General features: G+C 51.0%; 44 protein-coding genes (1 of these 44 running past the window's edge). 25 read left to right on the forward strand and 19 right to left on the reverse strand.

The window, feature by feature from the left end; genetic code table 11:
* Positions 1-19: 19 nt before the first annotated feature.
* On the reverse strand, positions 20-784 hold the full coding sequence (locus IEY24_RS04790; RefSeq protein WP_188929170.1) for an NUDIX hydrolase: 765 nt from the start codon (positions 782-784) through the stop codon (positions 20-22).
* A 258-nt stretch (positions 785-1,042) separates the two neighbouring features.
* On the opposite strand from IEY24_RS04790, the gene IEY24_RS04795 reads away from it, so the two are divergent.
* Positions 1,043-3,781, forward strand: coding sequence for a PQQ-dependent sugar dehydrogenase (locus tag IEY24_RS04795; RefSeq protein WP_188929172.1), 2,739 nt, complete (start codon positions 1,043-1,045; stop codon positions 3,779-3,781).
* Between the two features lie 24 nt (positions 3,782-3,805).
* Complete coding sequence (locus tag IEY24_RS04800; protein WP_188929175.1) at positions 3,806-4,828, forward strand: sugar phosphate isomerase/epimerase family protein; 1,023 nt, start codon at positions 3,806-3,808, stop codon at positions 4,826-4,828.
* A 279-nt stretch (positions 4,829-5,107) separates the two neighbouring features.
* Here the strand turns inward: IEY24_RS04800 and IEY24_RS04805 are convergent, their stop codons facing one another.
* Positions 5,108-5,473, reverse strand: a complete 366-nt coding sequence (locus IEY24_RS04805; protein ID WP_188929177.1) for a VOC family protein — start codon at positions 5,471-5,473, stop codon at positions 5,108-5,110.
* 157 nt (positions 5,474-5,630) lie between these two features.
* On the opposite strand from IEY24_RS04805, the gene IEY24_RS04810 reads away from it, so the two are divergent.
* The 7 genes from IEY24_RS04810 to IEY24_RS04840 all read left to right on the forward strand — a co-directional run bounded on the left by IEY24_RS04810 (position 5,631) and on the right by IEY24_RS04840 (position 15,581).
* A complete protein-coding gene (locus tag IEY24_RS04810) occupies positions 5,631-6,308 on the forward strand; it encodes an outer membrane beta-barrel protein (protein WP_188929179.1) in 678 nt (225 codons plus the stop codon).
* Between the two features lie 293 nt (positions 6,309-6,601).
* Complete coding sequence (locus tag IEY24_RS04815) at positions 6,602-7,279, forward strand: RNA polymerase sigma-70 factor (RefSeq protein WP_188929181.1); 678 nt, start codon at positions 6,602-6,604, stop codon at positions 7,277-7,279.
* 52 nt (positions 7,280-7,331) lie between these two features.
* Entirely contained in the window at positions 7,332-8,378 is a 1,047-nt protein-coding gene (locus IEY24_RS04820) for a FecR family protein (RefSeq protein WP_188929183.1), read from the forward strand.
* 31 nt (positions 8,379-8,409) lie between these two features.
* Positions 8,410-11,862 (forward strand): SusC/RagA family TonB-linked outer membrane protein, encoded by a 3,453-nt coding sequence (locus IEY24_RS04825; protein ID WP_229221393.1) that lies wholly within the window; start codon positions 8,410-8,412, stop codon positions 11,860-11,862.
* Between the two features lie 19 nt (positions 11,863-11,881).
* The gene (locus tag IEY24_RS04830) at positions 11,882-13,414 is read left to right on the forward strand and encodes a SusD/RagB family nutrient-binding outer membrane lipoprotein (protein WP_188929185.1); all 1,533 of its coding nucleotides are present in this window, start codon (positions 11,882-11,884) and stop codon (positions 13,412-13,414) included.
* A gap of 9 nt (positions 13,415-13,423) precedes the next feature.
* The gene (locus IEY24_RS04835; RefSeq protein WP_188929187.1) at positions 13,424-14,560 is read left to right on the forward strand and encodes a mannonate dehydratase; all 1,137 of its coding nucleotides are present in this window, start codon (positions 13,424-13,426) and stop codon (positions 14,558-14,560) included.
* A 67-nt stretch (positions 14,561-14,627) separates the two neighbouring features.
* A complete protein-coding gene (locus IEY24_RS04840) occupies positions 14,628-15,581 on the forward strand; it encodes a hypothetical protein (RefSeq protein ID WP_188929189.1) in 954 nt (317 codons plus the stop codon).
* A 6-nt stretch (positions 15,582-15,587) separates the two neighbouring features.
* Here IEY24_RS04840 and IEY24_RS04845 read toward each other — a convergent pair whose 3' ends face one another.
* A complete protein-coding gene (locus IEY24_RS04845; RefSeq protein WP_188929191.1) occupies positions 15,588-16,316 on the reverse strand; it encodes a LytR/AlgR family response regulator transcription factor in 729 nt (242 codons plus the stop codon).
* Positions 16,317-16,328: 12 nt separating this feature from the next.
* Positions 16,329-17,438: a sensor histidine kinase gene (locus tag IEY24_RS04850; protein ID WP_229221394.1), complete on the reverse strand. Its 1,110-nt coding sequence runs from the start codon at positions 17,436-17,438 to the stop codon at positions 16,329-16,331.
* Positions 17,439-17,703: 265 nt separating this feature from the next.
* Between IEY24_RS04850 and IEY24_RS04855 the strand changes: the two genes are divergently transcribed.
* On the forward strand, positions 17,704-18,303 hold the full coding sequence (locus IEY24_RS04855; protein WP_188929193.1) for an RNA polymerase sigma factor: 600 nt from the start codon (positions 17,704-17,706) through the stop codon (positions 18,301-18,303).
* 6 nt (positions 18,304-18,309) lie between these two features.
* Here the strand turns inward: IEY24_RS04855 and IEY24_RS04860 are convergent, their stop codons facing one another.
* From IEY24_RS04860 to IEY24_RS32930, 4 genes are all read right to left on the reverse strand, one after another.
* The gene (locus IEY24_RS04860; protein WP_188929195.1) at positions 18,310-19,107 is read right to left on the reverse strand and encodes a LytR/AlgR family response regulator transcription factor; all 798 of its coding nucleotides are present in this window, start codon (positions 19,105-19,107) and stop codon (positions 18,310-18,312) included.
* Positions 19,104-20,183: a sensor histidine kinase gene (locus IEY24_RS04865; RefSeq protein ID WP_188929197.1), complete on the reverse strand. Its 1,080-nt coding sequence runs from the start codon at positions 20,181-20,183 to the stop codon at positions 19,104-19,106. Before IEY24_RS04865 ends, IEY24_RS04860 begins: the two co-directional genes overlap by 4 nt.
* Positions 20,180-21,250: a sensor histidine kinase gene (locus IEY24_RS04870; RefSeq protein ID WP_188929199.1), complete on the reverse strand. Its 1,071-nt coding sequence runs from the start codon at positions 21,248-21,250 to the stop codon at positions 20,180-20,182. The genes IEY24_RS04865 and IEY24_RS04870 overlap by 4 nt, the downstream gene beginning before the upstream one ends.
* Positions 21,251-21,448: 198 nt before the next feature.
* Positions 21,449-21,583, reverse strand: a complete 135-nt coding sequence (locus IEY24_RS32930; protein ID WP_262892319.1) for a hypothetical protein — start codon at positions 21,581-21,583, stop codon at positions 21,449-21,451.
* Positions 21,584-21,665: 82 nt separating this feature from the next.
* On the opposite strand from IEY24_RS32930, the gene IEY24_RS04875 reads away from it, so the two are divergent.
* Positions 21,666-22,070 (forward strand): LytR/AlgR family response regulator transcription factor, encoded by a 405-nt coding sequence (locus IEY24_RS04875; RefSeq protein WP_229221397.1) that lies wholly within the window; start codon positions 21,666-21,668, stop codon positions 22,068-22,070.
* Between the two features lie 66 nt (positions 22,071-22,136).
* Here the strand turns inward: IEY24_RS04875 and IEY24_RS04880 are convergent, their stop codons facing one another.
* From IEY24_RS04880 to IEY24_RS04890, 3 genes are all read right to left on the reverse strand, one after another.
* Positions 22,137-23,126, reverse strand: coding sequence for a beta-ketoacyl-ACP synthase III (locus IEY24_RS04880; RefSeq protein ID WP_188929203.1), 990 nt, complete (start codon positions 23,124-23,126; stop codon positions 22,137-22,139).
* A 132-nt stretch (positions 23,127-23,258) separates the two neighbouring features.
* Positions 23,259-24,005 carry an OmpA family protein gene (locus IEY24_RS04885; RefSeq protein ID WP_188929205.1) on the reverse strand — a complete coding sequence of 249 codons (747 nt, stop codon included), beginning with the start codon at positions 24,003-24,005 and terminating at the stop codon, positions 23,259-23,261.
* A 101-nt stretch (positions 24,006-24,106) separates the two neighbouring features.
* Positions 24,107-25,099 carry a TonB family protein gene (locus IEY24_RS04890; protein ID WP_188929207.1) on the reverse strand — a complete coding sequence of 331 codons (993 nt, stop codon included), beginning with the start codon at positions 25,097-25,099 and terminating at the stop codon, positions 24,107-24,109.
* Positions 25,100-25,340: 241 nt separating this feature from the next.
* On the opposite strand from IEY24_RS04890, the gene IEY24_RS04895 reads away from it, so the two are divergent.
* The 4 genes from IEY24_RS04895 (at position 25,341) to IEY24_RS04910 (ending at position 28,427) form a co-directional block, all read left to right on the forward strand.
* Positions 25,341-26,339, forward strand: a complete 999-nt coding sequence (locus tag IEY24_RS04895) for a virulence RhuM family protein (RefSeq protein WP_188929209.1) — start codon at positions 25,341-25,343, stop codon at positions 26,337-26,339.
* A 24-nt stretch (positions 26,340-26,363) separates the two neighbouring features.
* Entirely contained in the window at positions 26,364-26,966 is a 603-nt protein-coding gene (locus IEY24_RS04900; RefSeq protein ID WP_188929211.1) for a Crp/Fnr family transcriptional regulator, read from the forward strand.
* A gap of 84 nt (positions 26,967-27,050) precedes the next feature.
* The gene (locus IEY24_RS04905; RefSeq protein ID WP_188929213.1) at positions 27,051-27,884 is read left to right on the forward strand and encodes a DUF2306 domain-containing protein; all 834 of its coding nucleotides are present in this window, start codon (positions 27,051-27,053) and stop codon (positions 27,882-27,884) included.
* A 69-nt stretch (positions 27,885-27,953) separates the two neighbouring features.
* On the forward strand, positions 27,954-28,427 hold the full coding sequence (locus IEY24_RS04910; RefSeq protein ID WP_188929215.1) for a GNAT family N-acetyltransferase: 474 nt from the start codon (positions 27,954-27,956) through the stop codon (positions 28,425-28,427).
* Positions 28,428-28,450: 23 nt separating this feature from the next.
* On the opposite strand, the gene IEY24_RS04915 is transcribed toward IEY24_RS04910, so the two are convergent.
* Both IEY24_RS04915 and IEY24_RS04920 read right to left on the reverse strand, forming a co-directional pair.
* The gene (locus IEY24_RS04915; RefSeq protein WP_188929217.1) at positions 28,451-28,600 is read right to left on the reverse strand and encodes a hypothetical protein; all 150 of its coding nucleotides are present in this window, start codon (positions 28,598-28,600) and stop codon (positions 28,451-28,453) included.
* Positions 28,601-28,714: 114 nt separating this feature from the next.
* Positions 28,715-29,467 (reverse strand): SDR family NAD(P)-dependent oxidoreductase, encoded by a 753-nt coding sequence (locus IEY24_RS04920; protein ID WP_188929219.1) that lies wholly within the window; start codon positions 29,465-29,467, stop codon positions 28,715-28,717.
* Positions 29,468-29,571: 104 nt separating this feature from the next.
* Here IEY24_RS04920 and IEY24_RS04925 point away from each other — a divergent pair, with 104 nt between their 5' ends.
* Positions 29,572-29,928: a winged helix-turn-helix transcriptional regulator gene (locus IEY24_RS04925; protein ID WP_188929221.1), complete on the forward strand. Its 357-nt coding sequence runs from the start codon at positions 29,572-29,574 to the stop codon at positions 29,926-29,928.
* Here the strand turns inward: IEY24_RS04925 and IEY24_RS04930 are convergent.
* Positions 29,921-30,550, reverse strand: coding sequence for a response regulator (locus IEY24_RS04930; protein WP_188929223.1), 630 nt, complete (start codon positions 30,548-30,550; stop codon positions 29,921-29,923). The genes IEY24_RS04925 and IEY24_RS04930 overlap by 8 nt on opposite strands.
* Positions 30,547-33,717 carry a ligand-binding sensor domain-containing protein gene (locus IEY24_RS04935; protein ID WP_229221398.1) on the reverse strand — a complete coding sequence of 1,057 codons (3,171 nt, stop codon included), beginning with the start codon at positions 33,715-33,717 and terminating at the stop codon, positions 30,547-30,549. Before IEY24_RS04935 ends, IEY24_RS04930 begins: the two co-directional genes overlap by 4 nt.
* A gap of 64 nt (positions 33,718-33,781) precedes the next feature.
* Between IEY24_RS04935 and IEY24_RS04940 the strand changes: the two genes are divergently transcribed.
* Complete coding sequence (locus IEY24_RS04940) at positions 33,782-34,702, forward strand: AraC family transcriptional regulator (RefSeq protein WP_188929225.1); 921 nt, start codon at positions 33,782-33,784, stop codon at positions 34,700-34,702.
* 1 nt (position 34,703) lies between these two features.
* Here IEY24_RS04940 and IEY24_RS04945 read toward each other — a convergent pair whose 3' ends face one another.
* On the reverse strand, positions 34,704-35,537 hold the full coding sequence (locus tag IEY24_RS04945) for a hypothetical protein (RefSeq protein ID WP_188929226.1): 834 nt from the start codon (positions 35,535-35,537) through the stop codon (positions 34,704-34,706).
* 210 nt (positions 35,538-35,747) lie between these two features.
* Here IEY24_RS04945 and IEY24_RS04950 point away from each other — a divergent pair, with 210 nt between their 5' ends.
* Complete coding sequence (locus IEY24_RS04950; RefSeq protein ID WP_229221399.1) at positions 35,748-37,253, forward strand: glycoside hydrolase family 28 protein; 1,506 nt, start codon at positions 35,748-35,750, stop codon at positions 37,251-37,253.
* A gap of 176 nt (positions 37,254-37,429) precedes the next feature.
* On the opposite strand, the gene IEY24_RS32935 is transcribed toward IEY24_RS04950, so the two are convergent.
* The 3 genes from IEY24_RS32935 to IEY24_RS04960 all read right to left on the reverse strand — a co-directional run bounded on the left by IEY24_RS32935 (position 37,430) and on the right by IEY24_RS04960 (position 42,440).
* Positions 37,430-37,552 (reverse strand): hypothetical protein, encoded by a 123-nt coding sequence (locus IEY24_RS32935; RefSeq protein ID WP_262892320.1) that lies wholly within the window; start codon positions 37,550-37,552, stop codon positions 37,430-37,432.
* A 137-nt stretch (positions 37,553-37,689) separates the two neighbouring features.
* Positions 37,690-39,237, reverse strand: a complete 1,548-nt coding sequence (locus tag IEY24_RS04955; protein ID WP_188929227.1) for a SusD/RagB family nutrient-binding outer membrane lipoprotein — start codon at positions 39,235-39,237, stop codon at positions 37,690-37,692.
* Between the two features lie 23 nt (positions 39,238-39,260).
* Positions 39,261-42,440: a SusC/RagA family TonB-linked outer membrane protein gene (locus tag IEY24_RS04960; protein WP_188929228.1), complete on the reverse strand. Its 3,180-nt coding sequence runs from the start codon at positions 42,438-42,440 to the stop codon at positions 39,261-39,263.
* Positions 42,441-42,928: 488 nt separating this feature from the next.
* Between IEY24_RS04960 and IEY24_RS04965 the strand changes: the two genes are divergently transcribed.
* The 7 genes from IEY24_RS04965 to IEY24_RS04995 all read left to right on the forward strand — a co-directional run.
* Entirely contained in the window at positions 42,929-43,681 is a 753-nt protein-coding gene (locus tag IEY24_RS04965; protein WP_188929229.1) for an SDR family oxidoreductase, read from the forward strand.
* A gap of 203 nt (positions 43,682-43,884) precedes the next feature.
* Positions 43,885-44,076 (forward strand): hypothetical protein, encoded by a 192-nt coding sequence (locus IEY24_RS04970; protein ID WP_188929230.1) that lies wholly within the window; start codon positions 43,885-43,887, stop codon positions 44,074-44,076.
* A 51-nt stretch (positions 44,077-44,127) separates the two neighbouring features.
* On the forward strand, positions 44,128-47,463 hold the full coding sequence (locus IEY24_RS04975) for a SusC/RagA family TonB-linked outer membrane protein (protein ID WP_188929231.1): 3,336 nt from the start codon (positions 44,128-44,130) through the stop codon (positions 47,461-47,463).
* A gap of 23 nt (positions 47,464-47,486) precedes the next feature.
* Positions 47,487-49,199 (forward strand): SusD/RagB family nutrient-binding outer membrane lipoprotein, encoded by a 1,713-nt coding sequence (locus tag IEY24_RS04980; RefSeq protein ID WP_188929232.1) that lies wholly within the window; start codon positions 47,487-47,489, stop codon positions 49,197-49,199.
* Positions 49,200-49,527: 328 nt separating this feature from the next.
* Positions 49,528-50,784 carry an erythromycin esterase family protein gene (locus tag IEY24_RS04985; RefSeq protein ID WP_188929233.1) on the forward strand — a complete coding sequence of 419 codons (1,257 nt, stop codon included), beginning with the start codon at positions 49,528-49,530 and terminating at the stop codon, positions 50,782-50,784.
* A gap of 436 nt (positions 50,785-51,220) precedes the next feature.
* Positions 51,221-56,554 carry a S8 family serine peptidase gene (locus IEY24_RS04990; protein ID WP_188929235.1) on the forward strand — a complete coding sequence of 1,778 codons (5,334 nt, stop codon included), beginning with the start codon at positions 51,221-51,223 and terminating at the stop codon, positions 56,552-56,554.
* 81 nt (positions 56,555-56,635) lie between these two features.
* Positions 56,636-57,671, forward strand: the 5' portion of a protein-coding gene (locus tag IEY24_RS04995; RefSeq protein WP_229221403.1) for a serine hydrolase domain-containing protein. 284 nt of this gene lie beyond the right edge of the window; the window shows 1,036 of its 1,320 coding nt (coding positions 1-1,036); its start codon is at positions 56,636-56,638; the stop codon falls past the right edge of the window.

Here is a 57,671-nt window from a genome sequence, read left to right on the forward strand (position 1 = left end):
TCTCCTTCCTCCCTTAAAATCACATCGAAAACGAAACCCCCTCTAAAACCGCCGCCTCATACTTCTCTTTTACAAACCGGTACAGATACGGCGATTTGTTCGCGGCTCCGACGCGCTTTTCGTCCAGGCGTTCGAGGATGTCGTAGCTCATAAGCAGTTTTTGAAAGTTGCGGCGGTCGAATTGGCGGTCGAGGATGGTTTCGTATAGCCTTTGAAGCTCGGGCATGGTGAATTTCTCGGGAAGAAGATTGTAGCCTATCGGATGGTTCCGGGTGCGCTGGCGGAGGGCCTTCAATGCACGTTCGATCATTTCATTGTGGTCGAACAGCAGGTTCGGGACGTCGGCGAGCGACCACCAGCGGCATTCGTCTGTGAACCAGTCGGGTGTAGGCTGCACCTGGGCGAATTCTACGAGCGCGAAATAGCCGATGGATACGACGCGCCGGAAGATAATACCTTCGAAAAAGCCTTTTCCGAAGGTTACTTCCAGTTTTTGAAGCAGTTCTTTTTCCGGATGATAAACGTAGCGGTTCACATTGCCGAATGTATAGAACTGTTGCAGGTAAACATCGTTCAAACCGGTGCGCTGGGTGAGAATGCGGTTGGCGGCATCGTCGGCGGATTCGTCGAGCAGGATATGCCCGCCCGGCAGACTCCATTCGTCGGTGCCTTTCCAACGTAGCAACAGCACTTTCAACTCCCCTTCATGAAAGCCGAACACAGTGCAGTCGAGCGAAACCTCCTTCAACGTCTTGTCAAAAAACTCCTTCAAATTGTGCTCCATCGGTAATAGGCTGACAATGAGAAAAATTTTCAATGCGTAAATTTTACACAAAGAAAATTTTCTTTATCATTGTATCAATATTTTGGGTTGATAAAATTCAATTTTTTATGAAATACTTGCCATTGTCGTGTCAGGAGCGGAGTCGGAGGCATTGTACATAGTGCCTTGACCGCTCAGCGGCCCGGTCCGTTCAGGCTGACAGCAACGATACACATTCAGTTTTTCCACATAACAAACCTAACTAACAACATCTGCTTCATGAACAAAACCATTACACTTTTCTCCATTCTGCTTTGGGCTACGTTCGCTCACGCGCAGGTGCCTGAGGAAAACCGGTTCCGGAAGGTCGTCCTCACAGAAAACCTCAACGAGCCATTAGAACTGACAGTACTTCCCGACGAGCGCGTATTGTTTATCGAGCGGCACGGGGCGGTGAAGTTGTATAGTCCGGTTTCCAAAAAGACGACGGTGATCGCCACTATACCCGTCAGCACGAAGTATAGCGACGATTCCGAGGCCGAGGACGGTCTTTTGGGTGTCAATATCGACCCCGGTTTTGCGAAAAACCATTGGATTTACTTCTATTATTCACCTGCCGGCAGCACGCCGGAAAACATTCTGGCGCGGTACGAGTTGAAGGGTAATGTACTCGATCTGGCTTCCAAAAAAGTAGTCCTGCGCATTCCCGTGCAGCGCGACAATTGTTGTCACACCGGCGGCTCGATCGACTGGGACGCACAAGGCAATCTTTACCTTTCCACAGGCGACAACACCAGCCCAAGGGCGTCGGACGGGTATGCGCCCATCGACGAGCGTCCGGGCCGCAGCCCGTTCGATGCCCAAAAATCCTCCTCGAATACGGCCGATTTGCGTGGAAAGATCATCCGCATTCGTCCCGAGGCGGATGGTAGCTATACGATTCCGGAGGGTAACCTGTTTCCAAAGAATGCGACGGGTTCCTATGACTCCAAAACGAGGCCGGAGATTTATACGATGGGCCATCGCAATCCCTACCGCATTTCGGTGGATAAAAAGAATGGCTACCTCTACTGGGGCGATGTGGGGCCGGATGCGGGCAAGGATTCGACCGGCCTCGGGCCCGCGGCGGAGGACGAATTCGGGCAGGCGCGTAAGGCCGGTAATTACGGCTGGCCCTATTTCGTGGGCGATAACAAGGCTTACTGGGATTTCAATTTCGAGACAAAGCACTCGGGCGAGAAATTCAACCCGGAAAAACCGATCAACAATTCACCGAACAATACCGGTTTGACGGACCTGCCGCCCGCGCAAAAAGCGCTGATCTGGTACACGGCTGCCGAAACCAAGCGTTTTCCACTGCTCGGTTCGGGCGGGCGTAGCGCGATGGCGGGTCCGGTCTATTATGCCGAGCATTTCAAGGACGCAAAACGGGCATTTCCGGCCTACTACGATAAGAAACTGTTCGTCTACGAATGGATGCGCGACTGGATCATGGCTGTAACACTTAGTCCGAAAGGTGATTATGTCAAAATGGAACGCTTCCTGCCGAACCTGAAACTGGAACATCCGATTGATATGGCATTCGGGCCGAATGGGGATTTGTACATACTCGAATACGGTCAGGGCTGGTTTATGGGTAACCCGGAGTCGAAACTGGTGCGGATCGAGTACAATGGCGGCAACCGTAAGCCCGCGGTGATGGCTTCGGTAGATAAGAAGGCTGGCGCGGTGCCTTTCAAGGTACAGTTTTCATCTGCCGGGACCGAAGATTTTGATAAAGATACCTTGCAATATCAATGGAAAATTACCGCTGCCGACGGCGCCGCACCGGTCGTTTTGAATGAACCAAATCCTGCATTTACATTCAAAAAGAAGGGTATCTACAAAGTTTTGCTCACAGTAACCGATTCCAAGGGACTGAAAGACGCGCAAACCCTGACCGTGCAGGCAGGAAACGAGCCGCCACAGGTTTCGCTCGAACTGACGGGTGGTAACAAGACCTTTTTCTTTCCTGATAAACCCCTTCGTTACAAAGTAAACGTGACTGACAAGGAGGATGGAAGCTTGGAGAAAAACACTATCATGGCCTCAAAAGTGATGATTACAGCGGCCTACCAGGATGCAGAGGATAAGCTGGCGGCCAATGCGGGCGGCCACCAGGAAGCCCCCGTAACTTTTATGGCCGGGAAGACATTGATCGAAAAAAGCGATTGCAAAGCCTGCCATTTTACGGATAAAAAATCAATTGGCCCGGCATTTATCGACGTCGCAACCAAATACAAAGCGGACGGTAATGCGGTGGCTTCGCTTTCCGACAAGATCATCAAGGGCGGCGCGGGTGTTTGGGGTGAAACGGCGATGTCGGCACACCCGTCGATAGGGTTACCGGAAGCGGGGCAGATGGTGAAGTATATTCTGAGCCTGGCCACTCAAAAACAGGCCCCGCAAATGCTGCAACCTGCCGGGGAGGTGATCGCCAAAATCCCGGACGGTGGCGATGCCGGCAAGGGCATTTATAAGTTCAGAGCCAGCTACACCGACGAAGGTGCTAACGGAATGCCTTCCCAAACGACCGAAGAAACGCTCGTTTTGAAGAGCCCGACATTGCTTTTCGGCAATGCCGACGATGCTTCGAAAAACATCATGCGCTTCAAAATGGGTGAAAACAACCTGTTGATTGTCACGCAGCCTAATACCCAGGCCATTTTCAAAGGTATTGACCTGACCGACATTACCGCGCTCGATATGGTCGTGGCCGCGCCGAAGGATCAGCTCAATGCACAGGGCGGCATCGTGGAAGTACACGACGGCTCGCCCGACGGTGCGTTGCTGGGTAAAACCGAGTGGATCCCGCCCACTGACGACGCCAGTGCATTTACTTCCAAAACTCCGCCCAAGCCATTCCACGTGCCCATCTCTCCTCAAAGCGGTACCCGTGACCTGTATTTTGTTTTCAAAAACGACAATGCGAAAGGTGCCTTGTTTGTCCCGTTCTCGGTCACATTTATTTCGAAATGATTCTCAATTCTAACTAATCTACTCATGAACAATTCACGTCGTCAATTTTTGGGGCAGCTGGGCTTTGCTACCGCCGGGCTCGGTTTCGTTTCGATCGATTCATTAACAGCCGCACCGGCGGCCAGATTCAATTTCAGCATTTCCCTGGCCGAGTTCTCCTTTGCTTCCGAGCTTTTCAGCGGCAAAATGACCAATATGGATTTTCCCGCCCGCGCGAAGAACGATTACGACATTACGATACTTGAATACGTTTCCGGTTTTTTCAATAACAAACATAAGGACCAGACTTACCTGAACGAGCTGAAAAAACGCTGCGACGATCTGGGCATGAAAAACCATCTCATTATGGTCGACGGTGAAAACCTGACAGCATTAGACGATGCGGCACGCGCAAAGGCCGTCGAGGCACACTACCCGTGGGTGGATGCCGCGAAATTCCTCGGCTGCACGGCAATCCGCGTAAACCTGGGCGACGCGATGGCCATGATGTCGGGTAAAAAAGAAGAAGGCACGCCTGCTCAACTTGCAACGGCGGCGGTAGATGGCTATGGAAAGCTGCTCGAATACGCCGGCAAAGCGGGTTTGAACGTGATTGTCGAGAACCATTTCGGTGTTTCCACCGATCCTGACTGGCTTGTAAGTGTGATGAAGCAGCTAAAAGCGCCTAACAAAGGCCTGTTGCCCGATTTTGGTAACTTCTGCGCCGAAAGAAGCAAGCCGGAAACGCAGGATATCAAAGGTATTATGGCCACGAAATGCGTGAAAGAACATGAAAAATACGAGGGTGTGCGCAAAATGATGCCCTATGCCAAAGGTATCAGCGCCAAAACGCACCAGTTCGATGCGAATGGCAACGATCCTGAGACAGATTTTATCAAAATGTTCAAGATCATTAAAGAGTCCGGCTGGAACAACGGCATCGTCGGCATTGAATATGAAGGGGGTTTGATGCGCGACATGGGTGGTGACATGACGAAACCTACGAACGACGAGGGGATCCGGCAGACGAAAGCGTTGTTGGAAAAGGTGTTGGAGGAGTTGGGGTAGGGCAGCGGGTAACGTTTGTCACTTGTAGTCAGGCATCGTCAGGTAATCATTTATGCCAAACGAGCAGGGCACGACCATCCCGCTAAGCCTAGCTGATACAACGAAAGTTATCATTCAGGTGTCATTCCGGTTACAAAAAATAACTGAAAGTCTATGAGACACCTGTACACAATCATAATTGCCATCCTGCCCGTGTTCGCATATGGGCAGGATGTCGCGCGAAAGGGCCATTTTGAATACAGGGCGTTCGCAGGCAAGCAACTTTGGGGGAAATAGATCCTACTCCATGAAAGCGATCACATGCCCGTCCGGATCAGCGATGTAAAACTCCGCTCCATAAGGCATCTGCCGGAGCGGCTGGACGATTTTAATGTCCTTGACACTTATTTCTTCAAAGAGTGTGGCAAGATTGTCAACTAAAAAAATCAAGTCAAGGTTTTCGTTGGGCATTTGCACATGCTTTTGTTCCGGAGCATCGGTGTCCTTTTTTAGATGAATAGCATGCCCGTCCTTTTCAATACCCGCATAAAAATCTTCATAGCGAAATGCCAGCGTGAAGCCTAATCGCTGTACATAAAAAGAAATAGCGTGTTCCAGGTCAAATACCAGTAGCTGTGGGGTGATTTGTTTGATGTTGAATGCCATGGCAGTATTTGTAGAATATAATTTGTGAGCATACCCGGATTTGATGCGGTTGTATATTTCATATTATTTAATGAAAAAATATAAAATATCCGCATTTCTAATGTAATAAATATCTACATTTAAGTGTCAGTAGGTTACAAATAAATCCTGCATAGCCATGAAATTGTTTCCCTTCTCTATTACATTGATTATCACATTGCAAACCTTTGTGTACGGTCAGTCGACGGATAGGTTCCCGCGGTGGCATTTTGGCGCGGTGGCGGGGCCAAACTTCACAATTTACGTACCGAAAACTGCCGGTTTCGATGCGGTTCCAGGCGTTATGACAGGCGTCGACCTCGGCTATCGTCTGCAAACTTCTCCCAAAGGATGGTCATTACATTTACAACCGTATTTCTTGGGATCCAGAACTTCCACTGAATTTGGTACCAGAGGAACCGCGTCTTATTCCAAAACAAAATCCAAAACCAGGGCCATCTATTTGCCGCTGTTGGTCAGGTACACCATTACGGGTGGCAAAGTCCGTCCTTTTGCGGAAATCGGCACTGTTTGGAATGTATGGAACCGTTGGTATTTCAAAAGTACGTTTTGTGACAATGCCGGATGTTACGACATCGGCGGCGATTGGGAGACCGTTTCTAGCAAAGAACGAAGGTTTTCAGCGTTGGTAAGCGCAGGGGTGCAGGTTGATGTCGGAAAGGTAACCATTCCTATTACCGTCCGGGTGCTGCAATTGTTAAAGAAAAAGGAAACTTTTTATGAGCCATTCTCAGGCTCGGAATACACTATTCCGACGGTAAGAACAATTCAGGTGACGACAGGGATTACCTTCTGAAGGCACCTTCGCACAATCCTTTCGACTCGACCGCCGACTCCTTACCGTCGGCGGTCGTTTTGCATTACCCCGAAAAAATCTGCATTTTTTTCGGTTATCCCAATCAGTAAATCAGACATTATAAAATACTGGCAATCACGCCAATCAAATTCCGTCGCTCCGACACAAAAGGTATCGAATAGTGCAATTTTTTAAAATAATAGATCAATTGACCGCGTGTCCTCCCTGCCTTTCCTGTCTTATTACTAAAAGCCTGTTTTAGCAGTATACCCATTTGTATTTAAAGTTTACCAATGCTTTCATCGCCGGGTTCGGAGTATAATGAGAAAGGGGCTTCCTGGGAAACAAGCGGGGAGGAACAAAAGGAGGGAGGCCGGGTCGCGGACGACCGGGTCGCCGACGACCGCGAGCTTTTTATCCGTAAGACATTCGAGCAAAGCCCCGAGGAGGGCTGTGCATTGCTTTTTAGGCTGTATTACAGTCCGTTGTGTTCCTATGCGGTGCGATTTTTGTATTCCAAAGACGCCGCTGCGGACCTGGTTTCGGAGATGTTTTATGCTTTCTGGAAAAACCGGTCGTACGAATCCGTGAAGTCGTCTTACCGGGCTTATCTTTTCAAGTCGGTGCAAAACCGGGCTTATAACTTCCTCGCCAGCGAGCTCAAAAACACCGATTCATTCGAGCTGATGCCGCATTACGACGTCGCCTCGTCCGAGCGGCCGGAGGCGTTGATGTATTTCGAAGAGCTGGCGGGCCGTATCGATTACCTCGTGGCGCAGCTGCCACCGCAATGCCAGAAGGTATTCATGCTCAACCGTTTCGAAAATAAAAAGATACAAGAGATCGCCACGGAGATGAACCTGTCGAGCCGGACGGTCGAAGGGCATATCAGCAAGGCATTGAGCGCATTACGGCAGGGCTTGCAAGGCCATTGGTCGTGGTTGCTCGCCCTCGCGTCGGTTTTTAGCTGAGCATTCACTTCTGAAACATCCTTAACACAATTCGATATTTAAAAACACTGATATGAACACATTGTCAGTAAACAAAGCACTCCTGTTCCAATATTTCGCCGGCCATGCAAGCCCGGCGCAAAAACGGCTGATCGCCGGATGGCTGACCCATGCCGAAAACCAGGAATTGTACTTCCAATGGCTCGCCGAATGGCAGTCACAGTCGCCGCAGTTCCTGCCTGACGGCGAGGAACGCTACGAAGCTTATGTGCGCTACATGCGCGAAAACCGAACTGTCGGACCACGAACTGTCGGACCACGAACTGTCGGACCATCGAATGTGGGGGAAGAGGTTCAGCTCGCGGATGTGAAGGCGGACCGGACGGGCCGTCGCAACTGGTTGATAGCCGCGGCATCTGTGCTTGTGCTTGGTATGTCGGCCTGGATAGGCCGCGACCAGATTCTGTACAAAACCTACGCGACTGATTTTGGCGAGACACGTTCGGTTGAGCTGTCTGACGGCACGAAAGTCATACTAAATGCCAACACCTCGATGCAGGTCCCGCGGTTTGGTTTTGGAGAAGACACCCGCGAAGTGAAACTAAATGGAGAGGCGTTTTTTAATGTAACCCACACCATCGATAACAAGCGGTTTATGGTTAAAACCGACGATAGTTTCGAGGTTATGGTGCTGGGCACGGAGTTTTCGGTGTACACGCGGCAGAAAGGCGGAAAGGTTTTGCTGAAAAAGGGCAAGGTACACGTGCTGTTTTCTGAGGGCCAACAGAGAAAAGAGCTGGTGATGAAGCCGGGCGACCTGGTTACAATGGAGAAATCGGCGAAAAAGCCCGTCGTAAAACCTAACGCCGATACTCAGAAACTGACTGCCTGGACGGGTAACCGCTTTATTTTCGACAAAACACCCCTGTCGGAAGTGGCCAGCCAGTTGCAAGAGCATTACGGTATCAAAGTGGAGATCAAAGACAACCGTTTTGCTAACCGTACCGTGAGCGGCACATTCCAGCCCGAGAGCGGGGAGGAGCTGCTGTCGTTGCTTTCCGAGCTGTTCAATTTCCGCCTGGCGCGTGACGGCGAGGCATACCTGATTTTGCAGAAATAAAGACCTTTTATATCCCTATCCAGATCCCCGTATGAAACAAAGATCATTACTGTCATTTGTTTGCTGTGGCCTGATGCTAACCGCGGCGCCGCCTTTGGACGCCCAGGTGCTGGCCTTCAACGCGCATAAAAACCGCATGCTCCCGCCGGAACAGACCACCAACCAGGTGAAGTTGCTCGACGTGCTTTTGCAACTCAAAAAATATTATAATGCCGATATTCTCTTCGAAGAGAGCCAAATGAGTGGCATTACTGTCCCGGATTTTGTGTTCGACAAAAACGTGTCGGCAGAAAAGAACATGGAGGCATTGCTGAAATCGACAAACCTGACTTTGAAGAAAGTCCGGAAGAACGCCTACATGATTTTGCCGAGGAGGATCGAGACTTCGGCTATCGGCGGCAGGCCATCGGTAGGGGAAATGCAGGTATTGGCTGGAAACCGCGCGTTGGTAGCGGAAATCAAGGTAAGCGGTACCGTAACGGATGCCGGCGGGGACGGTCTTCCCGGCGTGAACGTGCTGGTGAAGGGTACTATTAACGGTACCAATACGGACGTGAATGGGAGGTATGAGCTCGATGTGCCTTCCGCTGAATCGGTGCTCGTTTTTACTTCAATCGGCTTTAAGAAACAGGAGCTAACCGTTGGCCAGCGCTCGGTACTGGATGTAAAAATGGCGGTTGAGACCCAAACCCTGGACGAAGTGGTAGTAACTGCCCTGGGGATCAAAAAGGAGAAGAAGGCATTGGGTTACGCCATTTCCGAGGTAAAGGGCGAAGACCTTACGCAGGCGCGATCGACCAACATTGCGAACAGCCTCGTGGGTAAAGTGGCCGGTCTGAACATTTCCAGCACTGCCACAGGCCCAAGCGGCTCGTCGCGTATAGTGATCAGGGGTAATGGCTCTATTTCGGGCAATAACCAGCCGTTGATCATCGTAGACGGTATTCCTATTAATAATGATAACCTCGGTTCGGTCGCCATTGGTGCCAACCGCGAAGGCTCCTGGACCGGTTCCGACCGTGGTGACGGTATTTCCAGTTTAAATCCCGATGAAATTGAGAGCATCAGCGTGTTGAAAGGTGCTACCGCAGCCGCATTGTACGGCTCCCGGGCTTCCAACGGCGCTATTTTGGTGACAACCAAGGGCGGGAAAGCCGATAAGGGCATCGGTGTGGAGGTGAACAGTAACTTCTTGGCCGAGGATCTGTTGTTCAAATCATACAAAGATTATCAATATGAATACGGCCTGGGCAGCAACGGTGTGAAACCTACAACCGTGGCCGAAACCGCCACGCGAAACAGCTGGGGTGGTCGCCTGGATGGCAGCAATTCGATGAACTACGACGGCACGCAGCGCCCGTACGTGGCAGCTAAGGACAATTTGCGCAAGTTTTACGATGTCGGAACTACATTTACCAACTCCATCGCATTGACTGGCGCTACCGAAAAGGTAACCTATCGTCTTTCGATGAACGACCTGAACAACAAGGGCGTGCTGCCAAACAATACCCTTCGCCGGAACAATTTCGCATTGAATACAAATGGTAACCTCGGCAAACGGATTTCGTTCGTAGCAAATGCGAAATACATTATCGAGAAAAACCATAACCGGCCCCGCGTAAACGACTCGCCGGGGAACACCAACTTTGCGATGTACGTGCTTCCGACGTCTCTCGATGTGGATGTGCTCAAAAACGCCCAGTTCGATGCGAATGGGAATGAAAAGGTTTGGTCGGATAATCAATACACTCAAAACCCTTATTTCGCGACAGGGCAGTACCAGCAAGATGACAACAAAAAGCGTGTAATCGCTTCTTTCGAACCCAAATACACGGTTAACGACTGGCTGTACGTGAAGGGCCGCATTGGTTTTGACAATTTCAATTACCGCTACAAAAGTATCGAGCCTTACGGAACAGGTTATGTACTGAGGGGAAGCTACACGTCGTCGCTGCGCGAATTTACCGAAACCAACAAGGAGCTTTTGGTAGGCATCAACCGGAAAATTGGCGAGAAGTTTGCATTCAATGGTCTTTTCGGCGGTAATATGATGAAGCAGGTGACCAACCTCAACGAGGTTTCGGCCAACAACAGCTTTAATATCCCGTTCTTCTACGACGTTTCCAATATCGATCCGGCGGCGCGCACGGTTACCGAAGCTTACATTGAGAAACGCATTAACTCGGTTTACGGCTCGGCGGAGTTTTCGTACAACAACTATCTTTTCGTAACGGCCACGGCACGCAACGATTGGTTTTCGACGCTTGCGAAAGGCAAAAACAGCATTTTCTATCCGTCGTTCGGTGTGAGTTTTGTGGCTTCGGAAGCTTTGAAGATGCCTTCGGTGATCAATTACCTCAAATTTCGCGGATCGTGGGCGCAGGCGGGAGGCGATACGGACCCTTACAACTTGTCGCTGTATTACTCGCTCAGCGGCGCGCACTTGGGTTCTGCATTGGCGCAGATCAACGGTACACGTGTACCAAACGGCGGTTTGCAGCCGCTAACTTCCACTGTGTCTGAATTGGGTTTAGAGGCTAAATTGTTCAATAATATTCTTAATGTAGATCTCGCAGTTTACGATCGTAAAACGACCGACGATATAGTAAGCGCCACTATTTCAGAAACATCTGGTTACACGAGTGCATTGTTCAACGTAGGTGCGATCCGCAATCGGGGTGTCGAACTTTTGCTGGGCGCTACCATTGTGAACGGCAAGCAGTTCACCTGGGATGCCTCTTTCAATATGGGTTACAATGCCAGCGAGGTGCTGAGCCTGTACGACGACCTGCAAACGCTGCGTGTGGATCAATCACGGCCGGGTTCGGCGTTCATCCACCAGGACGTGGGCAAACCTTACAGCCAGATCAAAGGTTACGATTTCAAACGCGATGCGAACGGTAATGTCGTGTACAACTCCCAGGGGTTGGCCATGGCGGGTAATATCAAGACTTTCGGCTCGGGCGTGTCGCCTTACACATTGGGCTTGAACAACACGTTCAATTACAAAGGCATTAGTTTGAGCGTGCTCGTGGATGGTAAATTCGGAGGCTACATTTATTCGGGGACGAATGCACTGGCCTATCGTTTTGGTTTGCACGAGGCTACATTGGTCGGCCGCGAAGGGGGCGTGACCGGCGAAGGTGTTACGGAGGCGGGTGAGCCAAATACCGCTAAGGCGCCCGCGCAAGCCTATTACAGCAACTGGTACTCGGCTATTGCCACGCCGTTTGTTTACAAATCGGATTTTATCAAACTACGTCAGATCATCCTGCAATACACCATTCCCGGCCGTTTTCTGGGCAAGCTGCCATTCAAGGGCGCGTCGGTTTCCATTGTGGGGCGCAACCTGGCGGTACTCATGAAAAAAGTGCCGGTGATTGATCCGGAAGCGACCTATAATAACGGCAATGCACAGGGCGTGGAGTTTGCCGGCACGCCGCCGACGCGCTCTTATGGTGTTAACCTGAACCTGAAATTCTGATCCTTCAAAAAGAGAAATCATGCTTAAAAAATTAACCATATGTCTTGCATTAATCGCCGGTGCGGGCGCTTGTACCAAGGATTTTGAGAAAATAAATGTGAACCCGAACGCACCAAGCAATGTGCCGGTAGACTACCTGCTCGGGCAGTCTCAACTGCTGCTGACAGGCTCGGCCAGCGGCCCGGCATCTAAGGCATGGCGCGCGAACTTCGGATATGCGGCTTGCCTGATACAGCAGATGTCGTCCATCGATGCGACATTTTACAAAGGCAGTTTTTATACGTTTCTGGGCGAGATCAACTCCGCGTTTTTCGATAACTCCTACACCTTTGCCGTCAAAAGCATGGTAAACCTGATCGAGGTGGCCAAGCAGGACCCCAAGAACGTGAATGTGCTCTCGATGGCGCGCATTATCAAGGTCATGGAATTCTCGCGCACGACCGACTTGTATGGGGACATCCCGTATTTTGAGGCAGGAAAAGGCTTTATCGACGGCAATTTTTCACCAAAATACGATGCGCAGCAGGCCATTTACATGGATATGCTGAAAGAACTCGAAGAGGCCGGTAAGGCATTTGATGCAGCGCAATACACTCCCAAAGCGGCGGACTATATCTACGGCGGCGACCTCGACAAATGGAAACGCGCAGCGAACACGCTCATGCTGCGTCTCGCGATGCGCATTCAAAAGGCAGATCCGGCCAGTGCGCAGCTTTGGGCGAGAAAGGCGATCGACGGTGGACTGATTACGGGAAATACAGAAACCATTGCCGTGAAATTCGCCAACACCGGCGCGGAGATCAACTCTAACCCGAACTCATGGATACTCGGCCCAAGCGGCTCCAATGTAACCAATATCCCCAATGCGGGCGTACAATGGGCCAAGACGCTGATCGATATGATGAAAGAGCGTCAGGACCCACGTCTGTCCGTTATTTCGATGATCAAAGGAGGGGACAACAGCGTAGCGAAGCAACGTGGCCTGCCCAACGCCACCGATGCGACTGCCCTTTCCGCATTGGACGAAAAGAACCTCGATAACTATTCCCGTCCCGCAACAGGCGTGATCGGTATCGCACTGCCGTGGATTTACATGAGCTACGCCGAAGCGCAGCTGCTCAAAGCGGAGGCGATAGAACGTGGGTGGGCTACCGGCAATGCAAAGGCTGCATTCCAGGAAGGGCAATCGGCCGCATTGGCACAGATGTCGTGGGCGAATGCGACTATTTCCCCTGCGGATATCACCGCCTATGCGACCAAAAACCCGTATCCGGAAGCAGGAACGCTCGCCGCAAAAATGAATGCGATCCACACGGAGGTATATTTGCTGTCGGCCAGCACTTTTAACCATATCGAAGGCTATGCCAACTGGCGCAGAACGGGTTATCCGGTGCTGACGCCTGTCAATTACCTGGGCAACGACACCAATGGCCAGATACCGCGTCGACTGCGTTACCCGCTTAGCGAAGAGGGCATTAACCCGAACTTCAAAACGGCGATCGACAGGCAGGGGCCCGATGTGTTCATGACGCGTATCTGGTGGGACAAATAATCGCACAAGATGGAAAATTCACGCAGGAACTTTATCAGAAACGGCGCGGTAGCGGCCTCTGCCGCGCTTTCGAGCTCACTCGTGGGATTGGGAGCACACGCCGCTGCCGTTACAACGGCCCGGGCGGCGGCATATGCGCAGGATGGCGGCATGCAGTTCTGCCTCGCACACTTTTTCGGCATCGATCCGAACCGCATCGCGCTTTCGAAGCAAATGAATGTGCTGGGCGCGGTAGGAGGGATCAATCCCCAGAGCGTCGGCCTTACCAACATCAAAAACTGGGAATATGAGGCTATTGTGGCTGTGCGCGATTTCTGGAAAAAGGAAGGGATCACTTATCGGGTTATCGAAGGGCCGCCGTCATTATACGAAAAAACCAAGCTGGGGCTCGACGGCAAAGACGAGGAAATAGAGACTTTTATTAAGTTTATCCAAAACCTTTCGAAAGCCGGAATCGATACGGTTTGCTACAACTGGATGCCGGTCATCAGCTGGGCAAGGACCAAACTTGACAAGCCCTCACGCGGAGGGGCGCTCGTAAGCACGTTCGACTATGAGGACGTGAAGGACAAACCGCTTACCAAATACGGCGACTTTACCCACGAAACGATGTGGAAGAACCTCGAATACTTCCTCAAAGCTGTGGTGCCGGAAGCCGAAAAAGTGGGCGTGAAGCTTGCGTTACACCCCGACGACCCGCCGGTGGATAAAATCCAGGGCATACCAAGGATTATGACCTCCGCCAATGCGTTCAAACGGCTCATCGAAATCGTACCCAGCCCGAGTAACGGTATTACGTTATGCCAGGGCACGTTCGCGACCATGGGCGAGGATATTCCCTCGGTGATCAAGTACTTCGGTAGCCGCAAAAAGATCCACTTCGTACATTTTCGCGACGTCCGTGGCAATAAAAATAACTTTGAAGAAACCTTCCACGACGACGGTAAAACCGACATGTACGAAGCCATGAAAACCTATTATGAGGTAGGGTTCCGCGGCCCGATGCGTCCGGACCACGTGCCTACCGTAGTAGGCGACAGCAACGAACACGCCGGTTACAGCAACTACGGCGCATTGTTCGCAATAGGTTATATGCGCGGGTTGGTAGAGTCGGTAGCCAAGGCGCATTCAAAATTCACGCATTAATGCAACGCTAACCACCCCAAAATCTGTCAATACCTGCGAAATGTGACTACCACTAAATATCGCAGCCATGAAAACATTTGTTACCACCGTTTTTGCAATACTTTTATTTCTATTCGTGTGTATAGAGCGCCGTAGCACGAAAGGGACCATCAACCCGATCATTGGCGACATTAGTTTCGAGAAAAAATACGGAACCGCTCCGGATGCCGATACCGACGATAACCTCCGCATTGCCGCACATCTTGAATATGCGGAAAAAGAATTGAGAATGCGCGATGTGTCAAAATTGTCGGTCGAAATGCGTAGTAAACGATTGCATATGCTCGATCTTTTGCATGAATACCGGACTGCCGGAGTTTTTCCGAAAAACTATGAACTTAAGGAACGTAAACCTTGCTTCATCGATCAGAACGGCACCATTTGCGCCGTGGGTTATCTGGTCGAACAAACAGCCGGAAGGGCGGCAGCGGAGGATATTAACAGCCGCCACAAATACGCGACGATATTTGAAATGAAGGACGTCAAAGTAGACGAATGGATCGCGGAAAGCGGGTTGAGCAAGGAAGAATGCGCAATGATTCAGCCGCAATACTCGCCGGGAGGCGCTCAAAATGTTAATAATGTGAAACCGGCATATGCCATTTCCTCAACGTTGCTGATGGGCGTGAACGTCGCCTCTACGACCGTGAACGGCATTCAAATCGCCACAGGATCAATGCGTGGAGGTGCTCCCGCGCTCGGCATCATAGGAGGCACAGGCCAGATCACTTTGGGCATAATTGGGTTCAAAAAGAAAATAGACGGCGGCGGAATGCTGCGCACTACGGGTTACGGCAGCAGTTCACAGCGCGGCGTTTCGATGGTGAATATGGCCCTCGGGTCACTCACAGTCGGAATGAGCATCTGGAACATTGTCTCCAACAAAAAAGCAATCGAAAAACGCGCAGCCTGGGATTTGCGCAGCTTCCCGGAGGCGAACGGAAAATCGGGCGTGGCGTTGAGTTTTACACGCAAGTTCTGAAATGCATTATTGCCACTTCACCAAAAGCTCCTTGAATGCATCCTTGTAAAGATCGCCGACCGGAATGTCCACGCTGCCGATGTGTACGGCACTTTTGCTGATGGAATCCACTTTGCCGACGGCCACTATGAACGACCGGTGAATGCGGATGAATTTAGCTGAGGGCAGCTTTTCCTCAATGGCCTTGAGACTGCTGTGCGAAATCACCGGGCTGCCAACAGCCTGGTGGATTTTGACATAATCCTTGAACGATTCGATGAAAAGGATCGAATCGAAATCAATCCGCACCAGCTTGTAATCCGATTTGACGAACAGATAGTTTTCGCTCGAATCCAGTTCCGGCTCGCTGGATCCCTCGCGAAGATTTTCGAAGTATTTTTTACCCTTCATGGCCGTCGCCAGGAACTGGTTATAACCGAATGGTTTGAGCAAATAACCCAGTGCATCGACCTCATAGCCCTGCACCGCAAACTGGTTGTAGGCCGTCGTGAACACGATCCGCGTTTTAGTATCCGGGTTCTGGCTGAGCACTTTTGCCAATTCCATACCGGTTAGTTCAGGCATTTGAATATCCAGGTAAACCAGATGGATGTTTTCCTTTGTAATTACTTGCAGCGCGTCCAGTGCATTGATGTACCTGCCGTGCAAATGCAAAAACGGCGTTTGCTCCACAAATGAGCTCACAAGGCCCAATGCGAGCGGTTCATCGTCAACGGTAATGCAATTCAGGGTCATATTGGGTTAGGTTTACGCCAGGTTGATGGTCAGGTCTACGGTGTAAGTATTCGCGCTTTCGTCGGTTTGGATTTCCAGCCGGTGTTTCCCGGGGTACAACAGGTCGAGGCGTCGGCGTGTATTGGCGAGGCCTATCCCGCCGCTTTCCACACCCGCCACGTTTTGTACGGGGAAAATATGGTTTTCTACGTGAAGCTTTAATTCACCGTTCGATAACCCGGCATTAATCCCGATTTCGGATTGCTGCGAGGCATTTATGCCGTGCTTGAATGCATTTTCGATGAATGGGAGCAGCAGCATCGGCGCGATGGGGTAGTCGGGGACCGGCTCGTCGCGGGTGTACTGCACATTGCTGCTGCTTTGCACGCGCAGTTTCATGAGCTCTATGTAATCGTCGATAAATGCGAACTCGCGGCTGAGCGGGGCCACGTCCTGTTGCGTTTCGTAGAGCAGATAGCGCATCATACGTGAGAGCGTGAGCGTCGCCTCGCGCGACTCCTCGACGTTGGTGTAAGACAGCGCGTATATATTATTGAGAGTATTGAAAAAGAAATGCGGGTTGATTTGTGCCTTCAACAGCGCCAGCTCGGAGGTAATATTCTGCTTTTCAACGGTGTCGCGCAAACGTGCATCCGCCTGCCAGCGCTGGATCACAGCCATGCTCGTACTCACACCTATTACGAGAAGCGTAGTCATCAATAGAATCCCGTCGATCAGATGCCGCGGCTTCGGCCCACCGCGATGCCTCGGGCGTGGCATTATGTGTTCCATATGCCGGCGTATTTCCAGTTGCTGATCAGCCAGTTTGCTCACTACCAGCATTAATATGACCAATGCAACGACCCAAAGAATGAACACGAAAATCCTGTTTTCCAGCAGGTAACGTGGTACCAGGTAATGCGCGTTGAAATAGAACAGCGCTGCCAGCAGCCCGAAGTTCAGGAATTGTTTTACCCAAAATACGGCAGGCAGACTCACGCTCCAAGACAATGGCTGGTAAAACACGAGCACAAAGCCGAGCAAAGCCCACGCAAGCAAATGCATCGCGACCACTACGCCGCCTTTTGTGTTTTCTCTGGTCATCGGTGTAAAAATAGCAGGGAAATAGCGGTATTTGTTCACGCCGGGTCGTTGTTTCGACGTATCGAGGTTTTTGCCGGTTAAACGGGCACTCTTTGACGACAGGTCGTCGCGGTTGCGGAAATGCCGAGATTACCGGCCGGTTTATCGGCTAAAACGGGCCATTCAGCTACACTTTCAGGCTCTCCGTCCATCCGGCTTTTATTCGCGGTTCACATCGATTCTCTTTGTATTGTGTTGTTCCGGACGGGCAGTCCCGGAAGCAACAGAGAGACCCGCTGAATGATCCATTGAAAAGCAAGAATGTATGCTCAAATTCCTGAATAAAATCATTTTTGATCCGAACGACTTTCGCTCGGTGATTGCGGCGTGCATTGCGGGCAACAGTCAGGCACAGCATATTTTGTTTAAAAAGTACTTTGGTTATGCCAAAAGCATTTGCCTTAGGTATACCTATTCGCCGGAAGAGGCCGAGGAAGTGCTCAATGAAGGTTTTTTCAAGGTTTTCAATAACCTGGAAAGATATGACCCCCAGCAGCCGTTCAAGGCGTGGTTGCGGACGGTGATGGTCAACAATGCAATCAGCTATTTCAGAAGAAACAAAAAGCATTACGCTGCGCGGGCGGCTTTCGATGAAATCCCCGAGCCAGGCATTGCCGACGACGCTGTTTCGGCCATTACCGCAGGTGAAATTATGCAGCTTATTCACGAGCTGAAACCGATCTACAAAACGGTATTCCTCATGTACGCCGTAGACGGATACAGTCACAAGGAAATCGCTGCAATGCTCGAAATCAACGAGGCTACCGTCCGCTCGCAGTACGCACGTGCAAGGGCGCAATTGCAAGAGGCGGTCACCGCGCATTACCCCGAGCTCGCCGGCCAGTATGCGATGCTGTCGTTTTAAAGGCCCCTATTTACCCATCCAGACTTTGAAATCGTGGGCACGTTCGCGACTGACGATTGTTTCCTTGTCCAGCGCCGGATGCAGTGTGAGCGCGAGGCGGTGATTATAGTAGGGCTGCATTTGCACTACGGCCTGGTGCGTCACGATCAAAGCCCGGTTGACCCGGAAAAAGCGCTCCGGGTCGAGGAATTCCTCCAATTCATCCATTTTGTAATCCACTACAAACTTCTGTCCCTGATGGTTTTTGAAAAAGGTCAACCCGTTGTCGATATAGAAATAGGCTATTTCAGAAGTCTCGATCGATAGCAGGCGCGCCCCCTGTTTGACCAGGAACCTTTTGCGGTATTCGGGCACCGGCGATTGCAAATGCAGGCTTTTTAAAATGGCTTCCAGGTTGACCTGCGGCGATGCTGCCGGGACCGCTTTGCCTGCGGCGGTAAGGTCATAATATTTACGGACGGCGCGTTGGAGGTCCTCCTGCTGAACCGGTTTCAGCAAGTAGTCGATGCTGTTGACTTTGAATGCCTGTAAAGCATATTCGTCGTAGGAAGTGGTGAAAATCACCGTGCTTTTGATCCGGACCCTGTTGAATATCTCGAAGCTCTGACCATCGGCGAGCTCTATATCCAGGAAAATAATGTCCGGCTCCGGCTGGCCGCTCGTGCGGTTTTCGGTGATCCATTCCACGGTGGCGGCAATGCTCGGCGTAATGCCGCGCACTTCGAACTCCGGCGCGGTTTCTTCCAGTAATTTGGTCAGCTTGCGCACGGCCAGTTTTTCATCCTCTACAATTAATATATTCATGCATTTGTGGTTTTCAGGGTGATCAGCGGCAGGGTAACTTTGAAAAAATGCCCACTGTCGTCAATCACAGGCATACGATCGGAGAGTAGCTCGTATTTGGCCATGATGTTGGCCAGCCCCAGGCGCGTCGATCTGACGGGCGTCGATTTGTTCAGGCGATTGTTACTGATTTCGAGCAAATCTTCCCCAACTGAACGGATTGATACGCGTAACGGATTGGATTCCAGGATACTGTTATGCTTGACAGCGTTTTCCAGCAGCAGCTGCAACGTAAGCGGGGGTATTTTTTTATCAAGATCTTTCTCATTCACCTCGATCACGAGATCGAAGCCGGTATCGTAACGTGTGCGCAACAGGTGGTAATAGGAACGGACAAAGTGCATTTCAGCGGAAAGCGTAGTCAACTCGTTCTGGTTTGTTTGAAGCAGGTAGCGGTAGACTCTGGCCATTTCATCAACAAACTGCTCGGCGCGCTTAGGCTCGTCGGCGATTAATGCGGAAAGCGTGTTCAGGCTGTTGAACAAGAAATGTGGGTTAACCTGACTTTTCAGGCTCTGCAACTGTCCCTGCATTCCGGCACGTTTGATAGCCTCCTTGTTGATTTGCAGGGCTTTCCATTCATTTGATGAATAATTGATTTCATAAAGGCCTGTCAGCAAAAGCACCGCCACAAACTCGAATAGATAGACGTTGAGCATCATCCGGGCGTCGAGCTGGGCTTCAAATGGCCTGAAATGCATGATAAAGAGCATGTAAGCGGTCACGAAAGCGAATGTCAGGGTCCAGAATGCAAGGGCCGTAAGCGCGCTTCGTTTGACCGATGAATCGAAGGACGGGTATTTTTGAGCGATGTACCGCGCCGCCCAGTCATGCGGGACGAATGCGATGATCGTCATCAGGAAGATCATCAGCGTTCCGCCTGTGAAGTTGTAAATGCTGCTCAAATAAGGGTCTCCGATAAGCAGATAACTGATCGTGGGCACAAACCAGGGCACCAGCAATGCGAAAATCCACCTGCCGAAAAGGCTCAGCCAGATTTGTCGGCCGATTCCACTATATATAAGGGTAGGGGTCATATGAATATCAAAGGCAGGATGATCGAAAATTCGTGTTCGCTTTCTTTCAAATGGACGGCACCTGCGCGGTTGAAAAGGAATTTATACCTGTTTATCAAAACATGGACCCCCGGTGTTTCGAGCGGCATTGTGATCACCTTCGGCTGGCGGTTGTGCCGGAATTCCAGCTGACCTGTCTCCGTCGTAGCGATGCTGATATGCAGCGGGCGGGTGGGGGATACCATATTGTAATGGATCGCGTGGTCGATCAGTATCTGGAAGGTCAGCGGCACCATTTGCCCGCAAAGGAATACCTCGCCGACGTTGAGTGTAATGCGTACCCCGCTTTCGAACCGTGTTTCGAGCAGGTAAATGTAAGATTTGACAAAGCGAAGCTCCGAATCGAGCGTCACCAGAATATTTTCTTTATCGGGGCCATTCACACTCAGCTGGTAACGGTACACCTTCGACATTTCATCCACGAATTTTTCGGCAGTTGCCGGTGCATCCGCAATCAGCACTGAAAGTGAGTTGAGGCAATTGAAAAGAAAATGGGGGTTAACCTGCTGTTTGACGGCTTCCAGTTCGGTCTGCAACTGTTTTTCCTGCATTTGTTCGACCTCGGTCTGGTTGGTTCGCCACTGCCTGAACGCATAGGCCAGCTCACTAAGCCCGGCCCCGATGAGCGAGCCGCTTAAAATGAAGAAACTAACGCGCAGCGCCCAGAACAGGTCGAAGCCCGCGCCGGTCAGGCCAATTTGTTGATACACAGGCAATGCAACCCAGAAAAAGGCCACATTCACAACCCCATAAACCCCGAACCACAGCGCTACGCGGTAAATGGACTGATTGGTATCGGGCAGGAGTTTGGTAATCTTAGGCGAAAGTGCGGTATCAATCCTGTATGCAGCCCCTATTACACCGATATTGACGATGCTTCCGGCGAGGAACAGACGGGTATCTGCAAAGTAGCGCTCCTGCCAAAGCCCCAGACCGGCCAGCAATGTAGCTGCGGATAGTATCAGTGCCGATGAGGTGAGGCTCACCTGCTTTAGGCCGATTTTTGCCAGGTAACTTTCAAGGATCATTTACACGCATTTTCATTTCATACAAAAATAAAGCGGGTACGGTCCAATCGGAAACCGGGTAGGGTTAAACGTCGTATTTCCGGACCTAATCGTCGCAAAATTGCGGCTAATGTGATTTAAACCTGCAAAAGGTGTTTTCGGTTGCGTAAACGGCTGTTTCAGTTTACCCCCCAATTTGGCGTATTCATGGGGTAAAAGTTACAATTCACCCGGGTCGCTGTTTCCCAGGGCTTGTAGTTCTACCATATTTGTATCGCAGCCAGGCTCCGCGCCCCGGGTTCCGAACGACACGCGGCAGCCTTTCGCGCAGAATGCAAGTGGTCTGTTAGCCATGAAATCCATCAAAATTTTAGCCATGAAAGTAAATAACCAATTGCCAAACCAATCCATGAAAAATCAACCTGTTCTTTCACCCATGAAAAACCTTTCCATCATGCCGTCGGGCGGCGTGCCGTCGGGCGGCGCTCCGTCGGGCGCTATCGGCGAAGTCAAAAACGTCCCCACGATCACAGTTTACAAGTTTGGGAAAGCGCTCTCCGTTAAATCCAGCGATATCACTTGTCTGGAAGGCGTCGGTAACTACACATTTGTATACACCCGGCATGAAAAGCACCTGGTTTCGAAATGTCTGAAAGAAGTACAGGAAGAACTTAGCAGCGATTTTTTACGCATTCACAAATCATACAGCATCAACGCACGCCACATCGCATCGCGGTGGCCCGATTACATTCACCTCAGCTGCGGCAAGGTGATCCCTATCGCCCGCAGGCGCATCCGCGAGACGCACGAGATATTAGGGAGAATGGCGTTGTCGGCGTAGTGGACCGATGTTCGAGTTGTTGTCCGTCAGGAGTTATGGTCCTTCATAATTCCTGACGGATTTTTGTCAGTAAGCCCATTTTACATAAGCCGAAGCCCAGGTGAAACCGGCGCCGAATGCGGAAAATATCAGGTTATCACCCTTTTTGAGCTGTTTCTCATAATCCCACAGGCAAAGCGGGATCGTCGCGGCGGTGGTATTTCCGTAATGGGCGATATTCATCATTACCTTGTCCATTCCTACGCCCATGCGGTTGGCAGTCGCCTCTATAATGCGGCGGTTGGCCTGGTGCGGGACGAGCCAGGCGACATCGTCATGGCTAAGCTGGTTTCTTTCCATCATTTCCGCTGAAACGTCGGCCATATTGCGAACTGCCGATTTGAATACCTGCTGGCCATCCTGGTGCAGGAAATGCAAGCGGGCGTCGACAGTTTCGTGGCTTGCCGGGAAGCGGCTTCCTCCGCCCCGTTGCACCAGGCGGTCGTAACCCTCCCCGTCGGAGCGGATGAGCGTATCGATCACACCGTAGCCTTCGGTATTAGGTTCCAGCAGCACGGCACCGGCACCATCGCCGAAAAGAATGCACGTACGACGGTCGGTATAATCCATCACAGCCGACATTTTATCTGTACCCACCACGACAACTTTTTTGTATTTGCCGGTTTCGATGAACTGCGCACCGAGTTCGAGGCCGTAAATGAAGCCCGAGCACGCTGCATTCACATCGAAGCTACCGATGTTGCGGATGCCCAGCTGGTCGCAGATCAGGTTGGCGGTACTTGGGAAAACGAAGTCGGGAGTAATGGTTGCGCAAATGAGGAGGTCTATTTCAGCGGGATCGGTGTTGGTCTTTTCGAGGAGGCCCTTTACGGCTCTCGCACCCATGTGCGAGCTTCCGAGTCCGGGTTCTTTCAGGATGCGGCGTTCCTTAATGCCGGTCCTGCTCACGATCCATTCGTCGCTGGTATCAACGAGTGTCTCCAATTCGGCATTTGTCAGAATATAGTCGGGTACATATCCTTCGATGCCTGAAATGGAGGCTTTTACTTGTTTCATATTCGATTTTAATACTGGTAAATTTCGCTGTTTGGGGATTCTCTTGCCCTGAACAACAAATATGCACTACAAAAGTGCTCATTTCTCCACCTTTCAATGGATTTTTTGGGAAGTTAATTTGGGAAGAATATTTTAAGGGACAATGCGTATTTCGACACGCCGGTTGAGCCTGCGGTTTGCTTCGCAATCATTCGGTGCTACGGGGAGGCCGCTGCCAAAAGCTTTTCCCCGAATGCGGGTATTCTCTATTCGCCTCGATACCAGGTACTTTTTGACCTCGTCCACGCGATCAAAAGAAAGCAGCAAGTTTTTGCGGGGATCGCCAACGTCGTCGGTATGTCCCGAAAGCTCGATCCGGGGAGCAGTGTTCCGGACAAGATAATCGGCCAGGATTTCCAGTTCATAATTGCTCTCCGGCAACAAGTCGGGCTCGCTTTGAGTGAAGAGCAGTATGGTTTCGATCTCTTCCTTCAAGTCCAGTTCGGACGTGGCAACGGCCGCTGTTTTGCCCGAATTGCCGTTTTCTATCGGTGTTAAATAAAAAATCTTCGTTGGACGAAGGCTACGGGCTGCAATGACCTCCGAAAGCGTTTGATAGCCGTTGGCGTGGATCGAGATAACGCCCATGTCCCTGGCCGACATTTTAAACTGGTAAATGCCGTCCTCGTAGATAGGGACGACCAGGTCTTCGGGACGCTGCCCCACTACCATAATCGTGGCTTGAATGGGCTGCAGGGTATATTTGTCGAGAACGCGTACAGCGATTCGGGTACGCTGAGGGATAATTTTGTCCCGGTTCATGGCCATGTCGGTGCTCTGCTGGGCGCGCGCGGAAAAACCTGCGATGGCTAAAAGCAAAGCGATTGTAAAAGTTTTCATTCAAGCTCCGGTTAGGTTGAACAATTGTTTTTTACAAACAGGAAATCGTTTACATAAATATATAAAGGTTATTTATATAATGCAATATCAGGCATTTTTTCTCAGGGCCGGAGACCGAAATTGGGTCGCAGGGGGGCATACATGGAGGCAGGACTGACGCCATAGCCATATACCGACAGTTTTGTCTGCGGCGGTTCGTGGGCCGACAAATTAACTTTGCGGTTTCGGAAAAGCTTTTCGAGTTCATCCTTTATCAGGACCGGCGCTTTCCAGGGTTCCAGTTTCATTTTCTTGCTGAAAAGCTTTGGTACTTCTTCCTTGACTTTCAGCGGCAATTTATCCAGTTCCGGGTCAAACTGAATGCTGATGGTGTACCAAACGGCGATCGGCCTTCCGTCTTTCTGTGCAGGCGTCCATTTAGGCATGATGCGTATGAGCCGAAGGGCCTCTTCGTCCAGTTCGATTCCGGGGCTTCTGATGATCCGGCCGCTGCTGACATTGCCTTCATCATCGATCAGGAAGGAAACCTGCACTGGTCCCTGAACGCCCGATGCCAGTGCTTCTTCGGGGTATTTCAGGTTGTTGGCAAGAAATTTGGTTAAGCCCCTGAAATAGGGCCAGCGGTCGAGCCGTATAGAAGGGCCGCTTTCGGTTCCCTGGTTTGCTTCCACATCCTTCTTTAAAATTTTTGACTGCGCTTTCATACGCATAGCTAATGCCTGGGGCCGCGTTTTCAATGAGATGAGATACTCGCTGGCCGACTTTACGATAGGGATTTGACGCATTTCAAAATCGGGGTGCCTAATGACAAGCGTCCCGCTCAATGGTGCGTCCGCGATTTCAAAGCTGCCCGCCAGGTTAGTTACTGTACCACGCTCCGAACCTGCGATCAGTACGGCAGCATTGACTACCGGCCGGGACGATTCGTCGATGATCTTACCCATAATCCGGGTTGTTTGGAGAAAAGCGGACCGGACGTCGAGGCTGTCGGAACCCACATATTTGGGAGCGGCATGCGCCGGGTTCATGAAGGCAGCCAATAGCGCGAGGATGAGGTATTTTCGCAAAAGCGGTTCAGATATTCTTCGCAGCATGAGTTTCCTAATGTTTAATAGGCCGATTATTCACTCAATTATACCTTTTGATCATAAACGATTGTATTTCAAATATAGGGTACGCAGAAGCAGGCAGAATGTGTAAAATTTTGAAATAAAATCCGCGATCCCCGGATTGGCCGGTGGATCATTGGAATAGGTTTATTTTGCAGAAACATTTTACATTCGGCGACCTGGTAATTAAATCACCCATCAACAACGCTATCCACGCACTCTGTCTATGGAAAATCTGCAAGGAGATATCATTTTTTACAGTTCACCTGCTGGGAATGTTAAGGTTGAAGTTATTTTTGATGATGAGACATTCTGGCTGAACCAGAAGCGGCTGGCTGAGCTTTTTGGGGTGGATGTTCGTACCATCAACGAGCATCTTCGAAACATTTTTAACTCCGGTGAATTGGAGCGGGAGGCAACTATCCGGAAAATCCGGATAGTTCAGAAGGAAGGCAACCGGGACGTAACGCGCGAAGTTGATTTCTATAATTTAGATGCGGTAATTGCCGTAGGTTACCGCGTAAACAGCTTTCAGGCGACGCAATTCCGCATTTGGGCGACCAGGATTTTAAAGGAGTTCATCGTCAAAGGTTTCGTGCTCGAAGAAGAGCGATTGAAGCAAGGGAAACGATTTGGAAAGGACTATTTCGACGAGCTGCTCGATCGCATCCGCGAAATCAGAGCGAGTGAGCGGCGTTTTTATCTCAAAATCACCGATATTTTCGAACAATGCAGCGTCGACTATGTGAAAGACTCACCAGACACTCAAAAATTTTTCAAGATCATTCAGAACAAGTTGCATTATGCCATTTCCGGAAAGACGGCGGCCGCCATTATTGCAGAAAGGGCAAACTCAGAGAAGCCGAACATGGGCTTGCAGACATTCAGGAACGCGCCGCATGGAAAAATCCAGAGAACAGATATTGGTATTGCCAAGAACTATCTGATTGAAACGGAAATAAAGGAATTGGAGCGCATTGTTTCAATGTACCTGGACTATGCAGAAAACCAGGCCGCCAGGCAGATTCCTATGAAAATGGCGGATTGGGCTGGTAAATTGGATGCATTTTTGCAGTTTAACGAGTACGAAATCCTGAACGATGCCGGTAAGGTCAGTCACGAGGTGGCCGTGCGGCTGGCAGAAGAGCAATTCGAGAAATTTCGTGTCGGGCAGGACAGCAATTTTGAAAGCGACTTCGATCGGGAGTTGAAAAAGTGGAAGTAAAGCCTTTTCCAAATTGAGATAACCATGGATCATTATTACAGTACGCTTTTCGAATATATTTCCCGCATCATTACATTGCCCGAAGTTGACCGGGAGTCCGTACGAAGGTCATTCAGGCCGGTATTTGTTCCAAAAGACACAGTGATAGAGAAAGCGGGAGAGGTGCCTGGTTACCATAACTTCATCGTGTCGGGCTATATGCGAAATTTCCATTTGGATGGGGATAACAATGAGATCACAACGGACCTGAACGACGGGCCCCGGTTCTTTACATCCTATTTTCACTTTATGAACCGGACCGTTTCGAATGAGAACCTGCATTGCATCACTGATTGTGCGCTTTTGCGGATCAGTCGGGATGTTGCCGAAAAGACGGCGGTGAGCAGCCTCACCCAGAAGGATTACACGATCCGCATTTTGCAGGAGCATTTACAAAAGGACAAGGAGCGTATCAACGATATGGCGAACCTGACCGCGGAAGCCCGTTACGCGAAGTTTGTTCGGGCAAATCCCAACATCAACCGGCACGTTCCTTTGAAATACATCGCTTCCTATCTCGGTATTACCCAGCGGCACTTGAGCCGTTTACGCAGTGACGGCCTGTCCAACACTCCCACACAGGAATAGAACCGCTTATCCGCATTGGACAAATGTCTAATGCCGCGGGCCACGACCGGCTTTAAGTTTGGCCAAACTTAAATGTCCGATATCATGACCGAGAAAATTGACTTTCTTCCAGGCACCACGACAAAATATCCTCAAAAACTGCTCAACCTGGCCGTTACCATTTGGTTTATCGTCACCACGATCGGCCAATGGGCATTCGGTATCTACATCATTGCATTTTACGGCGCCAGTACAGCCTCAGGCGAGCTTGAACGCTGGAACGAGGTTTTGCCGCATGGGTATGTGAAAGGGGACTGGAAGGGAAACCTCATTGTGGGGACGCACGTATTGCTGGCCGCTATCCTGGTAGTTGGCGGACCGTTACAGCTGCTGGCATCCCTTCGGAGGTCCGCTCCTCGGATTCACCGCTGGCTTGGGCGTGTTTACGTCTCCACGGCGGTGATTGTGGCCACCGGCGGCTTCATTATGGTATGGACACGCGGCGCTGTCGGCGATACCGTGCAGCATGTCAGTATCAGTATCCAGACGGTCTACATCATCATTTTCGCATGGCTCGCGTGGCGTTGCGCACGTGCGGGCCAGTTCGAAAAACATCGTAAATGGGCGATGCGGTTGTTTATGGTGGTAAGCGGCGTATGGTTTTTCAGAGTTGGATTGATGTGCTGGCTGGTGATTAACGGCGGCCCGGCTGGTTTCGACCAACGGACATTCAGCGGACCTTTTCTTACGGCGCTGGCGGTACTTGTTTATGCCTTGCCGGTGTCGCTCCTGCTACTCGAATTGTATTTCTATGCGCGGAAAGCGATTAAGCCTGTCGAAATAACAGCCATCGCGCTGCTGATATTCATGGTGGCCGTGCTAATGGCTATCGGGGTTTTTGGAGCGATAGCCGGGATGTGGCTGCCCAGGATCGGGTAGGTTCTGTTCTTGCCGTTAATCCCGAATCTGTATCTGTTCATATTGACAATAATTTGTGAGCTTTGCGGGATGACTGATACGTTTAAACTGATTATCGCTCAAAGCGAAGCGCATTTCGAAGACGGAAAGAAGCTCTTCCGGGAGTACGCGGCGTCGTTGTCTATCGACCTCGCTTTTCAGCACTTTGAGGAAGAGCTAGATACTGTGCAGGATCAATATGGGCCGCCTTCGGGCGCGCTGGTACTCGCGTATGCGGGTGTGCGTGCGATCGGTTGCGCGGGTGTGCGCAACAAGGGGCAAGGGATTGCCGAGCTGAAACGAATGTACGTCAAGCCGGAATTTCGCGGGCATCAACTCGGGCGCTTGCTGCTGGAACGGTCTGTTTCAATGGCAAAAGATCTGGGATACGGAACGCTCCGGCTCGATACGCTCGCCAGCATGACGGGCGCGCGCAGGCTGTATGAGTCATTTGGATTCGGGATTATACCAGCCTATTACGACAATCCGCACGCTGACGCTATTTATATGGAAAAGGCGCTTTGAATGGCTTTTGGGGCCGGGGATGTTTAACGGTAACGTCTCATCAGCAGCGATAGCGGCCAAAGAATGGCGGTAACGATTGCCTTGTTCCAATCAGGGTGTTCCGGATTTTCCCGGTATGCTTTCACGCAGTACCAGACCAGGATGAACAGCGAAATGGTCAATGCGCCTGCCATAGTTTTTGATTTTGGTGAATAATGAATTGAAAGTTAGTTCATTATCTGTTTTTTAGCCAAAAAATGGTACCAATGGTATCGACCGCGCATGGTGCGGCACGGCGAACCAGACCCTCAAAATGGATAATGCCGCATTCCTCCATCGACTACAATCGCCGAGCCGGTGATGTAGCCTGCCCGCGGGGAGACGAGGAACACGGCCATGTTTGCCATATCCTGTGGCTGGCCGAAATCGCCGAGCGGTATTTCCTGTGCGGCAAAAGCTTTCCGCTCCTCGTCTGAGAAGTACGGCCGGATGTTAGCCGTGTCGATCAGCCCCGGTTGCAGCGTATTGACGCGTACATTGTATTTGCCTACCTGCCCGGCGAGTTGCTTCGACCACGCGGCCATACTTGCCTTGGCTACGGCCGATACATTGATGCTGCGGAGTTCGTAAGTACTCGTCAGGTTCAGGATAACCCCCTGCTGCCGTTCGACCATATGCGGCAGCAGCTCCTGAGTAAGTTGGCGGGGCCGGTCGAAGTCCAGCGCCATCGAATCGGTCCAGGGCTGCTCCGGGCCCGTAATATCGACAGGGCGGCTTTGTCCGGCGTTATTGATAAGGATATTTACATGGCCCAATGCAGCCAATGCGGCTAGCGCGATGCGGTGCGGCCCGTCGGGCGCGGTGAAATCCTGCGCGAAAACAACCAGCGCCATGCCTGTCTCCTCTGCCACTTCTTCGCGGAGGCTATTCAAAAGCTCCTCATTGCGGGCGGTGGCAAATACCGTCACGCCCTCTCTGGCCAGTTCCCTCACAATAGCGCGGCCGATACCCTGGCTGGCGCCTGTTACCAGGGCTGTACTTCCTTTTAAATGCAAATTCATAATGGTGTTTCGAATGTGTTAAAGACTGGTTGCAAACCTAGCTGGAAGCATTTAATTTTGGATGCTATACAACCAATTGTGGGGTACTAACAAAAGTGTAAGTAATGGCAGCCAGAAAACAGAATTCTACCTACACCAGCAATGAAAAGTACATTGTGGAGTGCGATCTTACCTATGCGGTCAATAAGATTGGCGGCAGGTGGAAAATATTGATTATCAGTAAACTGGAAAAAGGGAAAATGCGGTTCGGGGAGCTTAAAAAGGAGTTTCCCTACATAACGGAACGGATGCTGACGCTACAATTGCGCGCGCTCGAACAGGACGGCCTGGTCAAGCGCACGGTTTATGCCGAAGTGCCGCCGCGTGTGGAATACGAACTCACCGAAATGGCCGCGGCATTCGGGCCGATTTTCCAGCAGCTCAGCGAATGGGGCGGAAAGCACCGGAAAAGCGTTAATTGAGTTTATATGCGTCCGCCAACTGTACCAGCGCCTTGCGGTCGGAGATATTCAGTTTATCGAATATACGCCGCCGGAACGTACTCACAGAGGTGTATTGCAGCTGCATCAGCTCGCTGATCTGCGTAATGGTGTAATCTTGAACGATATACATCGCTACCTGAAATTCCCTGGGCGTCAACCCGTCGAACGGGTTCATTGATTTCCGATTGAGTGTGTCGTTGACAATGATCTCGGCCAACTCGGCGCTCATGTATTTCTTTCCGGCAAGTACCATATTTACTGCCTTTATCAATTCGTCGGGCGAAGCATCCTTCTCAATATACCCATGCGCGCCCATTTGGAGCGCCCTTTTCCCAAAAATCGTCTCGCTGTTCATTGATACAATCAGTACTTTGGTGTCGGGGCTGGAATTCCTGATCCAATGCAGCACGGTGTTGGTATCGGTGTCAGGCATGTTCAGATCGAGCAGTATAAGGTCATAGGTGTTGATTTTCAACTGGGTCATAATGGATTGACCGTCCCAGCTTTCATCGATTTCCGGGTCGGAGAAATGGTTGAGTAATGCGGCTTTAAGCCCGTAGCGAACCAGCGAATGGTCGTCGGCAATCAATATCTTTTTCATAATGTGGTGAAATTGGGCGGAGCAATATCTGTCAAAATAGCTTCTTCTGTGTCAGGTGGGCCGGGTAAAAGTCCGGAAATTGTGACGGATGTACCTTGCCCGACGGTACTTTCTACTTCCAGTTTACATTCGAGGCGGGCCACGAAATCGATGATGATCTGGTAACCAAGGCGGCCACTTTGCTCGATTCCCTCGGTTGTAAGTACATTTTCGATACGCCGCTTGATTTTGCTCAGATCGGCCGGCGACATGCCCCGCCCGTTATCCGACACTGAAAGTTTCAGGTATTTATCATCCTGTCTGACAAGTTCTACCCGGATATGCCCGTCGGTAGTATACTTGTTGGAGTTGTCGATCAGGTTGCGGATTACCGCTTTTAGTATCTCGCGATTTGTTAAAAGTTCCAGGTTGTCGGGGTTAACAAAGTGAAGGGTATTCTTTTTGAAAAGAAGCATTTCTTCAAAAAACTCCCTCAGTTCGCTGGCCAGGCCGTCGAACGGGAACGGCCGCTTGCTGAGAAAAAAACCATCCTGCTGCGATTTGGTCCAGAGATTGATCTCTTTCACAAAAGCATGGATATTGGTAGCGGCCTTTTTGATCTCCGCAGTTCCCGTCCTGACATCATCGAGACGGTCTTTTTCGAGTGCCGCAGCCACGTGGTCCGACAGCAGGTTTAAGAAATGCAATGGCGATTGCAAGTCATGCGCGAGCAGCAGCGTGATCTTCTCTTTCAGCCGTTTACTGTATTCGAGCTGTTTGGTCCGCTCCTGGACCTGTGCTTCAAGCTGTTTTCTTCGTTGCGTCAGATAATGATAACGTAGTTTCACCGCGAGATAAAACGAAAAGGCGAGCAAAAACAGCGCGAAAAGCGTGGCATACCAGGTCTGGTACCAGAATGGGGCCACCGTAAAGCTCTTGGTCAGCAGACCCACATTATCGTGCCCAAAACCTGCCTTCTTTCTCACTTGAAGCGTATAGGTTCCGTAACCCGGCCGGTTGAGGGTGATCGTCGGGCTGCCGTTCAGTTGGTACCATTCATCATCGAGGCCTTTGATATTGTATTCCAAAAGCTGGTTCTCCGGCAGTCCGAAATAGGGCGACGCCAGCGTGATTTCGATGCGGTTAAAGGAGGGGCCCAGCCGCAGGTCGCCGGCGAATGGCTGCTCCTTGCCGTCGACGATAAACTTGTCGATCAGGATCCGGGCGTCGGGAAGGATGTCGGTGATACTGTCGGGATACATCTGCACCAGCCCGTCCATCGAGGAAAAGGAGAACTTCCCATCCGGAAAAACGACCGAGGACGGATCGCAGCCGCCATTGAATTCGTTGTTGCCAAAGCCATTGCTTTTGTCATAATAATAGTAGAAAACGCTGTTCGCTTTGCCGTCGAGGAAATCGTACACGTCTTGTGTCCTGCATTTGAAAAGCCCGTGGTTGGTGGTCATCCACATAAAGCCCTTTTTATCTTCCAGAAAAGTGTGCACGACAAGCAAATAGCCGTTTCGGTCGAGTGGCAATGCGGTAGGCTTGCCATTGCGGATCGCGTAGAACCCCTGGCCATAGGTCCCCGCCCAGAGTGTTTTCTTTTTATCTGTGTAAAACGCCCTGACCTCCCGGCCTTCCATTTCGGGGATTTCCCGAACCGAGGCTTTCTGAACATCCATCTGGAACAAGCCTTTTCCATCCGATGCCCAGATTACGTTATTGTTTACAGGGATAAAAGTCTTGACTAACTTAGGTAAATTCAGCCAGTGGATCGAATCCCCGGAGATTTTGCCCAGGCTTCCGGAGAATGTATTCAACCAGATATTCCCGTCGGGTGTTTGGGCAATCTTTGCAATTTCCTTTTCTGCATAGAACTGCCGTATGAGCTTCAAATCGGGCGTGCGCTGCTCAACGCGTTTGTATGCCCTGTTCAGCCATACATTACCCGCCTTGTCCACCAGTATCCCGCTCCTGCCTATAAGCGGAAAAGGCGGGCCGGAGCGGGTACCGTTGGGCAGGATCGCACCCAGCTCTGTGAGAAGGCCATCGTTGCCGTATAAATGCTGGCTGTAAAAATTGTTGTTCGTTCCCGGAATGCGAACGGTTTTGAACTGCTTCTTTTTAAACACATACATCCCGCCCGTGTCCGTACCCAATATGTGAATGCCCGATTCGGGGATGTTCAGGTAACATAATACGTTGCCGATATCGCCCGTTTTCAGTATCGGCTTACCGACAAGTATGTTGCCCGCGCCAGCAGCAGCACCAATTTCATACAAGGTATTGGAGTTATGCAGGAAAAGGCGTTGCCCCTGCTGAAAGAACTGTGATGGCCCGTGAAGTTCCCCGATACCGCCACCGGATAATTTAAGAGAAACTGCATATTGCCGCCCAGTCGAATCGATGCAGGCTATCCGGCCTGTCTGATCGAAAAAATAGATCCGGTTATTCAGTATACCAGACCTGTTATTAGACAATATTGAGCCTTTTAATGTCTTTAAAAAAATCACCTTTTTCCCATAGAGATAAGCCAACCCATTATCGCCGATTCGCAGGAATCCATCCCCGCGGGCTCCGACCTGATCATAGTTGACCTGTGCCGCAAAAGCCCCGAACTGCGATTCGATTCGATGGCGGTCTTGTGGCAGAAGGTTAGCAAAGACATCAAACTGATCCTTCCGCGATTGGAGTAAGACAACCCTATTGCGGATGTGCGGGTTTAGCACAAAAGGCTGGTTATTTTTATCAAAAGAAAAGACTTTAAAACCGGTATCCTTGAAGTAAATGGTACTATCGCCCGTGAGGCCGAGGTCGATAATGCGGTTACTGGCAAGCTGCGGTATATTGCTGAGGTTGTAGGTCACGAATTTCGTCCCGTCAAACCGTACCAGCCCGCCCTGGGTGGTCATCCATACGAAACCGTCTTTATCCATCCGAAGCAGCATCACGCTGTTTTGCGGTAAGCCATTGTCGCCGGTGTAATGCTGCTCGGTAAAATCGGAGACCTCCTGGCCAGATACGTGTAAGGCTACCGTGAGGAAGGTGAGAAGGGTAGTAATCCTCGCAATTTTCATAGCCGGGTCAACAAAGTGGGTTTGTCCTGAAATGACAGATGTAGGGTCGGGATCGAGGGTACAATAATAGCTTAGTTTTGTAATAATTTCTATGGCTTTTACAAACATTTCTAGCCAGTTGGCCTGTTATTCTATGTTAAACTTATTGACTGGTTTTCTTTACTTTTGACGCATGGCGCGTAATCTGGTTGTCAAAGACCTCCCGGAGCTGTATGAAACAATGGGCCTGCCCGTCGAACCGCTGGATGCGTCGTCGGGTCTGACCATCCATTTCTTGCAACAGACCTTTACCGAATTCCCATTTAAGTCAGTGCCTTTCAGGCCCAATTATTTCAGTTTTCTGTTTATCCGGGAAGCATTCGGCAAATACACGATCGATGACCAGAGCTTCGATGTGCAGCCGGGGACGGTATATTTCACCAATCCGGGCAATTACCGTGTTTTCGAATGGTATGGTATCAACGACACCTGTCTGATCACTTTTAATGAAGCATATTTAAAGGAAAATGTGCACGAAGATGTGTACCGCGATTTTTCTTTCCTGCTTACCGAAACCGTCGAGCCGAGGGTTTTGTCAGGGGAACAGTTTGCCGTCGTCCAGCAGCTCTATCAGCAGATACATAGTGAATACCGTGGAAATTCACCTTATAAAAACAGGATCATCGGCAGTCTGATGGTGGCTTTGCTTTTAAAGATCAAGGAATATTTTTTCCAGGATTATAACCCGATTTATGAAGGTAACCGCAGTTCCCAGATAGTAAAGACATTTAAAAGAAACCTCGAACAGCATTTCAGGGACCTTGTGAACGGGAAGGTCGAAATGCCCTTGCGTGTTCAGGATTATGCGGACCTGCAATTTTTACATGTCAATTATTTGTCGAATGTGATCAGCAGCAAAACCGGTAAATCAGTAAGCGCATGGATTGCCGATAAAACCGTCGCCGAAGCCAAAGTGATGTTGCAAAACCCGGGCCTGACAGTCAAGGGAATAGCCATTCGGTTAGGCTTTCTCGAAGCGCCACATTTCAGTAATTATTTCAAAAAACACACCTCCCAAAGCCCCGCCGAATACAGGAGGCTGCATGTAGGGTGATTTATGTAATATCGTCAAAACCATATGCATCCGGGCTTAGCAGAAGGAGCGACATCGCCCAATGTGCCTTTTCGTCTTCTTCCGAAAACGGGTGCCGGGACCATACTGACCAGCCTTCAACGGGCTGATAAAATTTTTCGTAGTTCAAGCGGTCGAATTCTTTCAGCTCTTCCAGTTTTTTGGATTGGAATTCCGTTATCTCGGGATTCTGGCGGTATAATCTATCTTTAATGAATTGCGCCACGGATTTCGTCGGCGCGTCCACTGCATTCTCGAAAGCCCAATAGTCTGGTAGCAGGCATTGTGTATAATGGGTAAGCATCACCTCCTTCAACCCATTTGGGGCAAAAGTCTTTTGGAACCGTATGTGGTGCACCAGCGCTTCTTTCTGGCGCTCATGCAAGAAAGTTTTGTAACATGCTTTCAGATAGTCAATTTTAACACGATCCGCGTGGAATGCAGATGGAAAAACAGGGGAAGGCTGCGTATAAAGGGAGGGAATAAGATTATTTTTAAGGTACTCGATTTTCGCGCGATGATAATCAAGCCATCTGGCGCGTTCATTGTCCTGCTGGATCGAATTCTCCGTGTATTGTGCATAAAGACGCTCCTTCAATTCGTCGTACCGGACCCTTTGTCCCTCATTCAATAGTCCTTGAAAGGCAATAAGTTCATAATCCCAGTCTTCCCATACGGATAGTATATGTTTTGGTGAAAATGTATCCCTGATCGCCTCATATTTAAGGACTTGTTCCGCTTGCTCAAATGTCAGATCGAGGTAGTGATACCTGTCCTGAACAAGCTCTACATTCGAACGATGGTCGCTTTTTTCCATGGATATTGATTTGCTGATATGCCAATATAGCACGTCCCGACGATTTCGTGTTAGATAATATGCGGCATTTTTAAGAGTAGTTGCAGCCAACCTTCGTCTTCCCGGTGGAGATTTTGGTAATGGTGAACAGACATGATGATGCATTTGAAATTCTGGATTTTTATTTTGGTAACCTTGGCAGCTGGGGCGAACGCAAGCGGGCAAACCGCCGTGGCTAACCGCGCTGGAGCCGTCCCAAAGGTTGAGGACGTGGGTGCAGGGAAATTGCCGGCAGAAATAGCCCCGGTAAAAGCCCCATTCCCGATGCCGCGGTTTGTAAAACCAGTTTTTCCCGCATTAACAATAAAAATCACTGACAAAGGCGCCCGCAAAGGCACCATGGTCACAAAAGCGATACAGGCGGCGGTTGATGAAGTGAGCAGGAACAAAGGCGGGACGGTGATCATTCCGCAAGGTATCTGGAAAACCGGGCGTATCAGTTTGAAAAACAATGTAAACCTACACCTGAGCGAAGGCGCGGAACTGCATTTCAGCGCGGAAATCGAGGATTACCTTCCGGCTGTGTTCACAAGGAATGAGGGAGTGGAGCTGATGTCCCTTGGGGCGTTGATTTATGCCAATGGCCAGGAGAATATCGCTGTAACAGGCAAAGGAAAGCTTGTCGGCCCGCCCGACGGCCCGGTCAGGAAGCGCATTATGACGCTGGACGTGATCGAAAAGGTGGTTCCTTCCGATAAGCCGGTACATGAAAGGGTTTACGAAGGCAAAGACGGCGGCTTTATTTTTCCGCCGATGTTCATTTCTCCGATCAACTGTAAAAAGGTTTATATAGAGGGGATTACGCTCGAAAATACGCCATTCTGGAACGTGGTGCCGGTGTATTGCGATAATGTGATTATCCGCGGCATTACTGTGCGTTCGGTGGGCATTCCGCGGGGCGACGGGATCGATATTGAATCGTCCAGGAATGTGCTCATCGAGTACTGCACCCTTGCCAGCGGCGACGATTGTTTCACGATCAAGGCCGGGCGCGGCGAGGACGGCATCCGGGTGAACAAGCCGACGGAAAACGTGGTGATCCGCTACTGCCTCGCCCGCGAGGGCCACGGCGGCATTACCTGCGGCAGCGAAACGGCCGGAATGATCCGTAACCTGTATGTGCACGACTGTGTTTTTGACGACACCGACACCGGCCTGCGTTTCAAAACGCGCCGCTCCCGGGCCGGAGGCGGGGATAACCTCGTGTACGAGCGCGTGCGCATGATCCTGCGCGGCGATGCTGTGAAATTCGATATGCTGGGCAGCCGGCAATATGTAGGCGAGCTGGCAGACCGCCTGCCCGCGCGGCCTGTCGACAAGCTGACACCCGCATACCGCAACATCACCGCCCGGAACATCATCATCGAAAAGGCGCGCACCTTTATCGACATTACCGGCATTCCCGAATCGCCGGCTGCCAACCTGCTCATCGAAAATGCCGATGTGCGGGTCCGGACCGCATTCAAAGCCAGCGACGCCGAGGGCATTACGATCCGGAATGCGTCTATCGCCATGACCGATTCTCTTTTGCACGGACTGGATATCCGCCATGTTCTTTTTGAAAAAGTGGAATTCAAAACACCCGGCAAACGGGTGTGGATGGACGTTCAAGGCGAAAACTCGAAGAATATCCGGTTTGTAGATTGCATCCCCGCGAAGCCGGAAGATTGGGAGTAACAGGTAAGGGTGGTGACCAAACTCAATAGCAGGCCGAAGGACCACGCTTCCACGACTTCCGCCGATAGGAAATCGGCGAGAAGGTGCTGAATGGCAGATATACAGGAGTGTGGAGTATTTGCTACGATTAAATATTTGACGATTCGCTGGCATGAACCCCTGTTCGTGCGAGCGAATCAGTCCTGAAATTCGAGCAGCGCTTTCAGCGCCTTAAAGCAGGCGTATGCCAGGTAAATTGGCACCAGAAGCGGCAGGAAAACAGCCATTTTCAGGATGTCGTCATTTGTAAAATTTTTCATAACAAAATTTTGTATACAACTTATTCTACAAATAGATAAAAGTTGTTCCACAAATATAGGGCAACAAAATTTAATTCACGGTAAAAAAAATGGCTGCTCACAACTAAATGAGCAGCCATTTTTACAAACTATGCACCTTACTTGTTCCACCAAAGCGCGGTCGTAATGTCGTCATTACCTTGTGCTTTCACAGCATTCTGGTAGTTGGCCAGGTTTACGCTCTGTTCTTTGGGCGGGTAGTACAGCCGTTGCGGAACGCCCTCGCCGAATAGTGGCTGGAACTTGTAGTCGGTGGTTTTGCCATCGACGGTGCGGCTCCAAACGATATCACCCGGCTTTACCAGGAACGTCGGATAGCCGGTGCGACGGATTTCAGCCCATGCCTCATCGCCCTGGGTATAAAGTGCCAGGTATTTCTGGTTCAGTACATTGGCTTTATCGGCCTTCGGAAGCGCGGCCAGGTAGATGGTGATATCGGCCTGTGCAACTCCCCATTTTTGCAACGAAGCCGTCACACCGTTGATATATTCCTGCTGATCCCAGTTTTTGTATTCCGAAATAAGGAATGCTACTTCGGCATATTCCTGCAATACTTCACCATAATTGGCCGCGTTCACAGCCGCGCCGGGAAGGCTCACGTCGGTGGCTGTCAGCAAGCCGGCCGCCGCAACGGGGAGCCCGTATGGCTGGCCTGTGTAGTTGCCGGCTGCATTTTTAGTAGCGTAAATCGGCAGGCGCGGGTCCTGAACCTTCACCGTCCCCAGCTCGCCTTTCAGTACATTGATAATGATGTGCGAAACGGCGAAATCCTTGCGGTTGGCGGTAACGGTAGCACGGTACAGCGGTGCCTCATTGGGTGCAAGCGACTGGTATTTGAACACCGCATTGTCCGCATTGGAAGTGAAAACACCCTTTGCCAAGGCATCGTCGAAATGCGTTTTAGATTCGGCCGGGAGCTGCTTGCGGATGCGCGTCGCGATACGCAGGCGCAGGGAGTTGGCGAACTTGGCCCACAGATCGTTCTTGCCTTTATAAATCACGTCATAATTGCCAAATGTCGTGGCGGTCTTGTATTTGGCAAGCGTATCGCCGGCCGCTTTCAGCTCATTGAGAATGTCGAGATAGATCTTCTGCTGGCTGGCATAGGCTGGGCTCAGGTTTTCGGGCTCCTGCTGTAATGCCTGAAACTCGGGATCCTGGTTGCCGTACGATTGGTAAGGGATATTGCCAAACACATCCGTCAGGTTCTGGAACGCATAGGCTTTCAGAATGCGCGCAACGGCGATCTGGTTCGCATTGCTGCCCGCTGTCCCGGCGGCGGCGATGCTTTTCGTAGCCGGGTCGGTATTCAGTTTGATGATCTCATTGAGGTTGTTCAGCGCCTTGTACGCGTTGCTCCAATAGGTGTCCGAATACGAGCGGGGAATATCGTAGCGCGACTGGTCGCTGTAAATATTCTGGCTGTAATACTGGGCAAAAAGCTGCGAGCCGCGCAGGGAGCTGTTCTCGTTGCGGATGTTGTCGATCACCTGTTTTTCGGCCGAGAGCAGCACGGTGGTGGTGGTCACGTTTTCGGGACGGTTCGGGTCCTTGTTAATGTCCTCGAAATGGCTGTCGGAGCAGCTGTTAAGCAATGCGCCGATGACGAGGGTCAGAATACCTTTATGATATATGAACTTTTGCATGATCTTCAATTTGAATGTGGTGGTTAAAACTTCACATTTACGTTCAGGCCGTAAGTGGCAGGTACCGGAACGCTGCCGCCTTCAAGACCCTGGATATTGCCGCCGCTGCTCGTGAACTCGGGGTCTATGTACTTGCTGGCCGTGTAAATGTTGGCCAGGTTACGGCCGTAAACCCCGAAATACACCTGTTTTACCGCTTTGTTGTTGAGCGCCAGGTTATAGCCGAATGTGATTTCGCGCAGCTTTACGAACGTCGCATCGAAGATCGTCTGCGGGGTAGGGCCGCTGTATTCCCCGCGTGACCATGCCTGCGCGGTAATGCGGGTGTCGTTCTGGGTGGTGTTGGTCACCTGATAGGTGCCGTCGGCATTGTAGGTAACAGTCCCTTTCACGCCATCGAGCACCACTCCTGTTTCGCGGATGTTATTGGCGGCTGTTTTATCCAAAACACCTGCATACATCGCCACTTTGTAGGTTTGTGAGAAGAATTTGCCGCCCACGCGCCCGTCGACCAGGAAGCCGAGGTTGAAATGCTTGTAGGTAAAGTTGTTCTGGAAGCCAAAGAGGTATTTCGGGAGCACACTTCCCAGCGGGGTAAGCTGCTGTGCACGTTCGTAAGTACCGTCCGCTTTGATCACCTTCTGGCCGTCGGCCGCGTAAACGAAGTCGTTTCCGAGGAGCTGTCCGTAAGGCTGTCCTTCACGCGCCACGAGCGTCACAAGGCTGTTGGCAAGCTGAAAGGTATTGATGCCCGGCGCCAGTGCGATCACCTTGTTGCGGTTTCTCGACCAGTTCAGGCTCGAATTCCATTCAAAACCATTCGCGCGGATCGGCGTGCCGGTTAGCGTTATTTCAATACCCTTGTTGTTGATCTTACCCGCATTGATCACCTTCGAGTCGTAACCAAATGCCGACGACACGGGAATATTGATGATCTGGTTGCGGCTCACATTGTCATAGTACGTAATGTCGAGTCCGACACGGTTTTTCAATGCCTGGATGTTCAAACCGGCCTCCCACGAGCTGGTAATCTCGGGTTTGAGCGCCTGGTTGTTCAACTGCGCGGGTAGTTTGTAAGAAGGCAGACCGTCGAACGACTGGCTTGCTTCATACGCGCGTTGCAGCTGGTAAGGATCGGTATCGTTACCCACCTGCGCCCACCCGAGGCGAACTTTGGCAAAATCCAGCCAGTTGATGTCTTTCACACCGCTCAGCTCGCTGAGGATCAAACTGGTTGTAAGTGAAGGGTATGCGAATGAGTTCCGATTTAACGGCAGGGTAGAAGACCAGTCGTTACGCAGCGTTCCGTCGAGGAACAGCAGGCTCTTCCAGCCCAGCGAGAAGCTGCCGAATACCGAGCTGATTTGCTTGCGGTAAGCGTTCGAGTTGACGAGTACCGAGCTGGCATTCTTCAAATTATAGTATTCTGGAATGATCAACCCACCCTGCGTGACGGCATCGCTGATGCGGCGGCGCTGGCTCATGATATTACCACCCGCATTCACATTCAATGAAATATCGCCCCAGCTCTTGGTCGCCGAAGCCAGCAATTCGTAGTTGAACTCGCTGAAATTGTTGTTATACTCCTGGTACTGCGATTGCGTGCGGGAATAGACGGCAATACGGTCCTGATATTGATATTGGTACACGTCCGCATTCACTTTTCCGCTTAGCTTCAACCAGCTGTTCACGTCGTACACCACGCCCACGTTGCCGTAGAAACGGTCACGGTTTTCTTCGAGGTAGCTCTGGTAAGCAGACCAGTACGGGTTATCGATAAACTTCGCAGCTTCTCCGGCGGGGGTATCCTGGTAGCCGCTGCGGTTCCAGAGGATTTGGCTGCCGTCGGTGCGCTTGTAGTTTTTCAGCTTGTCGTAATCCACCTGCACCTGTCCCCATTGGAATGCTTCGAGGATGATGTTCCGATTGGTAGCACCCGTCCACGGCCGGCCGGTCGACTGGTTTTTGATATAATTGAAATTATTGTAAAACTTGAACTTGCCGGCCTGCGTAGAGCCTGAGAAGTTGATCGAGTTGCGTTTCAGCGACGAGTTTGGGATAGTGCCTTTTACATTCTTATTGGTAAACGAAATGCGATAGGTGGAGGTAGCATTACCGCCGCTTACGGCAAGGCTGTTGGTGTTCGAAACGCCGGTTTCGAAGAAGGTATGCACGTCGTTTTTAGGATAAGACCACGGTTGTGGTTTCAGGTATTCTGCCGTGTTTTCGGGATCGAGGTTATACCAATGCAGCACAGGCGTGCCGTCCAGTTTCGGTCCCCAGCTTTCGTCTACGGCATATTCGGCGATGTTATATTCGTTGCCGCCGATGGTTGCCTTCTGGAAAGTGTTCGAAAAGCCTCCGCCATACAATTTCTGGCGTTTCGGCAGGCGCACGATGTTTTCAAATTCGACGCCGGTGTTGAGCGTGATATTCACCTTGCTGTTTTCCTTGCCTTTTTTGGTGGTAATCAAAATCACCCCGTTTGCCGCGCGCGTTCCGTAAAGCGCAGCGGCGGATGGCCCTTTCAGCACGGAGATGTTCTCGATATCGTCGGGGTTGATGTCCTGGATCATGTTACCGACATCTTTACCACCGCTTCCTGCGCTCGTAGCGGCGCTGTTCAGGTCGGCATTGTCGATCGGCGTACCGTCGATCACGTACAGAGGCTGGTTGTTACCGGAAATGGAGTTGATCCCCCGCAGCAACACGCGCGAGGAGCCGCCCATGTTGCCGCCCGATGTAACGACCTGCAAGCCAGCCACTTTTCCTGATAATGCGCTCAGTGCGTTCGTAGGGCGTGTTTGCAATGCCTCGCCCTTCACTTCCTGCACCGCATAGCCTAGCGCGCGTTTCTCGCGGGAAATACCCAGTGCGGTAACCACCACCTCGTTAAGGATCTTGGCGTCCTGTTTCAATGCGATGGCGATCTTGTCGCTGTTGCCCACTGTCACTTCCTGGGTGAGGTAGCCGATGAATGAAATCACCAACACAGGCGAATCGGTGTTGGTTTGCAGGCTGAAACCGCCGTTGACGTCGGTCAATGTGCCCGTCGACGTTCCTTTTATGGTAACGGAAGCCCCGGGGAGTCCGCTGGCGTCGTTCGCGTCGGTGACAGTACCGGTAATCGTCCGCTGCTGTGCGTGCACAAGCCCGGTCGCAAGTAAAGTCACCAGAATGAAGTAGATAAATCTCGTTTTCATGAATTGTATTTTGGTGAGGATTTGTTGAGTTGTTGTTTTGAAATTTTCTCTTGATTTTGACTGGCTAGTATTAAAATTGATTTTCTGTAAACCGCATTCAATGAAATTTAATTCCGTTAAATTCATTATAATGAAGTAATTATAAAGATTGTATTAATAAATATTTTGTAAATGTATTAAAAATAAATTAAAATGATTAATATCTATCGGATTAATAGATTTAATAATTAGAAAGTCAGTAATAGGATTGTTTTAAGTTTTATGCTAGCTGCTGAGTGGGAGGGCATTAGCTGAACATCGCACCGCGGCCCTTTGATTGAAGGCGCCTGACGGTATTTCGCGGACGAGATGGTGATTTGGCGAAATACCGTGTAAATAAATGAAAGTTATATTCCGTAATGGCTTCATATTTAATAAATTAATCCACTGGCACTAAAATGGCAATTGTAATGCATGAAGCCATTTGTTAATTAAAACCATTCAATTTCATGAAGATCGTAATCATAGGCGGGACAGGTCTGATCGGGTCGAACGTCGCACAAAAATTAGGCCGGCTTGGCCATACAGTCGTAGCGGGCTCGCCTTCTACGGGCATTAATACGCTCACAGGGGAAGGCGTAGCAGAAGCGCTCACCGGTGCCGACGTGGTGATCGACCTGGCCAATGCACCCGCTTTCGATGAGGCCACGGCGGTATCTTTTTTTGAAACGGCGGGGCATAACCTGCTGGCCGCGGAAAAAGAGGCAGGAACAAAGCATCACCTCGCATTATCTATCGTGGGTGTCGATGAGATGGGCGAGATGGGTTATATGCGGGCGAAGAAGGTCCAGGAAGACATTATCCGTGAATCGGGCGTGCCTTACACGATTATCCGCAGCACCCAGTTCCAGGAATTCGTTCCGGCCATCACCGGCGGTTCCACGCAGGGCAACGAGGTTCATGTTTCGAAAGTCGCATTCCAGCCCATCGCCGCGGAGGACGTTGCGGCGTTTGTAGCACAGTTTGCCCTGGGGGTACCTGCAAACGGCATAGAGGAAATCGCCGGCCCCGACCGTGGGTTCATGAGCACGTTCGTCGAGACCTATGTGAAGGAAACCGGCGACACGAAAGTGGTGATTCCGAACGACCGGAATGAGTACTTCGGCGCGGTTATACCGCAGGCCGCGTTGGCACCGAAGGGCGAGGCGCATCTGGGCAAAATCCGGTTCGAACAATTTATCGAATCTTCCTTGGTGAAGTAGCCTGCGGCAACGTACAAAGCGGCTCTGTCCCGGTTGGGGCAGAGCCGCTTTGCGTTTCATTTATTTCTTTAAATGCCCTCACGATCTTCAAATAGCCCTTTTTGGGGGCTTCGTAACAATTATTTAATACGAAAGATTAACCGCATAGTAGTCCGTTCGGGAAACGGGCAAGTATCTTTTGTATACCGCGACAGTCAAACAGGATGTCAGTTTCAAGGGCTCATATATTGATTGAAAAGCTGATCAGCAACCGTCTTTCGGCGACGGAATTGTCTGAATTGCTTGCCGGCACGTACGATGAAACCGTACAGCAAGCTTATTCGGACGCGCTGGAAATGTATTTCAATCGGTTACTTACCGAAGAGTCGGGCAAACGATGTGCACTGCCAGATTAGAAGTGGTATAACGGAACGTATTTTATTACCTACTCGCCTAATACTAATACTATGAAACCCAAAGCTACGCTGAAAATGGCGGCACGATGTATGCTGGCCGCACTTTGTCTATCCGCGCCGGCGGCCGGCGCCCCAGCTGCCGGAGCTGGCAAAAATGCACTCTTCCCTGTTGCCGACAGGATCAAAGGAAAAGTAACTTCGGCCGTCGACGGTTCGCCGATCCCCGGAGTGAACGTGCTGGTGAAAGGTACCCAGCTCGGTACCACCACCGACGCAACGGGAAATTTCTCGCTCGACGTCGATTCTAAAAACGCAGTGCTCGTATTCTCGTATATCGGGTTCAATACCATCGAAATGCCGGTTGGCGGCAAGAGCGTCGTGGACGCTGTGCTCTCTGAAAACGTAGCCACTTTACAGGAAGCGGTTGTTACCGCCTTGGGTATCAAACGTGACACACGCTCGTTGGGTTATAATGTGGGGAAAATTGAAGGTCGTGAAGTTGCCAATGTTGCCAACGAAAACGTGCTGACCTCCCTCTCCGGCCGTGTTTCCGGGGTTTCCATCAATCAGACCAGCGGTGTCGGCTCGTCGATCAGCATTGTTATCCGAGGTGCCGCTTCTTTGAAAAACAACCAGCCACTGTTTGTGGTCGACGGGGTTCCGCTGGCCAACAGCCTTGCCAACGTCAGCGAAAAGGGAAGTGGTAACAAGGTCGATTACGGTAATGCAATTTCCGACATTAACCCCGACGACATCGAAAGCATGTCGGTACTGAAAGGGCCTAGCGCTGCTGCATTGTATGGTTCGCGTGCTGGTAACGGGGTGATTCTGATCACGACGAAATCGGGCAAGAAAGGCAAAGGTCTCGGCGTTTCGTTCTCAACTTCCAATGTATTCGAAAAGCCTTACCGCTACCTCGATTTGCACTACAAACATGCCAATGGCGAGCGCGCGTTTCAGTTGGACGAGTCCTCGGCCTACTGGGGTGGTTTGCCACTGGATGCAGGCATCAAGGAGGTGCAATGGAATGCGCCGCTCGACGCAGAAGGCAAGCCGATCGCTACCGAGCTGAAATCGTACAAGAACAATATGAAGAACTTCCTTCAAACAGGAATTACTTCAACAAACAACCTGACCGTTTCCGGTTCAACGGACAAGGCAACCTACCGCATATCGTATAATAATATGAGCAACCGCGGTTTGATCCCGAATTCGGATTTGTACCGCAATGCATTGAGCTCGGCTTTGACTTTCGATATGTCGAAGAATTTGAAACTGAGTACCAATCTCAACTTCGTTCGCTCGAACTCCAACAGCCGTCCGCAAACCTCGGAACGCGACGGTAACCCGTTGCAGGCCGTTTACTATTCGCCGAGCTATGACATCCGCGATCTGAAAGGTGTATGGAAGCCGGGCCGCGAAGAGATCGAACAGCTGACGGTAGCACCAGGCGAAACCGACAACCCTTATTTTCTCGCGAAACACCTCACGAATGCCTACGTTCGCGATCGCCTGTACGGGAACCTGAAACTCGACTGGACGATCGTGCCGGGCCTGACAGCGTTCGTGCGTTACTCGCATGACATGTACGACGAAGACCGCGAAACCAAAATTCCATGGAGCTACAAAAGCATGTCCAAGGGCGGATATTACCTGGAAAATGTTGGCCGTAACGAAGGCAATGCCGACTTCCTCGTGACGAAGAACATCAAGACCAACGATTTCGATATCAATATTTCCGGTGGTGGTAATATCATGACACAGAAAGGAAACAGCTCCAACCTTGGAGGTCGCGACCTTTCGGTGCCGGGTCTTTACAATATTTCCAACATCCCGGTGGCAAACCGTGTGGTAGGTAACGGCAGTTTCAAAAAATCGATTTACAGTTTGTATGCACTGGGTTCTTTTGGTTTCAAAAACCAGCTTTATCTCGACCTTACGGCGCGTAACGACTGGTCGAGCACATTGCCCGCGTCGAACCGTTCGTATTTCTATCCTTCGGCATCTCTTAGCTGGCTGGCGAGCACGACATTCAACATGCCATCGTACATTTCAATGCTGAAACTTCGCGGAGGCTGGGCACAAGTGGGTAACGACACCGATCCTTACCAATTGTACCCCAATCTGGGAACCGGTAACTGGGGGAACCTCGTAACCGCAAACCTGGGCGGAACACTTCTGAACCCGACATTGCTGCCGGAGATCGCAACCTCAACCGAAGGAGGTATCGATCTGAACATGTTCAACAACCGTCTGCGTTTTGATCTGACTTATTATGACCGCGCCAATACCAACCAGATTTTCAGCGTTCCAATGGCTCCTTCAACAGGCTACGAAAGCAAGAACATCAATGCAGGTAAACTCGTGAGCCGCGGCCTTGAAATCGGTATCGGTGGTACGCCTATCAGCAACCTCAATGGCTGGACGCTCGATGTGAATGCCAATTTCAGCCGCAACCGCGTGACTGTAAAAGAATTAGCGCCTAACTTCCCGTATTTCGAACAGTGGGGTGAAAACGGCGCTGGTGCGTACACCTATGTAGGCGAGCAGATCGGCAACATTTACAGCCGTGGTTTCGCAACGGTTACTGACCAGAATTCGCCCTACTACCGCTGGCCGATCATTGCATATGATGGCGAAGGCGGCGATATGGACTGGCAGTCGCTGGGTGGCCGCGAGAATAATATCAAGGTTGGTAACTATAACCCCGACTTCATGGTGGGCGGCCAGGTTAACCTCTCTTACAAACGTTTCTCGCTCGGTTTGAGCCTCGACTGGCGCCAGGGCGGTGAATTTATGTCGTTCACCTATCGCTATGGCGAATCCGACTGGAAATCGCAGCGCCAGCTCGACAACCTGATCCCGGGCAGCCTTTATTCACCAGATCAGCTCGTTGCATTGCTGAAATCGGATCCTGAAAAATACATTATCCCGCAAAACGGAAACTTCCCGCGGGTAGGAGGGCACACAGCTGCAACCGGCGGTTTCGGAACTGATGGCGACGGTGCATTCATCCCGGGCGTTTGGGAAGACAAAGACGGTAACTACCACGAATGGCTTGGCGGTGCGGGCACTCAATACATGCCGATCACAGCCCTGTATCCTTGGAGCTTCAACCAGCAGGTGACCTTCGATGCGTCGTTTGTCAAACTGCGTGAAATTACATTGACCTACAAAATCCCGACGCTGTTCAATGCGGTACGTAATGCGAGCCTGTCGCTGTACACCCGGAACATTATGCTCTGGAACGCAGCGAAGATCGGTATCGATCCCGAGCGTGCTTTCTGGGCTGATCCAAACAAGGGTGGTTTCCGCCAGGGTATCGAGCGCCAGAACGTGATGCCGTGGACAATTCCATTCGGTTTCAAGCTCAATTTCGATTTCTGATCAATTCTTGAAAATTCAAAGCGATGAAAATTTTTAAATATATCCCCAAAGTCGTTTTCATATTGGCTGTCCTGGTTGCTTCCTCCTGTAAGGAAAGCCTCACGGAAATCAATGAAAACCCGAATGGCGTCGATCCGAACACCGCCAATCCGAACTTACTTATGCCGACCGTCATGACGGGCGTGGGCACGCAATACCTGAAACTGGGCTACGGTCGCATTGCCGGCGTGGTGCAGCACACACAGGAAGATGCCTGGAAAGACGGTTTCAATGATTACAACTGGACCGAGGAAGACGACGAGTGGAAAGCATGGTATGGCTTTCTCCGTAACAACGACCTGCTCTACAAAAGATCGGTAGCAATGGGCTTCACCTTCCACCAGGGGGTGGCACTGACGATGAAAGCATTCATTTTCGGCACCATTACCGACCTGTGGGGCGATGCGCCCTATACCAACGCTTTGAAAGGCGACCAGGGCGAAATGCTGCCTGCATTCGACAGCCAGGAAGTGATTTACAAAGGTATTATCGAAGATTTGAAACAGGCTTCGTCGCTGTTCGCTACCGCTGATGTTTCAACCTATGCGCCTGGTTATGATGTATTTTACAACGGCGATAAACTGAAATGGCAGAAGTTTGCCAACTCACTGCTGCTGCGTTACTATATGCGGGTATCTTCAAAACTGCCTGACGTTGCAAAAGCAGGAATTGAGCAGATATACACCTCGGGTATTTATCTGAAAGAAGCTTCCGACGATGCTGTGATGGACTACATCGGCGCAGCTTCCGGCGACTCGTGGCCAACTGCCATTGCCTTTGACGTGAGCCAATCGAACTGGCGCAGAAGGAGACCTGCCGCTGCATTGCTGAACACGATGGCTGCCAGCAACGACCCGCGCATGAAAGTGTGGTTCCAGCCTGTGCACGTACGCTGGGTATCGGACGCGACGCTGAAAACGGGTATGGATGAATTTATCCGTAAAGATGGCGTAATCCAGAACGGCGTGAAATCGCTTACCGAGCAGGAATTGCGCGAGCAGATTACGGCAGGTCGTAAATTCACCCGCCACTTCAATCCTGCACTTTATAAGCCAACCCGCGCCGAATTGTTCAACGGGCCGCTGAATACAGGTGAATATGTAGGTATTCCGGCCGGTATGATCGACCCGACCTATTACAACGAGAACCCCACGACCGGCCAGCAGGTGCAGAACCAGCACGCGTCGCAGTTGAGCTATGCGTATCAGAATTCCAAGGGCGGCTTTCTGAAAGCCCGTCTGGCATCTGCCGCTGAAACCGCGTTTATCCTTGCCGAAGCGGCGCAGAAAGGATGGGCTGCGGGCGGTGCGGAAGCGCATTACAATAATGGTATCAAACAATCACTGCAAACCTGGGGCGTGGCCGATCAGTTCGACGCCTATGTGAAAGCCGTTGCCTATAAAGGAACATTGGCCCAGATCATGGAGCAGAAATGGATCGCCAGCTGGACGGCGTCTACCGAAGCCTGGTTCGATTACCGCCGTACCGCATTGCCGGCACTGGCGCCGGGCCTGGCACCTGCTTCACGTGCGTTGCCGCTCCGTTTTATTTACAGCAACAACGAGATGAACAACAATGGCAGCAACGTTCGGAGTGCGATCGACAAGCTGGAAGAAACCAATTTCTCGGGCCCACGCAAGAAAAACAGCCAATGGTCGAAGCCATGGCTGGTGCAGGGAACGGGTAAACCGTGGTAGAATGTACTCCCGAACTCCGGTTGAAACAATTTCATCCCTTGTTTCCTGTTGTTCGCCCCACGGTAATGGTTGTTTGCCCCATACCATCGAATTAATTATGCTCAATTCGCAGAGTTTGGCGTAATTGCTGGTGACAATGAATAATCCAGCACCCGTTTTTGAAAGCGGCCTTTTTCGGAAGGTCGCTTTCTTTTTTTATTTCAAACCGAACCTGTGGCATCATTGCCGGGCGCGAGGCCACTATCATTTTTGAAAAATACAAGTAAACACTCGATTGTTCATCCTTTATATAAAAGTTAATTATATAATTAAACTAAATATCGGCGTAATGAAGGCATCCTGTTGTTATTTTGCTTTAATCTTTTCGTGCTTATACCTTTCCGGCTCCCAGGCAAATGCGCAGCCGGATATTTGGCTCGACCGTTTGAAAGGCCAACTCGTAACATTGGATTCGGCCGATCTTGCGGGGGATGGTAATGTGCGCATTGCGAGCAAGGCCGTCGGCAGGGACTTTCAGGTATTAGGAATAGGGGAGCAGTCGCACGGTACTTCGGAGTTCTTTGCAGCCCGGCTACTGTTGATCAAAGCACTTTCCGCTGATCATACGCTCACGAAAATAGGACTGGAAGCGCCCATGGCCGAAGTGGAAAAGTTAAATGACTATTTACGCGACGGTAACGGCGATTTGAAGGGGATTCTGCGTTCGTTCAGGTTGTATAGCTATGAATGCCAGGAATTTGTAGACTTGGTAGAGAGCGTCGGTCGGATCGGTAAGGCGCGCGGGAAGCATCTCCGTTTTTTTGGTTTTGATATGCAAAGCCCGTTTCAGTCACTGCAAAATCTGCGCGAATCCGGCGTGACCAGCGAGGTCTCAGACTCTTTGAAAAGCCTTCTGCATTATTATGAGCTGCTTAATAATGAGGTTTACAATCACAATTTCAATAAGGCAGATTTTGCGGAAATAACAACGCTGAGCGATCAGGTTCTGGGCAAACTCGCGGGAGCTGCTCCGACTGATGCGCTCGTCAGAAAGAGCATTCGTAACTACCGGCAATTCTTGTTGCTCAACGATCCCGGATACGCGAATGCGCAGGATGCACAATCGGAAATAAGGGATTCTTTAATGGCAGAGAACGTGCTGGCGGAAATAGAACCGGGTAAAAAGATGATCATTCTGGCACATAACGCGCATTTGCAGCGAACCCCGAACATCTTTTCGAAAAGTGTCGGTTTGTTTTTGTCACAAAAACTGGGAGCGGACTATAAATGCATTGGACTAACGACCGCACATGGTTCTTACACCGCCTTCAACCCGAAGGTGGGCCACATTACTGATAAAAACAAAGTATTCGCCGGGGATAGTACAACATGGGAATATCATTTTTCGAAAGTTGATCAAGCTGTATTCCTTTTCAAAACATCCGGCTTAAAGCAAAAACAAAATCTCCGGCTGCCAGGCCGGTACCGGTTGCTGGTGTACGGCGTGTCCGATAATCAGTTTTTCGATGGTAACCTCCTCGATGATGTTGACTATGTTCTTCACCTGAGGCAGACATCCGGCAATCACAGCTTCTACCTCAAATAGGTACTTTCAATAATTTATGCTTGTGTAGATAAATTGTATAAAAAAGGGATTTTGACGCATGTGCGTACCCGTGCATGAGGTGTGCGGGTTGGAAAATAGTCGGATTGGGTACAAGGGCACAAAAGAAAAACAGCATATTACTTTCGGCAAAAGTCAATGGCAGGCAACCGCTCCGTGCCTGCATCTGCATCTGCCTTCGGTATTGATTCGCTCAGCGGGAAATGGCAGCTCATCAACCACACGAAACATGCACGAGAGCCTCGCAGAATGGCCGGTGTTGCCGTTAATTTGCACGAAGAGATTCTTCGTGGATTTGGTTGAATTTATAAAGTAGTACTACTGAAAAACAAATAGTTATAGGGAGTGTAAAATGCGGAAAAAAGGGTTACATTGAATATTCAGAAATGAAAAACTGACCCAATCAATCCACCTCTATATGTGTTTGTTGAAGTATCGCTGCGTCCTCGTAGTAGTACTACTGGTGCAGCAATTAACTAACGTTACGGCCCAGCATAATAGGGCTTACAACCTTTATCTCAAAAGTGGTACGATTGTACCATTGCCCACACTTGAACTCCCTGCTTTGCAACCGGGAGGCACGTTCCGGCTCGCTGGTAGTGACGAAATTAAATTTGTAATAATCCAATTTTTCAATATTCCTGACGAAGCTGCGGTCCGTCAGTTGAATAGTGCCGGGATTACCTTGCTCGACTACATCCCGGAGAACGCCTACACGGCTACGGTGCACGGTCAGCCCGACCGGAATGCATTACAGCTTGCCGGAGCCAGGGCCGTGGTGGAACTGGAACCGGAGCAGAAGATCCATCCCGCATTGCTGGGGCCTGATCTTCCCGCTCACGCCTTGCGAGAAGCCGGGAAAATCGATGTGCGGATCAGCTACATAAAGGACTTGGCGCCCACCGACCTGTTGAATGGCCTAGACAGCCTTCGTGCCCGGTTGCTATCCGATGATTTGAGCGCCTACCAGGTTATTGAAGCGAGGGTGCCCATTGAAGAACTGCCGGCGGTGGCAGGTCTGCCGTGGGTTCAGTACATCGAAGCGGTGCCGCCCCCGGAAGAGCTCCTCAATGACAAAAGTGAAGCCGCGACCCGGGCGAGTGTGCTGACATCGGCATTGCCCGGCCAGCGGCAGCTTAATGGCGAGGGAGTGGTGATTGGCATCGGCGACAGCGGAAACCTGCTGGAACACATTGATATAAGCACCAGGCTTCTCAGCTATGATCTGGAAGCCAGCTACTGGCATGGCGTGCACGTTGCCGGCACGGCTGCGGGCGGGGGCATTATGAATGAAAAATACAAAGGATATGCACCAAAGGCGTCGATCGTGAAGCGTGCCACTTCCGAAATATGGAAGCAGGCCTCCACGCTCGTGCGCGATTTTGGGATGGTAGTGACCAACAATTCCTACGGCGGCAGCGTATGCCCGGACTATGGTGCGTATACCGTCGACTCGTACATCCTTGATCGCCAGGCGAGCGACCTTCCCAACCTGCAACACGTGTTCGCTGCCGGCAACAGCGGTCTGGAAGCTCCTTGCGAAGGCGTAACCGCGGGCTTCGGCAATATTATCGGAGGGAGTATTTCCGCAAAGAACGTGATCAGTACGGGACGCACAGGGGCGACCGGCCTCATTGCGCTTACATCCAGTAAAGGGCCAACCCAGGACGGACGTATTAAGCCGGAAATCATCGCACCCGGCACATCGATTACGTCCACACTTCCCGGCAACACCTATCAGGGAGCTTCCGGAACGAGCATGGCAGCTCCTGCCGTGGTCGGTGGACTCGCATTGCTGTATCAGCGATACAAGCAACTCCATGGCGGAAACAACCCCAAGAACATGCTGATGAAAGCGTTGCTTTGCAATGGAGCCACCGATAAGGGACTGGCAGGGCCGGATTTTAACTATGGATTTGGGGTGATGAACTTGCTGCGGTCGGTCTCCATGCTCGAAAAAGGGCAATATTTCAATGGCAGGCTTGCCCATCAGGCAAAGGATGGTTTCGAGATATCCGTGCCACCGAACACCGCGCTGGTCAAAATCATGCTGTACTGGAACGATGCAGCCCCCGCGCTGCTCACCGGGAAAAATAGTTTGGTTAATGACCTGGATCTGAGAGTGGTACGACTGGGCAATGCAGAGATATTGCCCTCGTTTCCCAGGGCGGCGCAACCGCTTGCAGCCGCCGCGGCCGGTGTAGACACTGTCAATAATATCGAGCAGATCGTCCTGGAAGGCCCAGCAGCGGGGACTTACATAGTGAATGTATCGGGCACTAAGGTGCCGAGCGGGCCTCAGGAATATTTCCTCGTATACGATATAATCGAAACTTCCGCTATCCTGGCTTTTCCCGCTGGCGGTGAGCATTTCACGAAAGGCGATTTAGTCGATATTTCCTGGGATAGTTATGGCAATTCGGCCAGCACCTTTTCCGTATCCTATACGATGAATGACGGCGTTTCATGGACAAACCTTAATCCCGCGGTGGCTGCCGGTACAAACCAGCTCAGCTGGACGGTTCCCGATGCAACCACGACAACGGCTAAAGTCCGCATTGTACAGAACAGCACCGGGGTTGTTAAGGAAAGTGCAGCGTTTGCCGTCATGGGCGTTCCGGTCATCTCTTTATCGACAAACCAATGCGAAAGTTACGCAGCGGTGCAGTGGACGGCCGTAAGTGGCGCTACCGACTATGAGGTTATGCGCCTTCAAGGTAACGAAATGCGCCCGGTAGCGGTAACCAGCGAGCTAAAATACGTGCTCAGCAGTCTCTCCCGGGATTCAACCTATTACATTTCCGTAAGGCCGCGAAACAACGGCGTGCCGGGCAGAAGAGCAGTGGCTATCAGCCGTAAACCCGACTCCGGTACTTGCCAGGGTGTTATTTCAGACGGCGACCTGGCTGTCGATGCGATCGTTTCTCCTTCGAAATCGGGCAGGTTGCTCACCTCCATCAGCCTTGGCGAATTCCAGGAAGTAAAAGTGCGGCTCAGAAACCTCGACGACCAGCCGGTGATACAATCATTTCAGATTGGGTATGCTGTGGGAAACGCGGCAATGCACTGGGAAACGGTGAATACAGATATCGAAGCCAACAATTATCTGGTTTACACCTTCCTCGCACCTATCGATATGCGCAATGCGGGAGCGTATCCGCTTACGGTGTTGGTGAAGCTGGAAGGCGACCAGGTTGCAGCCAATAACCAGCAATCGGTTGTGATCCGCCAGCTTGCCAATGCGCCTGTAAGCCTTCCTTTTGCCGATGATCTCGAATCGCTGCAAAACGTGGAAATAAATGCGAACACGATGGGCGCTGGAGGCGGTGAGCGATACGATTTCTCCCAGGAGCGCGATCTCGGCAGGTTAAGGACCGCCGCGGGTTTGGCTTATTCGGGAACAAAAGGATTCACGGTGGATGCCAACAACCAGACCAACTCGGAGTACCCGACCTACCTGGACGCCACTTTCAATCTCGCAGCGTATCACGCCGACAGGGACGAGATCCGTTTATCGTTCCGGTACCGGCTGTACGCTACGACCTCGCCTGCCTGGCCGCTGCACGTATACGTACGGGCGAAGGATACCGACCCCTGGATACCGGCATTGGAAAGCAGTATTGTTCCTTATTTTACCAAAAACAACAAGTACTGGCTGATGTCGGTGGAAATAAGTGATCTGCTGAAACGTAACGGGAAGGATTTTTCAACCAGCTTCCAGGTGAGGTGGGAGCAGAGTTTCCGGTACCCTACACAAACGGACGGCTCGACGATCGACGATATCCGCCTCTACACAACCACGAGCGATCTGGAAGTTACAAGGGTCAATGCGCTGGCAATCCCTTCCTGCGATGCCGACGGCTTTCAGGAATATAGTGTTCTGATCAAAAATAATGGTACTGAGGATTGTTACCGGGTGCCTTTCGATGCGCTGATCAACGATGAACTCGCGCATCAGGGCTACGTGCCGGTGGTCCGTGCAGGTGCTGATACACTTTTCAGTTTCAGCTTTTCTTCAAACCAATACCTCAGCAGCGACCGGAACGTAAAGGTCGCGGTCAAAAAAGCATTCGACTTGAACGCAGGAAATGACTTTTCTGCCACCCTTGCCAGGGCTGCGCAGGTGATTTCCGAGTTCCCGTACCTCGAAGACTTTGAAAATGGCCAGGGCGGATGGTATTTAACCGAACCGGGGCCGTTATGGACATTTGGCACGCCCAATACCGGTAAAGTAGTGGAAGCGGCAAGCGGCCATCATGCATGGGCGACCAACCTGAGTGGCAATCGCGGGAGTGATGTCGTATCATATTTGTATTCGCCCTGCTTCGCCATGAATGGAATGGTCCAGCCGTCGCTGAGTTTCAGCGCGTCCATCGATCTGGCAGCTTGTGCAGGCGGCCGCTGCGACGTAGCCTATGTGGAATATAATGTAAGCGGAAATACCTGGATGCGCCTGGGTGGGGTCAACAGCGGGACCAACTGGTACAATGCAAGTCAGGAGAGTGCGGATGTATGGAACGTCCAGGACTATACCCGTTGGCATGTGGCAACAGTGCCGATACCCAACTATTTTCCGGGCGGGTATGTACGTTTCCGCTTTGTGATCAGGAGCAAATCAGCCGCAGGCCGGGCGGGTATCGCCATCGATGATATCCATATTTACGATTCGCTGGCGATGGTGTACACCAATGCGGCCCCGGATAATCCGACAGTTTTCGCGGATGTGCAGGGTAGCGACTGGGTGTCGTTCAGGTTGTACAATTCGGTGGTTGCGGCAATTAATCCGCATGGGCAGTCGCTGGGCCAGGTTTCGGTGAAGGCCTTTCTGGAAAACGGCATAACGCGGATAGCGAACAAGCAGTATTATCTGGGCAGGAGCTTTACAATATCGGCGTCGAATCCCGATTTTACCCAACCGGTAGACGTCCGGCTTTACATTACCGATGAAGAGTGCGAAAGGCTCATTGCGGTGTCCGGAAAGGCGGGTACTGTCAAACCGGGGTCGGCCTATGAGTTGGCTGTTTCCAAGTATTCGGGCAGCAATGAGGACGGTAATTTAGAGAACAACGGCAATACCGCGTGGACTTTCTATGCTAAAAGTGCGGTTCGAAAGGTGCCGTACGCGCAGGGATACTATCTGGAATTTACCACGAAAGGATTTTCAGAGTTCTGGTTCGCCAAAGACTTCCTCGGATCGGGGACGCCGTTGCCGGTGCGGCTGGCCAATTTTTCGGCGACACCCGTTGAAAACGCTACACTGCTTGAATGGCGCACGGCCGGAGAAGAGAACGTCAGCCATTTTGAAATACAGCGAAGCGCGGATGCACGGGCCTGGGCATCGCTGCCCGGGGAAATCCCAGCGATAGGAGAGGGCGGGCACATTTACAAGGCCAGGGATGCTTCTCCCTTAGCGGGCGTCAACTATTACCGGTTGAAAATGGTCGACTATGCGGCCGGTACGCCGGACCGGACTTTTGCTTACAGCCATATCGTTTCCGTCGATTTTGCAGCTACCGGCAATTCTCCGGTTGTTCTCTTCCCTAATCCGGCTACGGACAAGCTGTATATCCGGAGTGGAAACAGGCGCTTTTCGAAAGTTGAGCTACATGCCGCGTCAGGCACGCAGGTATACACTTCCGCTGAAAATCAGTCGGTGGTGGATGTAGCGAAACTGGTTTCCGGAATGCATTGGGTTACAATTGATTATGCCGACGGCTCCCGGAGCAGCCACAAGATTGTGATTGTGCATTGAATTAAATTAACAAAAATGTGACGATCGGTTACCTGAGATCTTGGCGATATGGTTTATTTGCAAAAAAAGACCTTACCTTCCATGAAGCACAATTTGATAGCGATCATCGCATTTCTCTTTACTTTTTCCGCATCCGCCCAGCAAATCAATACCACAGATCTCGACCGGCTTCTCGACACCCTGACCGTCCACAACAAATCCATGGCGAGCGTGTTGCTTATGCACAAGGGACAGAAGGTGTATGAGCGGGCGATCGGCTACGCGGTGATAGATAGCGCCCGCAGCGTGAAAGCGACGCCCGACACGCGTTACCGCATCGGGTCTATCACCAAAACTTTCACTGCGACGATGATCATGCAGCTGGTGGAAGAGAAGAAGCTTGCTTTGAATACACATTTGGATAAATATTTTCCCAACATCCCCAACGCAGGCCAGATCACGATCGAGATGATGCTGCGCCATCGGAGCGGCATCCACAATTTTACGGACGATGAGGCCTACTGGAAAACCCAGACAGCACCCCGGACGCGCACCGAAATGCTCGCTGTTTTTACAAACAACAAATCCGATTTCGTGCCCGGCTCCGAGACGAAATACAGCAACACCGGGTATATCCTGCTGGGGTACATCATCGAAGATATTACCAAGAAGTCCTATGAAAAGAACCTGCAAGAGCGCATTCTTTCACGTATTGGGCTGAAAAACACCCGATTTGGCGGGAAGATCGATCCGACACTGGGTGATGCTTATTCCTATACGTTTTCAAAGCGCTGGGAAAAGCGGGAAGAAACCGATCTGAGCCAACCGGAGGGTGCAGGGGCTATCGTTTCTACCCCGACGGATGTTGCAGCATTCATGAGCGCGCTTTTCAGTGGCAAGCTGGTGTCGCAGGAGAGCCTGAGCGAAATGACAAAAATCGTCGACATATTTGGAATGGGACTGGCGCCCACACCTTTTTACCAGAAAAAAGGTTTTGGCCATACCGGCGGCCTGGACGGTTTCCAGGCTGTGGTGGCCTATTACCCCGAGGATAGTCTTGCCGCAGCCGTCTTTTCCAATGGCGTAGATTACCCGCTGAACGACATCCTGATCGCCATGCTCAGCACGTACTACAAAA

Source organism: Dyadobacter endophyticus, from assembly GCF_014641595.1.
Taxonomy (GTDB): Bacteria; Bacteroidota; Bacteroidia; order Cytophagales; family Spirosomataceae; genus Dyadobacter; species Dyadobacter endophyticus.

Excerpts from the sequence above, each read along its gene's own strand:
- IEY24_RS04790 (WP_188929170.1), bottom strand. The coding sequence starts at position 784 with ATGGAGCACAATTTGAAGGAGTTTTTTGACAAGACGTTGAAGGAGGTT.
- IEY24_RS04795 (WP_188929172.1), top strand. The coding sequence starts at position 1,043 with ATGAACAAAACCATTACACTTTTCTCCATTCTGCTTTGGGCTACGTTC.
- IEY24_RS04800 (WP_188929175.1), top strand. The coding sequence starts at position 3,806 with ATGAACAATTCACGTCGTCAATTTTTGGGGCAGCTGGGCTTTGCTACC.
- IEY24_RS04805 (WP_188929177.1), bottom strand. The coding sequence starts at position 5,473 with ATGGCATTCAACATCAAACAAATCACCCCACAGCTACTGGTATTTGAC.
- IEY24_RS04810 (WP_188929179.1), top strand. The coding sequence starts at position 5,631 with ATGAAATTGTTTCCCTTCTCTATTACATTGATTATCACATTGCAAACC.
- IEY24_RS04815 (WP_188929181.1), top strand. The coding sequence starts at position 6,602 with ATGCTTTCATCGCCGGGTTCGGAGTATAATGAGAAAGGGGCTTCCTGG.
- IEY24_RS04820 (WP_188929183.1), top strand. The coding sequence starts at position 7,332 with ATGAACACATTGTCAGTAAACAAAGCACTCCTGTTCCAATATTTCGCC.
- IEY24_RS04825 (WP_229221393.1), top strand. The coding sequence starts at position 8,410 with ATGAAACAAAGATCATTACTGTCATTTGTTTGCTGTGGCCTGATGCTA.
- IEY24_RS04830 (WP_188929185.1), top strand. The coding sequence starts at position 11,882 with ATGCTTAAAAAATTAACCATATGTCTTGCATTAATCGCCGGTGCGGGC.
- IEY24_RS04835 (WP_188929187.1), top strand. The coding sequence starts at position 13,424 with ATGGAAAATTCACGCAGGAACTTTATCAGAAACGGCGCGGTAGCGGCC.
- IEY24_RS04840 (WP_188929189.1), top strand. The coding sequence starts at position 14,628 with ATGAAAACATTTGTTACCACCGTTTTTGCAATACTTTTATTTCTATTC.
- IEY24_RS04845 (WP_188929191.1), bottom strand. The coding sequence starts at position 16,316 with ATGACCCTGAATTGCATTACCGTTGACGATGAACCGCTCGCATTGGGC.
- IEY24_RS04855 (WP_188929193.1), top strand. The coding sequence starts at position 17,704 with ATGCTCAAATTCCTGAATAAAATCATTTTTGATCCGAACGACTTTCGC.
- IEY24_RS04860 (WP_188929195.1), bottom strand. The coding sequence starts at position 19,107 with ATGAATATATTAATTGTAGAGGATGAAAAACTGGCCGTGCGCAAGCTG.
- IEY24_RS04865 (WP_188929197.1), bottom strand. The coding sequence starts at position 20,183 with ATGACCCCTACCCTTATATATAGTGGAATCGGCCGACAAATCTGGCTG.
- IEY24_RS04870 (WP_188929199.1), bottom strand. The coding sequence starts at position 21,250 with ATGATCCTTGAAAGTTACCTGGCAAAAATCGGCCTAAAGCAGGTGAGC.
- IEY24_RS32930 (WP_262892319.1), bottom strand. The coding sequence starts at position 21,583 with ATGGCTAACAGACCACTTGCATTCTGCGCGAAAGGCTGCCGCGTGTCG.
- IEY24_RS04875 (WP_229221397.1), top strand. The coding sequence starts at position 21,666 with ATGAAAAACCTTTCCATCATGCCGTCGGGCGGCGTGCCGTCGGGCGGC.
- IEY24_RS04880 (WP_188929203.1), bottom strand. The coding sequence starts at position 23,126 with ATGAAACAAGTAAAAGCCTCCATTTCAGGCATCGAAGGATATGTACCC.
- IEY24_RS04885 (WP_188929205.1), bottom strand. The coding sequence starts at position 24,005 with ATGAAAACTTTTACAATCGCTTTGCTTTTAGCCATCGCAGGTTTTTCC.
- IEY24_RS04890 (WP_188929207.1), bottom strand. The coding sequence starts at position 25,099 with ATGCTGCGAAGAATATCTGAACCGCTTTTGCGAAAATACCTCATCCTC.
- IEY24_RS04895 (WP_188929209.1), top strand. The coding sequence starts at position 25,341 with ATGGAAAATCTGCAAGGAGATATCATTTTTTACAGTTCACCTGCTGGG.
- IEY24_RS04900 (WP_188929211.1), top strand. The coding sequence starts at position 26,364 with ATGGATCATTATTACAGTACGCTTTTCGAATATATTTCCCGCATCATT.
- IEY24_RS04905 (WP_188929213.1), top strand. The coding sequence starts at position 27,051 with ATGACCGAGAAAATTGACTTTCTTCCAGGCACCACGACAAAATATCCT.
- IEY24_RS04910 (WP_188929215.1), top strand. The coding sequence starts at position 27,954 with ATGACTGATACGTTTAAACTGATTATCGCTCAAAGCGAAGCGCATTTC.
- IEY24_RS04915 (WP_188929217.1), bottom strand. The coding sequence starts at position 28,600 with ATGGCAGGCGCATTGACCATTTCGCTGTTCATCCTGGTCTGGTACTGC.
- IEY24_RS04920 (WP_188929219.1), bottom strand. The coding sequence starts at position 29,467 with ATGAATTTGCATTTAAAAGGAAGTACAGCCCTGGTAACAGGCGCCAGC.
- IEY24_RS04925 (WP_188929221.1), top strand. The coding sequence starts at position 29,572 with ATGGCAGCCAGAAAACAGAATTCTACCTACACCAGCAATGAAAAGTAC.
- IEY24_RS04930 (WP_188929223.1), bottom strand. The coding sequence starts at position 30,550 with ATGAAAAAGATATTGATTGCCGACGACCATTCGCTGGTTCGCTACGGG.
- IEY24_RS04935 (WP_229221398.1), bottom strand. The coding sequence starts at position 33,717 with ATGTTTGTAAAAGCCATAGAAATTATTACAAAACTAAGCTATTATTGT.
- IEY24_RS04940 (WP_188929225.1), top strand. The coding sequence starts at position 33,782 with ATGGCGCGTAATCTGGTTGTCAAAGACCTCCCGGAGCTGTATGAAACA.
- IEY24_RS04945 (WP_188929226.1), bottom strand. The coding sequence starts at position 35,537 with ATGGAAAAAAGCGACCATCGTTCGAATGTAGAGCTTGTTCAGGACAGG.
- IEY24_RS32935 (WP_262892320.1), bottom strand. The coding sequence starts at position 37,552 with ATGAAAAATTTTACAAATGACGACATCCTGAAAATGGCTGTTTTCCTG.
- IEY24_RS04955 (WP_188929227.1), bottom strand. The coding sequence starts at position 39,237 with ATGCAAAAGTTCATATATCATAAAGGTATTCTGACCCTCGTCATCGGC.
- IEY24_RS04960 (WP_188929228.1), bottom strand. The coding sequence starts at position 42,440 with ATGAAAACGAGATTTATCTACTTCATTCTGGTGACTTTACTTGCGACC.
- IEY24_RS04965 (WP_188929229.1), top strand. The coding sequence starts at position 42,929 with ATGAAGATCGTAATCATAGGCGGGACAGGTCTGATCGGGTCGAACGTC.
- IEY24_RS04970 (WP_188929230.1), top strand. The coding sequence starts at position 43,885 with ATGTCAGTTTCAAGGGCTCATATATTGATTGAAAAGCTGATCAGCAAC.
- IEY24_RS04975 (WP_188929231.1), top strand. The coding sequence starts at position 44,128 with ATGAAACCCAAAGCTACGCTGAAAATGGCGGCACGATGTATGCTGGCC.
- IEY24_RS04980 (WP_188929232.1), top strand. The coding sequence starts at position 47,487 with ATGAAAATTTTTAAATATATCCCCAAAGTCGTTTTCATATTGGCTGTC.
- IEY24_RS04985 (WP_188929233.1), top strand. The coding sequence starts at position 49,528 with ATGAAGGCATCCTGTTGTTATTTTGCTTTAATCTTTTCGTGCTTATAC.
- IEY24_RS04990 (WP_188929235.1), top strand. The coding sequence starts at position 51,221 with ATGTGTTTGTTGAAGTATCGCTGCGTCCTCGTAGTAGTACTACTGGTG.